50 protein-coding genes (1 of these 50 running past the window's edge) are annotated in these 56639 nt (G+C 68.4%); 23 read left to right on the top strand and 27 right to left on the bottom strand.

The window, feature by feature from the left end; genetic code table 11:
* Positions 1–1552 carry the 3' portion of a S9 family peptidase gene (locus G524_RS0109180; protein ID WP_027443455.1) on the top strand. Its footprint begins 671 nt before the window's first position, so 1552 of the gene's 2223 nt are visible here — the last part of the coding sequence; its start codon lies off the left edge, out of view; the stop codon is at positions 1550–1552.
* Positions 1549–1941, top strand: a complete 393-nt coding sequence (locus G524_RS0109175; protein ID WP_027443454.1) for an acyl-CoA thioesterase — start codon at positions 1549–1551, stop codon at positions 1939–1941. Before G524_RS0109180 ends, G524_RS0109175 begins: the two co-directional genes overlap by 4 nt.
* A 34-nt stretch (positions 1942–1975) precedes the next feature.
* Here the strand turns inward: G524_RS0109175 and G524_RS0109170 are convergent, their stop codons facing one another.
* Positions 1976–3712 (bottom strand): GGDEF domain-containing protein, encoded by a 1737-nt coding sequence (locus G524_RS0109170; RefSeq protein WP_027443453.1) that lies wholly within the window; start codon positions 3710–3712, stop codon positions 1976–1978.
* A gap of 234 nt (positions 3713–3946) precedes the next feature.
* Between G524_RS0109170 and G524_RS0109165 the strand changes: the two genes are divergently transcribed.
* The 3 genes from G524_RS0109165 to G524_RS0109155 are packed head-to-tail and all read left to right on the top strand — an operon-like array spanning position 3947 to position 6764.
* Complete coding sequence (locus tag G524_RS0109165) at positions 3947–5005, top strand: substrate-binding domain-containing protein (protein ID WP_027443452.1); 1059 nt, start codon at positions 3947–3949, stop codon at positions 5003–5005.
* A gap of 50 nt (positions 5006–5055) precedes the next feature.
* Positions 5056–6198 (top strand): DUF2157 domain-containing protein, encoded by a 1143-nt coding sequence (locus G524_RS0109160; RefSeq protein ID WP_027443451.1) that lies wholly within the window; start codon positions 5056–5058, stop codon positions 6196–6198.
* Positions 6195–6764 carry a GDYXXLXY domain-containing protein gene (locus G524_RS0109155; protein WP_027443450.1) on the top strand — a complete coding sequence of 190 codons (570 nt, stop codon included), beginning with the start codon at positions 6195–6197 and terminating at the stop codon, positions 6762–6764. Before G524_RS0109160 ends, G524_RS0109155 begins: the two co-directional genes overlap by 4 nt.
* Here G524_RS0109155 and G524_RS0109150 read toward each other — a convergent pair whose 3' ends face one another.
* From G524_RS0109150 to G524_RS0109140, 3 genes are all read right to left on the bottom strand, one after another.
* A complete protein-coding gene (locus G524_RS0109150; protein ID WP_027443449.1) occupies positions 6765–9137 on the bottom strand; it encodes a TonB-dependent receptor in 2373 nt (790 codons plus the stop codon).
* Between the two features lie 203 nt (positions 9138–9340).
* Positions 9341–11752: an FtsK/SpoIIIE family DNA translocase gene (locus G524_RS0109145; protein WP_027443448.1), complete on the bottom strand. Its 2412-nt coding sequence runs from the start codon at positions 11750–11752 to the stop codon at positions 9341–9343.
* Between the two features lie 49 nt (positions 11753–11801).
* Positions 11802–12389, bottom strand: coding sequence for a thiamine phosphate synthase (locus tag G524_RS0109140; protein ID WP_027443447.1), 588 nt, complete (start codon positions 12387–12389; stop codon positions 11802–11804).
* Here G524_RS0109140 and G524_RS0109135 point away from each other — a divergent pair.
* Positions 12388–13050: a YggS family pyridoxal phosphate-dependent enzyme gene (locus G524_RS0109135; protein ID WP_027443446.1), complete on the top strand. Its 663-nt coding sequence runs from the start codon at positions 12388–12390 to the stop codon at positions 13048–13050. The genes G524_RS0109140 and G524_RS0109135 overlap by 2 nt on opposite strands.
* Positions 13051–13128: 78 nt before the next feature.
* Here the strand turns inward: G524_RS0109135 and G524_RS0109130 are convergent, their stop codons facing one another.
* The 3 genes from G524_RS0109130 to G524_RS0109120 form a co-directional block, all read right to left on the bottom strand.
* Positions 13129–15879 carry a TonB-dependent receptor gene (locus G524_RS0109130; RefSeq protein WP_027443445.1) on the bottom strand — a complete coding sequence of 917 codons (2751 nt, stop codon included), beginning with the start codon at positions 15877–15879 and terminating at the stop codon, positions 13129–13131.
* Positions 15880–15987: 108 nt separating this feature from the next.
* Positions 15988–18756 carry a [protein-PII] uridylyltransferase gene (locus tag G524_RS0109125; RefSeq protein WP_027443444.1) on the bottom strand — a complete coding sequence of 923 codons (2769 nt, stop codon included), beginning with the start codon at positions 18754–18756 and terminating at the stop codon, positions 15988–15990.
* Between the two features lie 22 nt (positions 18757–18778).
* A complete protein-coding gene (locus G524_RS0109120; RefSeq protein ID WP_027443443.1) occupies positions 18779–20506 on the bottom strand; it encodes a class I adenylate-forming enzyme family protein in 1728 nt (575 codons plus the stop codon).
* A gap of 191 nt (positions 20507–20697) precedes the next feature.
* Between G524_RS0109120 and lgt the strand changes: the two genes are divergently transcribed.
* Genes lgt through G524_RS0109105 form a run of 3 tightly spaced genes read left to right on the top strand, consistent with a single transcriptional unit; the run spans position 20698 to position 23894 of the window.
* Positions 20698–21594 carry a prolipoprotein diacylglyceryl transferase gene (gene lgt, locus G524_RS0109115; RefSeq protein ID WP_027443442.1) on the top strand — a complete coding sequence of 299 codons (897 nt, stop codon included), beginning with the start codon at positions 20698–20700 and terminating at the stop codon, positions 21592–21594.
* On the top strand, positions 21498–23444 hold the full coding sequence (locus G524_RS17340; protein ID WP_342662453.1) for a class I SAM-dependent methyltransferase: 1947 nt from the start codon (positions 21498–21500) through the stop codon (positions 23442–23444). The genes lgt and G524_RS17340 overlap by 97 nt, the downstream gene beginning before the upstream one ends.
* An 18-nt stretch (positions 23445–23462) precedes the next feature.
* Positions 23463–23894, top strand: a complete 432-nt coding sequence (locus tag G524_RS0109105) for a DUF2147 domain-containing protein (RefSeq protein WP_036857696.1) — start codon at positions 23463–23465, stop codon at positions 23892–23894.
* On the opposite strand, the gene G524_RS0109100 is transcribed toward G524_RS0109105, so the two are convergent.
* Both G524_RS0109100 and G524_RS0109095 read right to left on the bottom strand, forming a co-directional pair.
* Positions 23891–25429 (bottom strand): ABC transporter permease/substrate-binding protein, encoded by a 1539-nt coding sequence (locus G524_RS0109100; protein WP_027443439.1) that lies wholly within the window; start codon positions 25427–25429, stop codon positions 23891–23893. The two genes, G524_RS0109105 and G524_RS0109100, sit on opposite strands and share 4 nt — an antisense overlap.
* A complete protein-coding gene (locus tag G524_RS0109095) occupies positions 25426–26199 on the bottom strand; it encodes an ATP-binding cassette domain-containing protein (protein WP_027443438.1) in 774 nt (257 codons plus the stop codon). The genes G524_RS0109100 and G524_RS0109095 overlap by 4 nt, the downstream gene beginning before the upstream one ends.
* A gap of 123 nt (positions 26200–26322) precedes the next feature.
* On the opposite strand from G524_RS0109095, the gene G524_RS0109090 reads away from it, so the two are divergent.
* The 5 genes from G524_RS0109090 (at position 26323) to G524_RS0109070 (ending at position 31405) form a co-directional block, all read left to right on the top strand.
* Positions 26323–27489 carry an isovaleryl-CoA dehydrogenase gene (locus G524_RS0109090; RefSeq protein WP_027443437.1) on the top strand — a complete coding sequence of 389 codons (1167 nt, stop codon included), beginning with the start codon at positions 26323–26325 and terminating at the stop codon, positions 27487–27489.
* 4 nt (positions 27490–27493) lie between these two features.
* Positions 27494–29101 carry a carboxyl transferase domain-containing protein gene (locus G524_RS0109085; protein WP_027443436.1) on the top strand — a complete coding sequence of 536 codons (1608 nt, stop codon included), beginning with the start codon at positions 27494–27496 and terminating at the stop codon, positions 29099–29101.
* Between the two features lie 106 nt (positions 29102–29207).
* Positions 29208–29849 carry a lysophospholipid acyltransferase family protein gene (locus tag G524_RS0109080; RefSeq protein ID WP_245561334.1) on the top strand — a complete coding sequence of 214 codons (642 nt, stop codon included), beginning with the start codon at positions 29208–29210 and terminating at the stop codon, positions 29847–29849.
* A complete protein-coding gene (locus G524_RS0109075; RefSeq protein WP_027443434.1) occupies positions 29842–30651 on the top strand; it encodes a DUF1295 domain-containing protein in 810 nt (269 codons plus the stop codon). Before G524_RS0109080 ends, G524_RS0109075 begins: the two co-directional genes overlap by 8 nt.
* Positions 30652–30766: 115 nt before the next feature.
* The gene (locus G524_RS0109070) at positions 30767–31405 is read left to right on the top strand and encodes a hypothetical protein (protein WP_027443433.1); all 639 of its coding nucleotides are present in this window, start codon (positions 30767–30769) and stop codon (positions 31403–31405) included.
* 40 nt (positions 31406–31445) lie between these two features.
* Here G524_RS0109070 and G524_RS15450 read toward each other — a convergent pair whose 3' ends face one another.
* From G524_RS15450 to G524_RS16310, 5 genes are all read right to left on the bottom strand, one after another.
* Positions 31446–31970 carry a nuclear transport factor 2 family protein gene (locus G524_RS15450; protein WP_169447841.1) on the bottom strand — a complete coding sequence of 175 codons (525 nt, stop codon included), beginning with the start codon at positions 31968–31970 and terminating at the stop codon, positions 31446–31448.
* Positions 31971–32019: 49 nt separating this feature from the next.
* Entirely contained in the window at positions 32020–32805 is a 786-nt protein-coding gene (locus G524_RS15445) for a M50 family metallopeptidase (protein ID WP_036857695.1), read from the bottom strand.
* Positions 32806–32808: 3 nt separating this feature from the next.
* Positions 32809–33957, bottom strand: coding sequence for an AI-2E family transporter (locus G524_RS0109055; protein WP_027443432.1), 1149 nt, complete (start codon positions 33955–33957; stop codon positions 32809–32811).
* 65 nt (positions 33958–34022) lie between these two features.
* Positions 34023–36584: a DNA topoisomerase (ATP-hydrolyzing) subunit B gene (gene gyrB, locus G524_RS0109050; protein ID WP_027443431.1), complete on the bottom strand. Its 2562-nt coding sequence runs from the start codon at positions 36582–36584 to the stop codon at positions 34023–34025.
* A gap of 95 nt (positions 36585–36679) precedes the next feature.
* Complete coding sequence (locus tag G524_RS16310) at positions 36680–37486, bottom strand: PIG-L family deacetylase (protein ID WP_051221054.1); 807 nt, start codon at positions 37484–37486, stop codon at positions 36680–36682.
* Positions 37487–37576: 90 nt separating this feature from the next.
* Here G524_RS16310 and G524_RS0109040 point away from each other — a divergent pair, with 90 nt between their 5' ends.
* Complete coding sequence (locus G524_RS0109040) at positions 37577–39139, top strand: class I adenylate-forming enzyme family protein (protein WP_051221052.1); 1563 nt, start codon at positions 37577–37579, stop codon at positions 39137–39139.
* Positions 39140–39356: 217 nt separating this feature from the next.
* Here the strand turns inward: G524_RS0109040 and G524_RS16830 are convergent, their stop codons facing one another.
* A complete protein-coding gene (locus G524_RS16830) occupies positions 39357–39605 on the bottom strand; it encodes a hypothetical protein (protein ID WP_156894059.1) in 249 nt (82 codons plus the stop codon).
* A 439-nt stretch (positions 39606–40044) separates the two neighbouring features.
* Positions 40045–40368: a UrcA family protein gene (locus tag G524_RS0109030; RefSeq protein WP_027443429.1), complete on the bottom strand. Its 324-nt coding sequence runs from the start codon at positions 40366–40368 to the stop codon at positions 40045–40047.
* Positions 40369–40636: 268 nt separating this feature from the next.
* Between G524_RS0109030 and guaA the strand changes: the two genes are divergently transcribed.
* The 3 genes from guaA to G524_RS0109015 all read left to right on the top strand — a co-directional run bounded on the left by guaA (position 40637) and on the right by G524_RS0109015 (position 44439).
* Positions 40637–42238 (top strand): glutamine-hydrolyzing GMP synthase, encoded by a 1602-nt coding sequence (gene guaA / locus G524_RS0109025; RefSeq protein WP_051221050.1) that lies wholly within the window; start codon positions 40637–40639, stop codon positions 42236–42238.
* A 279-nt stretch (positions 42239–42517) separates the two neighbouring features.
* The gene (locus G524_RS0109020) at positions 42518–43183 is read left to right on the top strand and encodes a YceI family protein (RefSeq protein ID WP_051221048.1); all 666 of its coding nucleotides are present in this window, start codon (positions 42518–42520) and stop codon (positions 43181–43183) included.
* A 281-nt stretch (positions 43184–43464) separates the two neighbouring features.
* Positions 43465–44439: an NAD(P)H-dependent flavin oxidoreductase gene (locus G524_RS0109015; protein WP_027443426.1), complete on the top strand. Its 975-nt coding sequence runs from the start codon at positions 43465–43467 to the stop codon at positions 44437–44439.
* A gap of 69 nt (positions 44440–44508) precedes the next feature.
* On the opposite strand, the gene G524_RS0109010 is transcribed toward G524_RS0109015, so the two are convergent.
* Positions 44509–44979 (bottom strand): hypothetical protein, encoded by a 471-nt coding sequence (locus G524_RS0109010; protein WP_027443425.1) that lies wholly within the window; start codon positions 44977–44979, stop codon positions 44509–44511.
* A 68-nt stretch (positions 44980–45047) separates the two neighbouring features.
* A complete protein-coding gene (locus tag G524_RS0109005; protein ID WP_027443424.1) occupies positions 45048–45308 on the bottom strand; it encodes a zinc-finger domain-containing protein in 261 nt (86 codons plus the stop codon).
* A 75-nt stretch (positions 45309–45383) separates the two neighbouring features.
* Between G524_RS0109005 and G524_RS0109000 the strand changes: the two genes are divergently transcribed.
* A complete protein-coding gene (locus G524_RS0109000) occupies positions 45384–46346 on the top strand; it encodes an ABC transporter ATP-binding protein (RefSeq protein WP_027443423.1) in 963 nt (320 codons plus the stop codon).
* A 6-nt stretch (positions 46347–46352) separates the two neighbouring features.
* On the opposite strand, the gene G524_RS16825 is transcribed toward G524_RS0109000, so the two are convergent.
* Complete coding sequence (locus tag G524_RS16825; protein WP_156894058.1) at positions 46353–46520, bottom strand: hypothetical protein; 168 nt, start codon at positions 46518–46520, stop codon at positions 46353–46355.
* A gap of 204 nt (positions 46521–46724) precedes the next feature.
* Between G524_RS16825 and nadB the strand changes: the two genes are divergently transcribed.
* From nadB to G524_RS0108980, 3 genes are all read left to right on the top strand, one after another.
* Entirely contained in the window at positions 46725–48326 is a 1602-nt protein-coding gene (nadB, locus tag G524_RS0108990; RefSeq protein WP_027443422.1) for an L-aspartate oxidase, read from the top strand.
* A 75-nt stretch (positions 48327–48401) separates the two neighbouring features.
* A complete protein-coding gene (locus G524_RS0108985; protein WP_027443421.1) occupies positions 48402–49346 on the top strand; it encodes a TraB/GumN family protein in 945 nt (314 codons plus the stop codon).
* A gap of 41 nt (positions 49347–49387) precedes the next feature.
* Positions 49388–50287: an alpha/beta fold hydrolase gene (locus G524_RS0108980; protein WP_027443420.1), complete on the top strand. Its 900-nt coding sequence runs from the start codon at positions 49388–49390 to the stop codon at positions 50285–50287.
* On the opposite strand, the gene G524_RS0108975 is transcribed toward G524_RS0108980, so the two are convergent.
* The 6 genes from G524_RS0108975 to G524_RS0108950 form a co-directional block, all read right to left on the bottom strand.
* Positions 50284–50907: a MarC family protein gene (locus G524_RS0108975; protein ID WP_027443419.1), complete on the bottom strand. Its 624-nt coding sequence runs from the start codon at positions 50905–50907 to the stop codon at positions 50284–50286. The genes G524_RS0108980 and G524_RS0108975 overlap by 4 nt on opposite strands.
* Before the next feature lie 31 nt (positions 50908–50938).
* A complete protein-coding gene (locus G524_RS0108970; RefSeq protein WP_051221045.1) occupies positions 50939–51718 on the bottom strand; it encodes a Cif family virulence factor in 780 nt (259 codons plus the stop codon).
* The gene (gene folD, locus G524_RS0108965; protein ID WP_027443417.1) at positions 51715–52611 is read right to left on the bottom strand and encodes a bifunctional methylenetetrahydrofolate dehydrogenase/methenyltetrahydrofolate cyclohydrolase FolD; all 897 of its coding nucleotides are present in this window, start codon (positions 52609–52611) and stop codon (positions 51715–51717) included. The genes G524_RS0108970 and folD overlap by 4 nt, the downstream gene beginning before the upstream one ends.
* Positions 52611–52904 (bottom strand): YggT family protein, encoded by a 294-nt coding sequence (locus tag G524_RS0108960; RefSeq protein WP_027443416.1) that lies wholly within the window; start codon positions 52902–52904, stop codon positions 52611–52613. The genes folD and G524_RS0108960 overlap by 1 nt, the downstream gene beginning before the upstream one ends.
* Positions 52905–53039: 135 nt before the next feature.
* Positions 53040–53951, bottom strand: coding sequence for an acetylglutamate kinase (gene argB, locus G524_RS0108955; protein WP_051221075.1), 912 nt, complete (start codon positions 53949–53951; stop codon positions 53040–53042).
* A gap of 353 nt (positions 53952–54304) precedes the next feature.
* Positions 54305–54556 carry an HP1242/YdcH family protein gene (locus G524_RS0108950; protein ID WP_027443414.1) on the bottom strand — a complete coding sequence of 84 codons (252 nt, stop codon included), beginning with the start codon at positions 54554–54556 and terminating at the stop codon, positions 54305–54307.
* 254 nt (positions 54557–54810) lie between these two features.
* On the opposite strand from G524_RS0108950, the gene G524_RS16600 reads away from it, so the two are divergent.
* A complete protein-coding gene (locus tag G524_RS16600) occupies positions 54811–55590 on the top strand; it encodes a thermonuclease family protein (RefSeq protein WP_051221043.1) in 780 nt (259 codons plus the stop codon).
* Between the two features lie 43 nt (positions 55591–55633).
* Here G524_RS16600 and G524_RS16820 read toward each other — a convergent pair whose 3' ends face one another.
* The gene (locus tag G524_RS16820; RefSeq protein WP_156894057.1) at positions 55634–56326 is read right to left on the bottom strand and encodes a hypothetical protein; all 693 of its coding nucleotides are present in this window, start codon (positions 56324–56326) and stop codon (positions 55634–55636) included.
* Positions 56326–56639 (bottom strand): IS5/IS1182 family transposase (locus G524_RS0108940; protein ID WP_027443413.1); only part of this gene is annotated, 314 nt, incomplete at its 5' end. The genes G524_RS16820 and G524_RS0108940, both read right to left, overlap by 1 nt.

The raw sequence follows: 56639 nt of genomic DNA, 5'->3' as shown, positions 1-56639 counted from the left end.
GTGGGTGAAGAACGACACCGCGCTCGTCTATGGCCCCTCGACCGAGGAGTGGCGCACGCTCGAGGCGAAGATGCACGTGATCGGCACCCCGATCGAGGCGGACGTCACGCTCTACAAGGAGGAGGACCAGAGCTTCGGCGTCAGCGCCGGCCTTTCCGCGCAGAAGGACTGGCTGATCATCTCGACCGGCGACAACGAGACCAGCGAGGTGCGCCTCGTGCCTGCCACCGATCCCAGCGCCGCGCCGATCCTGGTGAGGCCGCGGCACAAGGGGGTGGAATACAGCGTCGATGTGCGCGATGGCGAAGTGTGGGTGCTCACCAATGATGATCACATCAATTTCCGCCTCGCCAAGGCGCCGCTGACCCAGCCGGGCGCATGGGAGACGGTGATCGCCGGATCGAACGACTTCTATCTCACCGATTTCCAGCTCTTTGCCGATTTCTTCGTCACCGAGGGGCGGCGCCAGGGCCTCGACCAGATCGAGCTGCGCCGCTACACCGATCCGAACACGCCCACCCCGATCGCCTTTCCCGAGCCGAGCTACACCGCCGGGCTTTCGAACAACCCCGAATACGCGGTGAGCACGCTCAGGCTCGCCTATCAGTCGATGGTGACCCCGGCGACGGTCTATGATTACGAGGTGGCGAGCGGCAAGCTCATCACCTTGAAGACGCAGGAAATCCCGAGCGGCTATGATCCCTCGCTCTATGTTTCCGAGCGCATCACCATCGAGGCGCGCGATGGCACGCTGGTGCCGGTGAGCATCCTGATGCGCCGGGATCGGGCGGAGATCCTGAAAAAGGCCGGGATCGAGGGGCCGGGCCCGCTCCACCTCTATGCCTATGGTGCCTATGGCTATGCCGTGCCGCCGGGCTTTTCGACCACGCGCCTCAGCCTCGTCGATCGCGGCTTTGCCTATGCCATCGCCCATATCCGCGGCGGCGACGATCTCGGGCGGCGCTGGTATCTTCAGGGCAAGCTCTTTGCCCGGCGCAACACCTTCAACGATTTCGTCGATGCGGGCCGCGGCCTCATCGCCCGGGGCTATACGGCAGAAGGGATGGTGACGGCGAGCGGCGGTTCGGCCGGCGGCGAGCTGATGGGGGCGGTGATCAACCAGGATCCCAGGCAATATGGCGCGGTGGTGGCGCACGTGCCCTTCGTTGACGTGGTCAACACCATGCTCAACGAGAAACTCCCCTTGACCCCAGGCGAGTGGCAGGAATGGGGCAACCCGATCCTCGACAAGGAGGCCTTTGCCTACATGCTCTCCTATTCGCCCTATGATCAGGTGAGCGCCAAGGCCTATCCGCCGCTGCTGGTGACCGCGGGGCTCAACGATCCGCGCGTCACCTATTGGGAACCGGCCAAGTGGGTGGCGAAACTGCGCGAACTCAAGACCGACGACAACCTCTTGCTCTTGAAGACCAACATGGGCGCAGGCCACGGCGGGCAATCGGGCCGCTGGAACAGCCTCAAGGAGACGGCAGAGGAATTCGCCTTCATCCTCTGGCAGATGGGGATGGCGCCGAAAGCCGAGGGCGAGTGAGGCGCTTTGCCCGCACCTTCGTGGCCGAGCCGCAGCACATCGACGCGCTCGGCCACGTCAACAACACGGTGTGGGTGCAGTGGATTCAGGACATGGCCACCGCCCACTGGGACGCAGCGGCGCGGCCCGAGGATCGCGCGGCGTTCTTCTGGGTGGTGGTGCGCCACGAGATCGACTACCGAGGCAATGTCGGCCTCGGCGAGAGCGTGCGGGCCGAAACCTGGATCGAAGGCCCCGCGCAAGGAGCCAAGTCGCTGCGCCGGGTGGAGTTTGCCGATGCAGGCGGCAGGCGCCTCGTCAGCGCCGCGACCACCTGGGCGATGCTTGATCGCGCCACCGGGCGGCTGGCGCGGGTGCGGCCCGAAGTGCTCGCGCCGTTCCTCGATTGAAGGGCGCAGTCTCCCCCTCCCCTGGGGGGGCCGCTCACGCCGCGCGCTCGTCCCTGCGCCGCTCCGGCACAGAGCTGAAAACCGTCAGGCGCTCATAGGCGAGGCGGTTGCGCCCGCTCGCCTTGGCCTCATACATCAGCGCGTCAGCCCGGGCGTAGAACTCGGCAAAGGCCATCTTGTGGCGCGCCGCATCGCCCAGCATCACCACCCCCATGCTGGCGGTGACCGGCATCTCCAGCCCCGGCACCTCCTGGGCGATGCGCATCGGAATGGCGCGGCGCAGCGCCTCGGCGCGCTCGAGTGTGCGCGGCCCGCGCAGCAGCACCACGAATTCCTCGCCCCCGAGCCTGACCGCGATCGCATCGCGGTCGCTGCCGCTGCGCAGCGCCCCGGCGCAGGCGATCAGCGCCGCATCGCCGACCTGGTGGCCGTGCAGATCGTTGATCGCCTTGAAGCGATCGAGATCAACGAGGGCGAAGGTGTCAAAGCCCTGCGCCAGCAGCTCGTCGAAGCGCGCCTCGATCCCACGGCGGTTCATCAGGCCGGTAAGGGCGTCGCGGGTCGAGATCTGTTCAAGCATCCGTGCCTCGCTCAGCGCGGCATCGCGCTCGTGGCGGATCGCGAGGAAGCGGTCGGCGATCGCAAGGCTGATCACCACCACCTCGATGCCCGTGGCAACGAACATCATGGTGTCAAGGCTGACCGGGCCGACATAAAGGCCCAGCCCGCGCGCCAGTCGTTCGAGCGACGTCATGATCAGCGGCGTCCAGGCCACGGCCAGGAAAACCGCCGAACGGCTGCCGCGCCGGATCGCGTGCACGATCGCAAAGGTGGCAATGGCCGCCGCAGGGGTGATGGAAAGGAAATAGGCCAGATCGTCAACCGGCTGGGTGGCGTGGAACTGGAGCGCGAAGAACCCCGGCACCGCCAAGGTCCAGCACCCTCCCCAAAAGGCCAGACGCCGCACCCAGGGCGCCAAGGCTCCTGCCTCGAGAAACGCGCTGAGGAACAGCTGCGCCGCGCCGCAGCCGATCGCCCAGGACAGCGGCGCCAGCACCGCCAACCATGCCACCGGCAGCACGACAAACAGATTGATCAGCCCCCCGGCAAACAGCAGATAGCCGATCATCCCCGTCACCAGCAGCGCGTGATAGACGACGAAGCGCTCGCGCAGCACGAGGTAGAAGGTGATGTCGAACAAGAGCGGCAGCACCAGCATCCCCAGCACCAGCGCCAGCACCAGCATTTCCACCTGCGAACGCGCCACCGCCTCGGGATGATCGGCAAGGCGCGCCTCGGCGAGCAGCGGGATCGAATGGGGCTTGTCGATCCGCACGATCACCGCGCGGGTGTCGGGCGTGACCTCGGGCAGCGGCAGCTTGAACACCGGCCCGGCGGCAATCGGCGTGCCCTCGCTCTCGCCAAAGCGGCGGCTCACCATGCGGCCTTCGGCATCGAGCACGGCAAGGGTGATCGCCTCGTGCCGGGCGGTGCGGGTGTAGAAGAAGCGCGGGGGCGCGCCCTCGGCCCAGGCCTCGGCCTCGAAGCGCAGCCAGGCCACCGGCGGGCTGCGATGGGTGGGCGCCCCGCCGCAGATCCAGGCCGCGCGCGGCGCCATCGCGGCCAGATCGCGCGTGGGACCGGAAGTGGCATGGCAGGTGGGCGTGTGGGCCATCTCCTGCGCGGAGTGGGCCACCGCCGGCGCGGCCCATGCCAGCGCGAGCAGCACGGCGCCGAGAATCAGCCGGACAAGATCGCGCGGGAAGGCCATGGGCGTGAGCGTAGCCTGAGAGACCTTACGATGCTGTTAAGGACGCCATCCCGCTTCGGAAGCAAAATCGAATAAATCCATATGCTTGCCCGATTGCTTGCACGCCCCTCGGGAGAAACGCGCAGGGCGACCGGGGCGCAGGCGCGCAAGGGCGGGCAGGCGCGGCGATGATGGTAACCGACCTGTCATCAAACGCGCCTAGCGGGCAGCCTGGCCAAGAAGCGGGAATTGCCCATGACCAAGCCCTTTTCCACCCTCGCACGGACTGCCGCCGCGCTCGGCCTTGCCGCGCTTGCGCTTACCGGCTGCGATGGCGGCGGGGCGACGCGCAACTCGGTCCACGCGGTCGGTTCCTCGACGGTCTATCCCTTCGCCAAGGTGGTGGCCGAAAATTTCAGCCGCGCCCATCCCGACATGCCCTCGCCGCTGATCGAATCGACCGGCACCGGCAACGGCATCCAGCTGTTCTGCTCGGGCATCGGCCCCAACACCCCCGACATGGCCAATGCCTCGCGGCGGATGAAGCTGTCCGAGTTCGACACCTGCGTGGCCAACGGGGTGGACGAGATCATCGAGCTTGAAGTGGGGCTTGACGGCATCGCCTTTGCCTCGGCCAAGGGCGGTATCATGCTCGATCTGAGCACGCGCACGGTTTACGAGGCGCTCGCCGCCAATCCCTATGGCAGGCCGCAGACCGCCAAGACCTGGAAGGATGTCGATCCGAAGCTCCCGGCCGATCCGATCATCGTCTATGGCCCGCCCTCGACCTCGGGCACCCGCGATGCGCTCAAGGAGCTGGTGCTCGAGGCAGGCTGCCTCACCAATCCCGAGATGGCCGCGCTCAAGAAGGCCGACGAGGACAGGTTCAAGAAGATCTGCACCGAGGTGCGCAGCGATGGCGGCTATGTCGATCAGGGCGAGCAGGACAACCTGATCGTGCAGAAGATCGTCGGCAATCCGCGCGCCGTGGGGGTTTTCGGCTATTCCTACATGGAGGAAAACCTCGATCGGGTGCAGGGCCTGCCGATGAACGGGGTGGAGCCGACTTACGAGAACATTTCGCGCTTTGCCTATCCCGGCGCGCGGGCGATGTATGTCTATGTCAAGAAATCGCACCTGCGCGCGATCCCGGGGCTTGAAGCCTTCATGCAGGAATGGGCCAAGAGCTGGGTCAAGGGCGGGCCGCTGACGCGCGTGGGCATGGTCGCCATGCCCGAGGAGGCGATGGCGATCAACGCCGCCAAGGTGCGCGACAAGACCATCCTCACCCGCGAGGAACTGGCCGGGAACTAGCCGGGCCTCTCCGATTGCCGCGGGCGCCGCGCCGCGCTAGCCTTGCGGCCATGAGCGCGCGCAAGATCGCCGAGTGGCACGCGGCTGGCCTCATCGATGCGGCCACGCGCGACCGGCTGCTCGCGCATGAAGCGGCCCATGCCCGCCCGCTGCTGATCTGGGCGGTGTGGGGCATCGGCGCGCTGGCGATCGGCCTCGGGCTGATCTCGCTGATCGCGGCCAATTGGGAAGCGATCCCGCCGGCGCTGCGGCTGGGCATCCACCTCGCGCTGATTGCTGTGCTCATCGGCCTGCTGCTGGCGCGCGAGGCGCGGCTGGCGGCAAGATCACCCTGGGCGGCAGAGGCGCTGGTGTTCGTGATCGCGGCGCTCGGCCTCACCTTCTTCGGCCTTCTGGGGCAGGCCTATCAGAGCGCCGCGCCGCTGTGGCAGCCGCTGGGGCTGTGGCTCGCCTTGTTTGCGCCGCTGATGCTGCTGATGGGGCGCGGCTGGCCGGTGGCGCTCGCGCTCGTCGGCGGGCTTGCCTGGTGCGCCTGGGACTATGCCGGCGCGGCCCTCAGCCCCGATGAACCGGGCGCCGCCCTGCGGCTGTGGGTGGGGCTTGCCACCGCCGCGCCGCTCCTCCTTGCTCCGCTCGCCGCTGCCCTGCGCGCACGCAGCGCGCGCAGCACCTTCTGGCGGCGGCTCGAGCAACTCGCGCTCGCCTATGGCGTGGCCGGGGCCTCGCTCGCCTGCGCGGTGGCGAGCGCCGGGGAACTCGGCCGGGAGGAGATGCGAGGAACGGCGATCCAGTTGCTCGCCAGTGGTGTGATCGCACTGATTGCCGGGGGCGCAGTGGCAGCGCTGCGGCCCGGGACCTCGGGGCGGATGGCCGGCGCGATCATCGCCGGGGCGGGGCTGGCGGCGGCGCTGGCGGCGTTTGCCAATGGCCACACCGTGCCTGCCGCGGCGCTGTTCATGGCGCTGTGGGCGGGGATCGCCGCGGCCGCGCTCGCCGTGCCGTGGCGCGGGGTGTTCCAGCTTGCCGTGGGGGTGATCGCGGCGCGGCTCATCATCCTGAGCTTCGAACTTGCTGCCGATCTCCTCACCAGCGGGCTTGGCCTCATCCTTGCCGGGCTGATGGTCCTTGGCATCGCCTGGCTTGCCGTGCGGGTGTCGCAGCGCCTTGCCCCCGCGGCGGGGGATGAGCCATGATCCGCGCCGCCCGCGTGACCGCGGCGCTGCTGCCGCTTGTCGGCCTTGCGCTGATCTGGGCGGCGGGCGCGCGCCACTATCAGGCGGGCACCGAATGGGAGGTGCCGATCGCGGGCTATGACCCGCGCGACATGCTGCGCGGGCACTTTGTGGAATTCACCTATGATTGGCCCGGGGTCGAACCCTTCAAGGGCCCGCCGCCCGAGGCCCTGTGCCTCGAGGGCACGGCCCCGCACCTCGCGCAGGTGCGCCCCGCCCGCGCCAGCGCCCCCTGCCCCCACCGCCTGCTCGCCAGCCGGGCCGAGGGCGAGGGCTGGGACAGGCTGATGCGCGGGCGGCTTTACGTGGATCAGGACAAGGCCGCCACGATCGAGCAGCAATTGCAGCGCCAGGACCAGCGCGGGGTGGTGACGATCCGCCAGCGCGAGGATGGCAGCTTCACCCCCATCGCCATCCGCTTCCGCCCGCTCACCCCGGCCGAGCAGGCCGCGCGCGCGGAGCAGGAAGAAGAGGCGGGAAGCACCCGCCCCCCGCCCCCGATCATGGCGCAAGAGGCCCGGCGCTGATCAGAACCGCGCGGTCAGCTCCACCCCATAGAAGCGCGGCTCGCCCGGGATGAAGGTGGGGATGGTGAAGGCCCCGCCGGTGTTGCCCGCATCGAGCAGGAAGTCCTTGCCAAAGGCGTTGCGGATGAAGCCCGCCAGCTCATAGCGATCCTCGGCAAAGCTCACCCCGGCGCGGGCATTGACCAGCGTCACCGGCCCCTGGCTGATGAGCGGATTGTTGGGCACCTCGAAGAAGATGCGGCTGCGGTGGGTGATGCTGGGGGTGGCAAAGAGGCGCACCCCATCGGCGAGCGGATAGTCGAGCGTCAGCCCGCCCGAGGCCTGGACTTCGGGCTGCAGGCGGAAGCGCGCCCCGGCAAAGGCGGGGGAGAAGGCGCTGTTGCGATCGATCCCCCCGTCGATATAGCCGATATTGCCGAAGACATTGAGCCAGTCGGCCAGCCGCAGCGCCAGTTCCGCCTCGACCCCGAGGTTGCTCGCCCGCCCGGCGCTGGCGGTGACGAAGGCCCCGGTGGGGTTCCCGTTCTGGTCAAGCTGCGCGATCGAGACCTGGAAATCGTTATAGACCTGGTAATAGACCCCGAGCGCGCCCGAAACCGGGCCGCGCGCAAACTTCAGCCCGCCTTCGTAGTTCCACACGATCTCCTCGGCGATGTTCTGGACATTGGGCAGCACGTCGCTGCCGCTGCGCCGCGCGCTCACCTGCACCACCGGCGAGCGGCGCCCGCGCGAGATCGTGGCAAACACGTTCACATCATCGCTGATGCGGTAGAGCGCGTTGAAGCGCGGCAGCACCGCGCCGAAGCGATCGTCGGCGCGGAAGGTGCGGCCCTGAGTGTCGATCTGCCCGGGGATCAACGGCGCCCCGCTCAACCGCGCATTGGGCACCCGGGCCAAGAAGCCCGAGCGGCGGTATTCGTCGAGAAAGCGCACCCCGGCAGTAAGCTCGAGCTTGGGGAAGGGGATCCAGGTGGCATCGACAAACACCGAATAGGCCTCGTTGCGGCCCTGGTTCTCGAACACCGAGGAGTAAGGAATGGCGCTCAAGGCCCCGCCGGTGGCGATCCCGGTCACCGCACTGGCGGGCACGCTGCCATCGGGGGCCACGCAGGGGATGCCCGGGATCAGCGGCGCGCCGAACAGCGTGGTGAGGCACTGGAGGAACAGGCCTTCCTCGGTGGCGAAGGGCACGTTCTGCCGCCCGTCCTCGATAAAGGCGTTCCAGCCGAAGCTCGCGCGCAGGCGTTCGCCCGCATAGGCCAAGCGGCCCTCGTGGCTGACCTGCCAGCCATCGGCGATCTCGGCAAATTCGAGGAAGGGCGCGGCCGAACCATCGGCGTCGAAGACCTCGCGGCTGTCAAAGCGGCGATAGCCGTTCACCGTGGTGAAGGTCCATTCGTCGTCGAAGCGGTGGGCGATGGTGAGGTTGAGATCATAGACCTCGCGGTTGAGGCCAAGCTGGTCATCGCCGAGCACCGCCGCGGCGGCAGGATTGCCGCCGAGATTGGCGGGGCGGAAGGCATTGGCCGCCCCGCCCGGCGCGCCGAGAAAGGCCGGGAAGCGGCCCGAGACGAAGGGCGTGCCGCCGTTCCTCTGCTGGTCATAGGTGCCGATGAGATCGACGGTGAGATCAGGCGTGGGCGTCCAGCGCAGCGAGGCGCGCAGGCCGAGCTGGTCCTGGGCGTAAAGCTCCTCCTCCTGATTGGGCGAGAGGTTCTCGGCATAGCCATCGCGCGTCTTCCATTCGCCCGCGAGGCGCAAGGCCAGCGTATCGCTGCCGAGATTGACAAAACCGCCGAGCAGGGTCTGGTTGAAATTGCCATAGACGCCGCGCAGTTCGGCCGAAAAGCCCTCACGCGGCTTGGCCGAAACCAGGCTGATCGCGCCCACCGCGCTCGCCGTGCCGAACAGCGTGGCCTGCGGGCCCTTGATCACCTCGACCCGTTCCAGATCATAGATCGCCTGATAGGAACCGCGCGAGCGCGAGATATCCACCCCGTTGTAATAGAGCGTGACGCGCGGGCCCTGCTGGGCCGAGCCTGAGTCCGAGGTGATGCCGCGGATCACCACCCCGGGGTTGTTGGCGCTCTGCTCCTGAATGTTGAGGCCGGGGGTGTAATAGGAAAGCTCGTCGAGATCGGTCACGCCCAGTTCGCGGATGCGGTTGCCGCTCAGCGCCGAAATGGTGATCGGCACGTCGAGCGCGCGCTGTTCGATCTTCTGGGTGGTGACGATGATCTCGTTGAGCGCGCCGCTGTCCTCCCCCGCTTCCTCGGCGGGTGGGGCGTCCTGCGCGCACAGCATCTGGGGCGCAAGGGCAAGGGCGGCGGCAAGCGCGCTCAGCGAGGCGCGCAGGGCAAGGGTGCGGTGCATGGCTTGGGCCTTCCTGTTGCAAGTGGAGAGAGGCCCTTGCCCTGACAGGCGATGGTGACGCGGGCTTGACGCGCGCGTGACCCGCGGATGACCGGCGATTTACAGTTTGAAGGCGTGGCAAGAGTGCATCGCCCGCCCCGGCGCGCGCTGGGGAAGGCGCCCGGTCAGATCGGCCGCTCAGACCGGCCAATCAGATTGGCCAATCAAATCGGATTGCCGTCGCGGTCGCGGAAGATCTCGCGCCGGCCGACATGGTTGGGCGGGCCGACCAGCCCTTCGGCCTCCATCCGCTCGATCCACTTGGCGGCGGTGTTGTAGCCCACCCCCATCTGGCGCTGGAGCCAGCTTCCCGAAGCCTTCTGGTTCTCGAACACGATCTGGCAGGCCTGGCGATATTTGCGCTCCTCGGGATTGTCCGAGGCGGTAAGGTCATCGTCAAAGCCGAAGCCGCCATCCTCGGGCTCCTCGGTCACGGCATCGACATAGTCGGGCTTGCCCTGGGCGCGCCAGAAATCGGCCACGGCCTCGACCTCCTCGTCGGAGACGAAGGGGCCGTGCACGCGCATCATCGCGCCGGTGTTGGGCTTGTAGAGCATGTCGCCCTTGCCCAAGAGCTGCTCGGCGCCCTGTTCGCCAAGGATGGTGCGGCTGTCGATCCGGCTCGTCACCTTGAAGCTGATGCGGGTGGGCAGGTTGGCCTTGATCACCCCGGTGATGACATCGACGCTGGGGCGCTGCGTGGCCATGATGAGGTGGATGCCCGCCGCCCGGCTCTTTTGCGACAGGCGCTGGATCAACACCTCGATCTCCTTGCCCACTGTCACCATCAGGTCGGCCAGTTCATCGACGATCAGCACGATCTGCGGCAGCGGCTGGTAATCGAGCTGCTGCTCCTCGAACAGGGGCTCGCCGGTCTCCGGGTCAAAGCCGGTCTGCACCCGGCGGCCCAGCGGCTTGCCCTTGGCGATGGCGGCGGCGACCTTCTCGTTGAAGGAATTGATGTTGCGCGAGGAAATCGCGCTCATCATGCGGTAGCGCCGCTCCATCTCCTCCACCGCCCATTTGAGCGCGCGCACCGATTTGTGCGGCTCGGTCACCACGGGGGAGAGCAGGTGCGGGATATCGTCATAGACCTTGAGTTCGAGCACCTTGGGATCGATGAGGATCAGGCGCAGTTCGGCCGGCGTGAAGCGGTAGAGCAGGCTCAAGAGGATGACGTTGAGCCCCACCGACTTGCCCGAGCCGGTGGTGCCCGCCACCAGCAGGTGCGGCATGGCGGCCAGATCGGCGATCACCGGCTCGCCGGCGATGTCCTTTCCGAGGATGATCGGCAGATTGCCCTTGGCCTCGGCAAAGGCGGCGCAGGCAGCCAGTTCCTTGAGCATCACCGTCTGGCGATCCTGGTTGGGCAGTTCGATGCCCATCACCGTGCGCCCGGGGATCGGCGAGACCCGCGCCGAGACCGCGCTCATGTTGCGGGCGATGTCCTCGGCAAGGCCGATCACCCGGCTGGCCTTGATGCCGGGGGCCGGTTCAAGCTCATACATCGTCACCACCGGGCCGGTGCGCACCGCGGTGATCTCGCCCTTGACGTTGAAATCATCGAGCACGGTCTCGAGCAGGCGGGCGTTGCGCTCGAGCGCGAGCTTGTCGAGCCGCGGCGCCTGATCGGCAGGCGGCTCGGCCAGGAGATCGAGGCTGGGCAGGCGATAGGCGGCGAACATGTCGCCCTGCGCGCGCGGCGCGGTCTCGGCCCGGCGCGGCGGGGCGGAAGGATCGCTGATCTCGGGCGCGCGGCGCGGCGGATCGAGGATCACGTCCGCCTCGGCCCCGGCGCGGCCCGCGCGGCGCGGCCTTGCGCCAGGCGCGGCGGCCTCGCCATCGCCATCGCCGGCATAGGCGAGCGCGGGCACCGCCCGGCGGCCCGGCAGCGCCAGACGCAGCGGCAGGCGGCGAAGCGACCCGCGCGCGAGAAATTCGGGCAGGCTGATGAGCGCGCGCCAATCGATGGCGAAGATGCGGGTGAGGAGCGCCGCTGCCAGCGCCAGCGCGGCAAGCGCCAGCGCGAGGATCACCCAGCCCTGCGCGCCCGCGCCGAAGCGCGCCGCCACGGCCTTGACCGCCGCGGCCCCCAGCAGGCCAGTGAGCCCGCCCGCCTGCGCCGGAAGGCCGCCGATCGGCCCTTCAAAGGCCAGCGCGAGCACCGTGGCGATGAGCGCCATGGCAATCAGCAGCAGCGCGCTTGGCATCCACCAACGGGTGGTCTCGGGCGCGTCACCATTTTCGACATCGCGCCACAGCTTGCGCGCCGAGACATAGAGCAGCGGCACAAGCAGCACCCCCGGAAGGCCGAAGATCGCCAGCACCCGATCCGCCGCCCAGGCGCCGGGCCGGCCCATCCAGTTGGCGATGGCGGCCGGGTCTGCCGCGGTCGAGGGGCTGGGATCGGTCTGGGTGTAGCTTGCCAGCGCCAGCGCGAGGAACAGCGCCGTCCCCAGCAGCAGCCCCGCGCCCAGCATCTGCGCCAGCCGGCGCAGGCTGCGGCGCAGCCCTGCGCGCCATTCGGCATCGCTGCGGCGGGCGGATTTGGCGGGCGGGGCCGCGCGGCTGGCCATGATCACGTCTCCTTGGTGGAACACATGATGAATCCTCGGCGAGTCCCGGTCAAGCAATCTGCGCCAGGCGGCGCGGGTGCCCGAGCCCGTCGATTGCCGCCCAATGCGGCCAGCCGAGCGCGCGGGCGCGGCGCGCATCCATGCCGCCGAGCGCGATCACCGGCATGGGCGCGCGGCGGGCAAGCAGGCCGAAGCGCACCGGCCCCAGCACCTTGCCGCCGGGGTGCGAGGCGGTGGGAAAGACCGGCGAGAGCAGCGCCGCATCGGCCCCGCAGCGCCCTGCCAGCGCCAGCTCGGCAAGGCTGTGCGCCGTGGTAAGGCGGATCGTGCCGACGCGGCGCGCCCCCAGTGCGCGCGGGCTGCCATAGGCCCCATCGGCCCCCCAGGCGCGGGCCTCGGCTGCCGATCCGGCCAGCACCACCACCAGAGCGCGCGCGCGGGCGCGGCGCTGCAGCGCCACGAAGCGCGCCCGGCGCTGCCGCCGGCCGAGGTGATAGTGGCGATAGATCAGCCCCGCCCCGCGCGGCAGGCGCGCGAGCGCGCGCTCGAGCACGCGGTCATTGCGCGCATCGCTCACGAGCCACAGGGCGGGAAGGGTGTTGGCGCGGCGCACCCTGCGGCTATAGAGCGCCGCCATGGAAAAGGCAGCATCCCGTCTCGAAGCCGTGCGCGCCAATATCGCGCGCATGTGCAAGCCTGCGCGCCGCGCGCCCGCAGACATCACCCTGATCGCGGTGAGCAAGACCCACGGCCCCGAGGCGATCCGCCCCTTGATCGCCGCCGGGCAGCGCGTGTTCGGCGAGAACCGGGTGCAGGAGGCCGCGGCCAAGTGGCCCGCGCTGCGCGAGGCCCATGGCGAGCTTGCGCTCCACCTTGTCGGCCAGCTGCAATCGAACAAGGCCGAGGAGGCCGTGGCGCTGTTCGACTGCATCCATTCGCTCGACCGGCCGAGCCTGCTTGCCGCGCTCGCCAGGGCGATGGACAGGCAGGGTCGGCGCGTGCCCTGCTTCGTCCAGGTCAATATCGGGGCCGAGCCGCAGAAGGGCGGCTGCGCGATCGATGCCCTGCCCGCCTTCCTTGCCGAGGTGCGCCGGGCCGAAATCCCGCTCGCCGGGCTGATGTGCGTGCCCCCGGCGGGGATTGAGGCGGCGCCCTTCTTCGCGCTGCTCGCCAAGCTTGCCGCCGACAATGGCGTGCGCGGCCTCAGCATGGGGATGAGCGATGACTATGAGGCCGCGGTGATGCTGGGCGCGACGCATGTGCGCATCGGCAGCGCGCTGTTTGGCCCGCGCGGCTGATCCGCCCCACCAAAAGGAAAGAGCGCCCCGTTGCCGGAGCGCCCCCCTTTCGCACAGGCCCGTGCGCGGCAGGCCCGCTCAGTAGTTGAACCTCGCGGTGATCCCGTAGGTGCGCGGTTCGCCGAGGAAGTGCGAGAAGATCTGCCGCCCGCCCGGGAACTGCGGATCGACGAAGGGCGCCGAGGTCGTGCCCGCCTGGAACGGCGAGTTGAAGGCGACCTGGGCAAAATCCTCGTTGAAGATGTTCTGCCCCCACAGCTCCACCGACCACTTGAGGTCCGGCCCGCGCAGGCCGATGCGGGCGTTGAACACCGCGAAATCATCCTGCTCCTTCTGCGGGAACAGGTCAGACCCGGTGTTGAACTGCGAAGTCCAGCGCCCGTCGATGTAGAACAGCGCCGAAAGCCCGTTCCCGCCGATCTCCGGCGTCCAGGCGATGCTGCCCGTCACCACATATTCGGGCGCGTTGGACAGGTTGTCGCCCGGCAGCTTGCGCAGCGCCGGATCGAGCGGAGCGCCGGCGCTGTTGCCCACCAGATCATCGCGATACTTGGTGTTCGCATAGGTGAAGCCGGCGGTGAGGTTGAGATCGGCGGTGGGGTTGAGCTGGGTTTCGAGTTCCACGCCCTCGGTGCGCACGCCCCAGCTGACATTGCCCGGCGCGCACGAGCCGGTGGCAGCGCTGGTGTCGGTATCGCTGTCGGGCCCGCCGACAAGACCGCCCTCGCAGCCATTGACGTTCTGCACCAGGAACACCGTGCCGTTGAAGGTGTTGAGCTGGAAGTTGCTGAAATCCGAGCGGAAGGCGGCAAGGCTGACGCTGAAGGGCCCGGTCGCATACTTGGCGCCGAGTTCATAGCTGTCGACCAGTTCAGGCTCAAACTGGAGATTGCCCACCAGTGCCTGCGCCCCGCCGGGCGTGGCGGCGAAAGGCAGGATCGGCGACTTGAGCGCCGAGCGATCGAGGTTGAAGCCCCCCGCCTTGTAGCCGCGGGCATAGCTGGCATAGAGCAGCAGGTCGTCGGTCGCCTTGTAGGAGAGGATCGCCGTGCCGGTCCATTCGTCCTCGCTGCGCTCGTCGCGGATCGAGACATTGTTGAGCTCGGCGGTCGAATTGCCCTGGCACGACAGGCCGATCAGCGCCCCGGCCAGCGCCCGGGCGGTGGCATTGGGGCTGGACAGATCGTCGAGCACCAGCCCCTGCACCGTGGTGCACACGGTGTTGTCATTGCCGAAGGTGGCCGAGAAGTCCTTGTCGTCGTTGGTGTAACGCAGGCCCAGGGTCAGCGCCAGGCGATCGGTGATGTTGATGATGTTGTGGGTGAACAGCGCCCAGTTGGTGCCGTCCTGGAAATAGCGGTCATTGGTCGAACCGCGGTTGTTGAGCCCATCGAGCGCGGTGAAGGCGGCCACGATATCCGCCCCCGAGGCCCCGGTGGCCGCAGCGATCGTCGCCGGGCCGACCCCGGGCGCGACGCAGAGCGGGTTGGTGGGCGAATAGAGCCCGGCAAGGCCCCCGCCCGAGATGATCCGGCAGGTGGCAAAGCGCCCATACTGGTTGCCGAAGCGCAGGTTGTCGCGCACCGTCAGCTTCTCGTTGGCGAAGAAGCCGCCCACCAGCCAGTCGAGCGTTCCGTCGAAGGCCTCGCCCTGCAGGCGGATTTCCTGGGTGAAGGTGTGGAACTGGCGATAGGCATCATCGCTGGGGGCGCGGAACAGGATATCGACCGTGCCGTAATCGGTGTCCGAACCCTGGCCCGAACGGTATTCGCGATAGGCGGTGATCGAGGTCAGGCTCGCGCCGCCCAGATCCCAATCGACCTGGGCGGAAAAGCCGTAATCCTTGGTCTTGCCGGCATAGCTGCGCCCCGGGGTGACCGAGACGGTGCGGTCATAGCCCTGGTTGAAGGCCGCCAGCGACTGGCCGAGATCGCGCAGCACGTTGATGATGTTGTTGCCGTTGGGCTGCAGCGGCGAGAGCGGGGTTGAGGGATTGTTGAGATTGCCGATCAGCGGGTTGATGCTGCTGTCCACATAGGTGGCCGCGCAGCACTTCTCGTCGCGGAAGGTATAGTCGGCGATCAGGCGCACCGAGAGATTGTCGGTCGGCTCGAACAGCAATTGCCCGCGCAGGAAGAAGCGATCGCGGTCGTTGATGTCGGTGTTGTTGGCCGGATCGAAATAGAAGCCGTCACGCCGGACATAGACGCCATCGAGCCGGGCGGCGAGGTTCTCGCTCAGCGGCCCGGTGATGCTGCCGCCGATGCGGACGAAATCATAATTGCCATAGGTCACTTCGCCGACCGCGCCGAAATCGAAATCGGGCTTCTTGGAGAAGATGCTGATGAGGCCCGCCGAGGAGTTGCGCCCGCCGAGCGTGCCCTGCGGCCCGCGCTGCACCTCGACCCGATCGATCTCGCCCAGTTCGTTAAGGCCGATGCCCGAGCGCGAGCGATAGACCCCGTCGATGAACACCGGCACCGAGCTTTCCAGCCCCGGGTTGTCCCCCACGGTGCCGATACCGCGGATGCGCGCCGCGCCATTGGCTTCGGTGCCGGTCGAGGAGACCAGCAGCGAGGGCGCCACCTGGTTGAGCTGGCGGATGTCGTTGACCCCGCTGTTGAGCAGGGTTTCCTGGCTGATCGCGGAAATCGCCACCGGCACATCGGCCAGCGCCTGCTGGCGCCCCTGGGCGGTAACGATGATGACGTTCTCAGGTGCCGGTTCGGCGCCCTGTTCCTGGGCGTCCTGCGCCTGGGCCGCCGCGGGCACCAGAGCCATGCCGGCGCCCAGCAGGGCGACAGCGTAAAGCGAAGTTGCGGATTTCATCTGCTTGTCTCTCCCATCCTGATAGTTTTGCGGGTTGATTATGCGAAGCGCCGCGGCGCGCAAGGCGGCTTGCGCGCGGCCTGTGCAAATTTGCCCCGGGTGTTGCACTTATGCCTGCGCCAGCTCCCGCTGGGGCTGCTCGCGCGCGGCCTCGAGCAGCGCCGCCTCGATCTCGGCCAGCCTTTGGGTGCCCTTGATCTTCGCGCCGGTGAGATCGGTGACATAGAAGGTGTCGGCCGCGGCCTCGCCATAGGCGGTGATATGGGCCGATTGGACGATGAGGTTGGCCTTGAACAGCGCATAGGCGAGGCGGTTGAGCAGCGCCGGCCGGTCACGCGCGGTCACCTCGATCACGGTGAAGTGGTTCGAGGCATCATTGTCGAAGCCCACCCGCGGGGCGACATCGAAGGCGCGGGCGCGCGAATGGGCGAGCGGGCGCGCGGCAAGGCGCGGCACCAGTTCCACCTTGGCGAGCAGGGCATCGCGGATGCCCTTGTCGATCCGGGCCATCTGCGCCGGCTCGCGAAATGGCTGGGCGGCATGGTCCTGCACCAGGAAATTGTCGAAGGCATAGCCATTCTTCGCGGTGTGGATGCGCGCATCGATGATATTGCCGCCGGCAAGGTGAATGCCCCCGGCCATGCGGTAGAACAGCCCAGGATGATCGAGCGCGATCACGCTCACCCGGGTGGCGCCGCGCGCCTCGTCCACCTCGCAATGGATCGACAGCGCCTCGCCCGCCGCGCGCGCCGCGGCATATTGGGCAAGGTTGCTGGCGATCACCTCCTCGGGCTCGGCGATCCAGTAGGCATCGCCGAGCAGCGCCCCGGCGCTCTCCACCAGATCGGCCTTCTCGCCAAGCAGCCGCGCCGCCGCCTCCTTCTTCGCCGCCACCCGCTGGGCGCGGCCCGTGCCCTTGTGGCCGAGCCGCAAGCGCTCCTCGGCGGCATCGTATAGCTCGCCCAGAAGCTGGGCCTTCCAGCTGTTCCAGGTGCCCGGGCCGACCGCACGGATATCCACCGCGGTGAGGATTGCAAGGTTGCGCAGCCGCTCGAGGCTCTGCACCTCGGCGACGAAATCCTCGATCGTCTTGGGATCGGTAAGGTCGCGCTTCTGCGCGGTGCGGCTCATGAGGAGGTGGCGCAGCACCAGCCAGGCGACGAGATCAGTCTCCTTCTCGCTGAGGCCGAAGCGCGGGCACAGGCGCTGCGCAACCTCGGCTCCCAGCACCGAATGATCCCCCCCGCGCCCCTTGGCGATATCGTGCAGCAGCACCGCGACATAGAGCGCCCGGCGCGAGGCGACCTTGCCGATCTCGCGGGTGGCGCGCGGGTGATCGGAACCGAGCAGCCCGCGCTCGATCTGGCTGAGCAGCCCGATCGCGCGGATGGTGTGCTCATCGACGGTGTAGTGGTGATACATGTCGAACTGCATCTGCGCGTTGACCCGGCCGAAATCGGGCACGAAGCGGCCGAACACCCCGGCCTCGTTCATCCACCGCAAGGCGGTTTCAGGATCGCGGCGCCCGGCGAGCAGCTCGAGGAACAGCGCATTGGCGCGCCGGTCGCGGCGCACCGCGCCATCGATGAGGCGCGCATCGCGCCCGGCCTGGCGCATGGTTTCGGGGTGGATTTCAAGCCCCTCGGCCTCGGCCAGCTGGAACAGCTCGATGAGCCGCACGGGATCGGCGCGGAACCAGTCATCCCCCGGCGCGCGCAGCCGCCCGCCTTCGACGATATAGCCCTTGAACCGGCGCGGGCGCTGGGTCCAGCCGGCAAAGAAGCCGGTGCGCGCGCGCTTCTTCGCCATTTCCTCCTCGAGATGGGCGAGGAACACGCCCGTCAGGCTGCCCACCCGTTTCACCTGGAGGAAGTAATATTGCATGAAGCGCTCGACCGCGCTCTTGCCCGGGCGCTCGGCAAACTGCATCCGCTCGGCCACGGCGCGCTGCAGATCGAAGGTCAGCCGGTCCTCGGCCCGCCCGGTGATGATGTGCATGTGGCAGCGCACCGCGAGGAGAAAGCCCTCGGCGCGGCGAAAGCTGCGGTATTCGCTCGCAGTGAGCAGCCCGACATCGACCAGCGCGGCGGCATTTTCCACCCGGTGGATATATTTGCCGATCCAGTAGAGCGTCTGGAGGTCGCGCAAGGCTCCCTTGCCTTCCTTGACATTGGGTTCGACCACATAGCGGCTATCGCCCATGCGCTTGTGGCGCGCCTCGCGCTCGGCCAGCTTCTCGCTCAGGAACTGGCGTTCCGATCCGCGCGCCACCTCGTTCCAGAAGCGGGCGCGCAGCTCCTCGAACAGCGCCTGTTCGCCCCACACCATCCGGCTTTCAAGCAGGGCGGTGCGGATGGTCAGATCCTCGCGCGCCATGCGCAGGGCATCGCCGATGGTGCGGCTCGAATGGCCGACCTTGAGGCCCAGGTCCCACAGCAGGTAGAGCATGGTCTCGATCACCTGCTCGCACCAGGGCGCGCGCCGGTGCGGGGTGATGAAGGCGACATCGATATCCGAATGCGGCGCCATCTCGGCCCGGCCATAGCCCCCCACCGCGAGGATCGCGAGCCGTTCGGCCTGGGTGCGGTTGGGCACCGGGTAAAGATGCGTGGTGACGTGATCGTGGATCACCCGCAGCAATTGATCGATGAGGAAGGCATAGCCCGCGGTCACCTCGTGTCCGGCCGAGGGGGCGGCAGCCAGCCGTTGCGCAAGTTCCGCCCGACCGTGATCGAGCGCCGCGCGCAGCGCCGCCAGGATCGCCGGGCGCGCCGCGGCGCCCTCGGCAGCGTGGAGCGCGGCGATCTCCTCGGCGAGCGCGCGCCGGTCGATGATCGCGCGCTGGCCCGGAACGCGCGGCGCGCGGGTGGGCGCCATCACCATGCGTTTATGCGCGCTCTCACGCGGCCACGGCCCCGCTGCCTGCGGTTTCGAGATAGCGGGCCTTGACGCTGCGCTTGTCGATCTTCTGCGTGCCGAGCCGGGGCAGCGGCTCCTCGGTCAGCCAGATCTGGTGTTCGAGCGGCACCTTGAAGGGGGCGATGCGCTCGAGCAGGAAGGCGCGCAGCTCGCCCGGGGTGATCGGCGCGCGGCCCTCCTTCATGCGATAGACCGCCGCGGGCACCTCGCCGAAGCGCTCATCGGGAAGGCCGAAGACCGAACATTCGCCGATATCGTCATGGGCATAGATCGCATCCTCGACCTCGATGCAGGAGATGTTCTCGCCCCCGCGGATGATGATGTCCTTCTTGCGATCGACGATGTAGAGATAATCATCCTCATCGAGATAGCCGAGATCGCCGGTGCGGAAATAGCCATCCTTGGTGAAGGCGGCGCGGGTGGCCTCCTCGTTGCGCCAATAGCCGCGGAAATTGGCGACCGAGCGGATGCACACCTCGCCCACCTGGCCCTGGGGCACGGGATTTCCGGCATCATCGAGGATTGCCAGATCGACCATCGGCTTGGTGGGCCGTCCGGTAGAGCCGGGCTTGGCGAGGTAGTTCTCGTTGAAATTGCCGCAGCCCACCGCGTTGGTTTCTGTGAGGCCATAGCCGAGCAGCGGGAAGCCCTGGGGGAAGGCCTCCTTGATCCGCGTCACATGCTCCACCGGGCGCGGCGCCCCGCCCGCGGCAAAGCTCTTGCAGGCCGAAAGATCATATTTGTCGCGATCGGGGTGGTTGGCGATCTCGTAGCTCATCAGCGGCACGCCGACGAAATAGGTAACCTTCTCCTCGGCCATGAGCCTGAGCGCCGCTCCCGCATCCCACTTGGGCATCAGCACCAGCTTGCGCGCCAGGGCAAAGCTCTGCAGGAACAGCGGGATCTCGCCCGTCACATGGAACAGCGGCACCGCCACCAGGGCGCAGGGCTGATCGGTGATCGGGCCTTCCTGGCTCTCGACATAGACCTTGGCCATGGCGCTGATGCTGACATAGCTCATCACCCCGTGCACCACGCCGCGGTGATCCGAAAAGGCACCCTTGGACTTGCCGGTGGAACCCGAAGTGAACAGGATCGTGGCAAGATCATCGGGCCCAAGCTCGCCCAGCATCGCCATCGCCACGCCCGTGCCCTCAGGCTCGGCCCAGACTTCGGCAAGGCCCTCGGCCGGGGCATTGCCATGGCTGAAGAGCACCACCTGCGCGCCATGCGCATGGCCCTCGAGCCGCGCTGCGCGCGGCGCATCGGCCAGCACCAGCCGGCACTCGGCCAGATTGATCGCATGGGCCAGTTCCTCGCCGCTCGAAAAGCCGTTGATCAGCGTCGCGCAGCCGCCGGCCATGAGGATGCCCATATAGGCGATCATCCAATTGGCCGAATTGCGCGCCGCGATCCCCACCCGGTCGCCCTTGGCAATGCCGTGGCGGCGCACCAGCCCCTCGGCCACCCGGGTGGCGGCGGCATAGGTCTCGCCAAAGGTGAGCCGCACCTCGCCATCGACAAGGAAGGGGATGTCCTTGTTCTCGTTGCAAAAATGGGCAAAGTAATGAGCGAGGCTCGGCGGCGCTGCGGCAAAGGCGGGCATTTCCACCCCGTCGCGCACGAAGGGCACGGTGGCAAAGGGCTGACCGGGGGCGGTGAGTGCGGCGGTGATCGTATCGAGCGCGGTGTCGAGCGCGGTGGGCATTGTTGTGGCGTCCTCTCTCAAACATTGCGGCGCCGGGCGCGCCGGCGCGCGCCGCGGGCAGCCTGTCCCAAGCCGCGGCTGGCCCTTGCGCCCCTTCCCCTCCCCCGCGCGCTGTGCCAGAAGCACCGCCACGCGAGGGCCATGACGGGGCCACCGTTACGGCATATCATTGTCAATAAGAGGTTCGCTCCGTGCTGTCACTACTCGCCGCAAGCGGCGGTGCCGATCCGATCCACTTTGCCGATCTGGGCCTGGTGCGGGGCATCGACCTCGGCTTTTTCACCCTGAGGTTCTATTCGCTGGCCTATCTGTTCGGGGTGATCTTTGCCTATTGGCACACCTCGAAGATGATCCGCCAGCCCGGCGCCCCGATGGCGCAGCGCCATGTCGATGACCTGTTCTTCTACTGCACGCTCGGGGTGATCATCGGCGGGCGGCTGGGCTATGCCGCCTTTTACACCGGGGGGGAGACGGGCATCCCCAGCGCCTTTACCGATTTTTCGGGCGAGGGGCTGATCAAGTGGCAATTGCTGCGCCTGTGGGACGGGGGGATGAGCTTCCACGGCGGGCTCATTGGGGTGACGCTGGCGATGGCCTATGTCGCCTGGCGCGACCGGCTCAATTTCATCCGCGTGGTCGATTATGTCAGCGTCGGCGTGCCGATGGGGATGCTGCTCGGGCGGCTCGCCAATTTCGTCAATGGCGAGCTGTGGGGCCGGGTGAGCGATGTGCCCTGGGCCATCGTGTTCCCCGGCGCGGGCGATCTGCCGCGCCACCCCAGCCAGCTTTACCAGGCGGGGCTGGAAGGGCTGGCGATGCTGGTCATCATGCTGCTGCTGTTCTGGAAGACCGGGGCGCGCTATCGCCCCGGGCTGCTCGCCGGCGTGTTCACCCTGAGCATTGGCACGGCGCGCTTCATCAACGAATTTTTCCGCGAACCCGATGCACAATTGGCTGACTTTGCCGCGCGCACCGGGCTATCGATGGGCCAATGGCTGACCATTCCGCTGATCCTGACTGGATTGATTGTCGTGCTCTACGCGCTGCGCAGCAAGCCGCTGACGGCGGGCCCGCAGGCGCGCGCCTGAACGAGGGCGCGCGCGCGTGGCGCAGCGCGCTCAGGCTGATCGACCCGCCGGCTGAGACGCCCGCGGCGCCCGCCCCGGCGCCCGCCGCGCGCGAGGCAGACAAGGCCGAGGCCGCCGCGCGCGCCCGGGCCGAGCGCGAGGCGCGCGCGCAGGCGATCGCCGCCGAACGGGCGCGCAAGGAGGCCGCGGCAGAGGCTGCGGCACGCGCCGCCGCCGAGGCGCGCGCACGGGCCGCCGAGGAAGCACGCCAGCGCAAGGAGGCCAAGGAGCGCGCCCTTGCCGAACAGCGCGCCCGGCGCGCGGCAGAGGCTGCGGCCAAGGCCAAGGCCGCGGCCGAGGCCAAGGCGCGCCGCGAAGCCGAGGCGCGCGCGCGCAAGGAGGCCGAAGCCGCCGCCAGGGCACGCGCCGCCGAGGAAGAACGGCGCCGCGCGGAAGCCGCCGCCGAGGCGCGCGCCAAGGCCGAGGCCGAAGCCAGGGCCAGGGCCGAAGCCGAGGCCAGGGCGCGCAAGGCCGCCGAGGAGAAGGCCCGCCGCGAGGCCGAGGCCAAGGCCAAGGCCGCAGCCCGCGAGGCCGCCCGGCGCGCGGCTGAGGCGCGCGCTGCCGAGGAAGCGCGGCAAAAGCAGGAAGCCGAGGAGGCCGCCCGCCGCGCAGCAGAAGCGCGCGCTGCCGAGGAACGCGCCCGCGCCGAGGCCGCAGAGGCCGCGCGCCGCGAGGCCGAGGAACAGGCCCGCCGCGCCGCCGAGGACGCCGCAGCCGAAGCCGCAAGGCAGGCGGCCGAACGCGAGGCCGAGCTTGCCGCGCGCGCCACGCGCGATGTCGGCGAGAGCCTCAGGCGCCTCATCCGCGAGGCCGGCCCGATCAGCCTGGCCCAATTCATGGGCGAAAGCAACGCGCGCTACTATGCCAGCCGCGATCCGCTCGGCGCCGAGGGCGACTTCATCACCGCGCCCGAGATCAGCCAGATGTTCGGCGAACTCATCGGCCTGTGGCTGGCTGACCTGTGGGTGCGGATGAAGAGCCGCAAGCACATCCACTATGTCGAGCTTGGCCCGGGGCGCGGCACGCTCGCCAGGGACGCGCTCGGCAGCGCCGGTCGCTATGGCTTTGCCCCGCAGATCCATTTCGTCGAGACCTCGCCGGCGCTGCGGCGGCTCCAGCGCGAGGCCTTCCCCGCCTGCCACCACCACCACGATCTTTCCACCCTGCCCGAGGATGCCCCGCTGCTCATCGTCGCCAACGAGTTCTTCGATGCCCTGCCGGTGCACCAGCTGGTGCGCAGCGCCGATGGCTGGTTCGAGCGGCTGGTGGGGCTGGAGGGCGAGAACTTCGTCTTCAAGGCCGGGGCCGAGCGCATGGATCACCTCGTCCCGCCGAGCTGGCGCCGCGCCGCGCAGGGCACGATGATCGAGACCAGCCCGGCCGCTGCCGCGCTGATGGCCGAGATCGCCCGGCGCCTGAAGGAACAGGGCGGCGCGGCGCTGATCATCGACTACGGGGCGCGCGAGCTGCGCGCCGGCTCCACTCTGCAGGCGTTGAAGGCGCACCAGCGGGTCGATATCTTCGCCCATCCGGGCGAGGCTGATCTGACCGCCCATGTCGATTTCGAGCTGCTCCAGGCGGTCGCCGTCGCGCACGGGGCCGAGGTGATGGGCCTGCAGGAACAGGGCGAATGGCTGCGGCAGATGGGGATCGACACCCGGCTCGAGGCGCTGCAACGGCGCAACCCGCAGGCGCGCGCCACGCTCCAGCGCCAGTATGACCGGCTGGTCAAGGACAGCGAGATGGGCACCCTGTTCAAGGTGCTGGGGCTGTGCGGGCGGCGCTGGCCCTTCGGGGTGGGATTTGCCTGAGACGCAGGAGGCACGGGGATGAGGCAAAGCAATCGCATGGCGCTGCTGGCGCTCGGCATGGCGCTCCTGGCACCGGCGAGTCCCGCGGCGGCGAAGGAGCCGATCACCGGGCGCTGGATCACCGCCGAGCGCAACGCCGTGGTGGCCATCGCACGCTGCGGCAAGGCGCTGTGCGGGCGGATCGCGCGCTTCCTCATCGCGCCTGCCGGCGGGGATGACCAGCGCGATGTCAACAACCCCGATCCGGCGCTGCGCAGCCGCCGGCTGATCGGCACCGCGATCCTCACCGGGCTCAATCCCGATGGCGCGGTGTGGCGCGGGCAGATCTACGATCCCAAGACCGGGCGCAGCTATGCCGCCGAGGTGCGCCGCAGCGCCCCCGGCACGCTCGAGGTCAAGGGGTGCCTTGGCCCCCTGTGCCAGACCCAGGTGTGGACGCGGGCGCGCTAGAGCCCGGCCGCGCGCGCCAGCTCGGCCGCCGCCTCGGCCGGGGTGAGCTTGGCGCCGTCCTTGCGATCAACCGCGTAATTGGCCGCGCGCATCGCCTCGACGCTGATCGCCCCCACCAGCGGGGCGAGCGCGCGCTCCACCCGCTCATCACGCGCGATCCGCGGGCTCAGCATCAACAGCGCCTCGTAGCTCGGCAGCGCCTGCCTCGGATCGGCGAGCACCACCAGTCCATCGGCAGCGATCCGCCCGTCCGAGGTATAGGCGCTGATCACGTCGGCCTCGCCCGAGGCGAGCGCATCATACATGAAGGTGGGCGCGAAATTGCGGCTCTGGCGGAAGGAGAGGCCATAGGCGTCGCGCACCGCGCGCCATTCGGGCCGCTCGAAGAATTCGGGATCGCCGCCGATCACCAGCTGCGGCGCCACCCGCGCCAGATCATCGAGGCGCGCCACCCCCAGCGCGCGGGCGCGATCGGGGCGCATCGCAAAGGCATAGGCGTTCTCGAACCCCAATCGCCCGAGCACCCGTATGCCGTGGGTCTCGGCCTCCCAGGCGCGGATCGTGCGATAGACCTCCTCGCGCCCGGGATTGTCGCTGCGCTTCAGGTAATTGGCCCAGATCGTGCCGGTGTAATCGACCGATATGTCGATCGCCGAACTGGCGAGCGCGGAATGCACCACCGCGCTGCCGAGGCCATCGCGGTATTCGACCCGAAGGCCCGCCGCCTCGAGCCGCGCGCCGATCAGCCGGGCAAGGATATATTGCTCGGAAAACTGCTTGGCGGCGATCACGATCGGGCGTTCTTGGCGCGCGGCCCCTTGGGCGGCCAGCGCGGCGCAGATGCCGAGCGCCACCGCTCCGATCCCCGCCCCGGTGAGCCAGGGCTTGCGCCGGGCAAGCCCCGCCTCGATCAGCCCGATGAGGCCATCGGCGACCAGCGCGATGCCAGCGCTCAACAGGCACCCGGCCAGCACCAGCGCCCAGTTCTGGGTTTGCAGGCCCGCAAAGATCGGATCGCCCAGGCTCGGCTGGCCGATGGTGCTGGCAAGGGTTGCCGCGCCGATGGTCCAGACGCTGGCGGTGCGGATCCCGGCCATGATGAAGGGGGCGGCGAGCGGCGCCTCGACCAGCACCAGTTTTTGCCAGCCGGTCATCCCCACCCCGTCGGCCGCCTCGAGCACCCCGGGATCGAGCCGGGCGCGCGCGGTCACCGCGTTCCTGAGGATCGGCAGCAGGGCATAGAGCGTGAGCGCCATCAGCGCCGGCAGGAAGCCGAGCGTCGGCACGCCTTCGCCAAACAGTCCGCGCAGCGACAGGAGCAGCGGGAAGAACAGCGCGAGCAGCGCGAGCGCGGGGATGGTCTGCACCAGGCTGGCAAACCCGAGCGCGAGGCGCGCCACCAGCCTTGAGCGGCTGGCCCAGACCGCAAGCGGCAGGGCGATGAGGATGGCAAGGCCGATCGCGCTTGCCGAAATGAGCACGTGGGCCGCAAGCTTGGGCATCAGCGCCGGGAGCAGCGCGGCGATGGCGCTCATCTCCCGTCCTCCAGCGCCGCCAGCCGCGCGGCTTGCTGGCGCGGCACGGCGACCAGCGCCTGCGCCGCCGCGCCCCCCGCCCCGGCAAGGAGCGCGCGCGGGCTCTCGTCGGCCACCAGAGCGCCCCGCTCCATCACCAGCACCCGATCCGCGAGCAGCAGCGCCTCGGCCATGTCGTGGGTCACCATCACCGTGGTCAGCCCGAGGCTCTCGTGCAGATCGCGCACCTTGCGCCCCAGACTGTCGCGGGTGACGGGATCGAGCGCGCCGAAAGGCTCGTCCATGAGCAGCATCTCCGGCCCGCCCGCGAGCGCGCGGGCGACGCCGACCCGCTGGCGCTGCCCGCCCGAAAGCTGATCGGGCATCCGCCGGGCAAACGCGGGATCGAGTTCGACCAGTTCGAGCAATCGGGCGATGCGCTCTGGCGGCAGGCGCTCGCCGGCAAGGCGCGGGCCGATGGCGATGTTCTGGGCCACGGTCATGTGGGGAAAGAGGCCGATGCCCTGGAACACATAGCCCACCCGGCGGCGCAGGCGCGCGGGCGGCAGGCGGGTGACATCCTCCCCGGCAAGCAGCACCCGGCCCGCGGCCGGGCGGATCAGGGCATTGACGGTCTTGAGCAGCGTGGTCTTGCCCGAGCCCGAGGCCCCCACCAGCGCCACGAAGCTGCCCGCCGCGATCGACAGGCTGACAGAACGCACCGCCTCCTGCGCGCCGAAGCGGCACACCACCTCCTCGAGGCACAGCAGCGGCACGGGGCTTGTCTCCATCCCCCCGGCTTAGCCCGCTTGCCCGCGCGGCGCCACGCCTCTCGCCCCTCTCGCCGGTTGGCCTTGCCCGCGCGCCTTGCTATGCGCTGAGGCAGAACAAAGATTTCGCTGGCAGGACATAAAATGCGCGCCACCCCCGAATTCGATTTCCAGCTCGGCGAAGCCGCGGCGATGATCCGTGAAAGCGCGGCGCGCTTTGCAGATGAACGGATCGCCCCACTGGCGGAGCGCACCGACCGCGAGGACCGCTTCCCACGCGAATTGTGGCCGGCCATGGGCGCGCTTGGCCTCCACGGCATCACCGTGGAGGAGGAATGGGGCGGGCTGGGCCTTGGCTATCTCGAACACGTGATCGCGGTCGAGGAAGTGAGCCGCGCTTCGGCCAGCGTGGGGCTCAGCTACGGCGCCCATTCCAACCTGTGCCTGAACCAGATCCGCCGCTGGGGGAATGACGAACAGAAGGCCAGGTATCTCCCCAAGCTCATCAGCGGCGAACACGTCGGCAGCCTCGCCATGTCCGAGGCGGGCGCGGGCAGCGACGTCGTTTCGATGAAACTCAAGGCCGATGCGGTTCAGGGCGGCTATGTCCTCAACGGCACCAAGTTCTGGATCACCAACGCGCCTGAGGCCGATGTGCTGGTGGTCTATGCCAAGACCGATGGCCATGCCGGCAGCCGCGGCATCACCGCCTTCATCGTCGAGAAGGGCGATCAAGGCTTTGCCATCGGCCAGAAGATCTCCAAGATGGGGATGAAGGGCTCGCCCACCGCCGAGCTGGTGTTCACCGATTGCTTCCTGCCTGAAGAGCGCGTGATGGGCCCGGTGAACGGCGGGGTGGGCGTGCTGATGAGCGGGCTCGATTACGAGCGCGTGGTGCTCGCCGGATTGCAATTGGGGATCATGCAGGCCTGCCTCGACACGGTCATTCCCTATGTGCGCGAGAGGAAGCAGTTCGGCAAACCCATCGGCAGCTTCCAATTGATGCAGGCCAAGGTCGCCGACATGTATGTCGCGCTGCAATCGGCCCGCGCCTATACCTATGCCGTGGCCAAGGCGTGTGACGCCGGGCAGACGACGCGCTTCGATGCGGCGGGGGTGATCCTGCTTGCGTCGGAAAACGCCTTCAAGGTCGCCGCCGAAAGCGTGCAGGCGCTGGGCGGGGCGGGCTATACCACCGACTGGCCGGTCGAGCGCTACCTGCGCGATGCCAAGCTGCTCGATATCGGCGCAGGGACGAACGAGATCCGCCGGATGCTGATCGGGCGTGAGCTGATCGGGGCGGCGGGGTGAGGCGATGAGCGCCCCCGTCCTTCCCACCCGGCTCGACCGCGAGGCGCCCGAGGCCAAGGCGCGCTTTGCCCATAACCACGCGCTCGCCCAGCAACTGCGCGCGCGGGTGGCCGAAGCCGCGCTCGGCGGACCGGAAAAGCACCGCGAACGGCATGTGGCGCGCGGCAAGCTGCTCCCGCGCGAGCGGGTCGAGCGGCTGCTCGATCCGGGTTCGCCCTTCCTCGAGATCGGCCAGCTTGCCGCCTATGGCATGTATGAGGGCGATGTGAACGGCGCCTCGATCATTTGCGGGGTGGGGCGCGTTGCGGGCCGGCAGTGCATGATCGTGTGCAATGATGCGACGGTGAAGGGCGGCACCTATTACCCGATGACGGTGAAGAAGCACCTGCGCGCGCAGGAAATCGCGGCCGAAAACCGCCTGCCCTGCATCTATCTGGTGGATAGTGGCGGGGCGAACCTGCCGCATCAGGCCGAGGTCTTCCCCGACCGCGACCACTTCGGGCGCATCTTCTTCAATCAGGCCAACATGAGCGCAGCGGGCATCCCCCAGATCGCCTGCGTGATGGGCAGTTGCACCGCGGGCGGGGCTTATGTGCCCGCCATGTCCGATGAGACCGTGATCGTCCGCAATCAGGGCACCATCTTCCTTGCCGGCCCGCCGCTGGTGAAGGCGGCGACGGGCGAGGAGATCAGCGCCGAGGACCTCGGCGGCGGTGACTTGCACGCCAGGAAGTCCGGCGTGGTCGATCACTTGGCCGAGAATGACGAGCACGCGCTTACCATCGTGCGCGATATCGTCAGCCACTTGGGCGCGAATACCGGGGCGGCGAAGGACGTGGCGGTGAAGGACCCGCGCCCGCCCAAATATGATCCGCAAGACCTCTACGCCCTCATCCCCGAGGACGTGCGCGCGCCCTATGATGTGAAGGAAGTGATCGCGCGGCTGGTGGACGGCAGCGAGTTCCACGAGTTCAAGGCGCATTACGGCACCACCCTCGTCTGCGGCTTTGCCCATATCTGGGGGATGCCGGTGGCGATCCTCGCCAATAATGGCGTGCTCTTTTCCGAAAGCGCGCAGAAGGGCGCGCATTTCATCGAGCTTGCCTGCCAGCGCCGCATTCCGCTCCTGTTCCTGCAGAACATCTCCGGCTTCATGGTCGGCGGGAAATACGAGGCCGAAGGCATCGCCAAGCACGGGGCGAAGCTGGTGACGGCGGTGGCCACCGCCACCGTGCCCAAGGTGACGGTGATCATCGGCGGGAGCTTCGGCGCGGGCAATTATGGCATGTGCGGGCGCGCCTATTCGCCGCGCTTCCTGTTCACCTGGCCCAATGCCCGCATCTCGGTGATGGGGGGCGAACAGGCGGCGAGCGTGCTTGCCACCGTCCACCGCGATGCCGAGAGGTGGACACCCGAACAGGCCGAGGCCTTCAAGGCGCCCATCCGCCAAAAGTATGAGGACGAAGGCAACCCCTACTACGCCACCGCCCGCCTGTGGGACGACGGGGTGATCGACCCGGTGCAGACCCGCGACGTGCTGGGGCTGGCCTTTGCCGCCTGCCTCGAAGCGCCGATCCCTGAGCGGGCGGCGTTTGGGGTGTTCAGGATGTAGGTTCCTCCCCGGGTTTGCTCGAGGAAGATTAATCCTTCCTGCGCCCCCTTGCGTAGCTGGGACGTGTTAGGCCACAACGAACCCGCCTTTGGGAGGGGCGCACCGCTTGAATGCACCGATCACCTCTGCGCCCGCGCGCAAGCCCTCGCTTTTGTCGCGCCTGGTGCGGCGGATCATCCTTTGGATCTACCGCCTGATGGGCTGGAAGATCGAAAGCCCGCTGCCGCAGCACCTGAAAAAATATGTCATCGCCGGGGCGCCGCACACCTCCAACTGGGATTTCGTGTTCTTCACCGGTGCCACCCATGAACAGGGCATCCTGCCCAATTTCATGGGCAAGCACACGCTGTTCACATGGCCGATGACGCGCTTCATGCACGATATGGGCGGCATTCCCATCGATCGGCGCACAAGCGCCAATTATGTCGATCAGGTCGCCGCCGAATTCGCCCGGCGCGATCGCCTCGCACTGGTCGTCGCGGTCGAAGGCACGCGCCGGAGCGATGGCAAGTGGAAATCGGGCTTCTACCACATCGCCCGTGCCGCCGGGGTGCCGATCGTGCCCGCCTTTGCCGACAATGCCCGGCGCATCCTCAGCTTTGGGGAACCGCTGTGGCCGAGCGGCAATTATGGCGAGGATCTCTTGAAGCTCGCCCAATGGTTCCGCTCCAAGCTCCCCGATTACGAGCGTTTCAGGGTGCTTGAACAACAGGCCCGCGACATCATTGCCGGAAAGAACGATGTTTGAACTGCTTGCCCTCAACGCCGCAATCCTGCTGGTGCTGGTGCTGATCCTCTGGGCGATCAGCGTGAGGATCAACGATGTGTCCTTCATCGATGCCTTCTGGGGGGCAGGCATGGGAATCCTTGCGGTGGCAAGCTGGCTCCACGTGCCGGGCGGGCCGGGGGCGCTTGCCACGCTCATCATGGCGATGACCGCGGCCTGGGGCTTTCGCCTCGGCATCTACCTGTTCCTGCGCTGGCGCCGCGAGGGCGAGGACAAGCGCTACAGGATGATCCTCAAGAAGGACCGCGAGGCCGGCCGCTTTGCGCAAGCCGCGCTCACCCGGGTGTGGCTGATGCAGGCGGTGCTGCTGTTTGCCGTCTCGAGCCCGGCGCAGGTCGGCATCCTCGCCAGCCCCCAGCCTTCGCCGATCCCGCCGCTCGCCTGGGCGGGCCTTGCGCTGTGGGGTGTGGGCGTGTTCTTCGAATGGGTGGGCGACTGGCAGCTGGCCCGCTTCAAGGCCGAGCCCGCCAATCACGGCAAGGTGCTCGACACCGGGCTGTGGCGCTATACCCGCCACCCCAATTATTTCGGCGATTTCTGCGCCTGGTGGGGCATCTGGCTCGCCTGCGCGGCGACCGGGTGGGAATATGCTGCCGCCACAGTGATCGGGCCGTTGTTCCTCAGCTTCACGCTCACCAGGTGGTCGGGAGTGACGCTGCTCGAAAAGGGGCTCGATCGCTCCAAGGGCGAGGCCTATGCCGCCTACAAGCGCCGCACCTCGGCCTTTTTCCCGCTGCCGCCGCGGAACGAAAGGCGCGCCTGACCGTCAAGGGCACATGCGCTTTTCCTTGCTGCGCCGCACACAAATCGACCAGCGGCCCTTTCGGGGCGGGCCGGCATCGCCTATGTTGGCCGCGGAGCAAGGAGGCACAGGCGCGATGGCACTTAGCGAAACGGCCCGGCAAGCCGAGCGCGAGCGGATCGCGCGGCTGGTGCTCGATCTCGTCAAGGAGCGCGGCGCCGAGGTGCCCTGGAGCGTCGCCATGGCCGAAAGCGGGCTGACCCGCGCCCGGTTCGAGGCGCTGTTTGCCGATTATGACGACCTGTTCGATGCGGTGGCCCAGCTCTGGCTCGCCCCGCATCTGGCGGTGATGGAGGAGGTGCTGGCCTCGCACCTGCCCCCGCCGCGCAAGATGTATGAGTTCTTCCGCCGCCGCTTCGTCATCTCGCGCGAGCGCTTCCGCGAAGACCCGCAGTTCTTCACCGTGCTGTGCGAGATGGGCGCCGCCAATTTCGAGCGGGTGCGCTCCTATGTCGATCTGGCGGATCACTACCTGTGCGAGCTGATCGCCGAGGCCCAGGCCGAAGGCTTCTTTGCGGGCCTCGAGATCGACGAGGCGCTTTCGCTCATCAACCAGATGATCTCCAACTACACCCTGCCCGATGCGCTGATCTATCTCGGCGACAAGCTCACCGAGCACAAGCTGGCGCGGATCGTCGATACCATGTTCATCGGGCTTTCGGGCGAGGCCGGGAGCGAGGCGGGCGGCATGAACACACTCAAGGTTGCTTCCTGAAGCCCGAGGCGCCCGCAAGCACAGGCGGCAGCGCCGGTCTTCACCCTTCCCCCGCCGCGGCCCACCAGGCTGCCGCGGGATCGGCCTCGCCCCGCGCGCCGCGGCGCCTGAGGCCCTCAAACAGCCCGCCTGAGGTCGCCATGCTGGCCGGGCGGGTGCTGTTCCAGTCCATCACATAGAGCCGCTCGGCAATCAGCCAGCGCCCGCCGCGCTGTTCCAGCCGATCAAGATAGCGCCCGCCCACCACCACCTCGATCTCGCCCTCGCCGCCAGCGCCGGGCATGATGTGGAGCGCGACGCAGTGGGTCTCGGCCCGCGCGGTCTTGCCGCTGATGCGCATGATCGTGTTCGAGATATTGTGCTGGGTGAGGCGCATCGCCCTGAGCCCTGCCATCAGCGCCGGGATCGCCTCGGCCACTCGGCGGGCGCCATCGCCATAATCGATCACCGCCTCGGGGGTGAAGGCGGCGGCGAGCTGGTCGGGATCGCAGCGATCGATGCCGCGGCAATAGAGCGCGAGCGTTTCGGCAATGGCGAGCCGGTCGGCAATCTCGGTGCTGTCCATCGCCACGCATCTTAGCGCGCCGCGGCGGCGGGCGGCACTGCCACTTGCATCAGCGCCGCCGCCGCGCACGGAACTGGAGCACATTGGCCGGGCGCCGCGGCGGCGGCGGGCGCAGGCGGTGCTCGGCCAGGGCATAGCGCAGCGCCACGCCGGTGATGAGGCCGCCGACACCCAAGATCAGCCCCGCCCACAGCCAGTGCGGCAGGCCCAGGCCTGCGGCGATCTGCCCGGTGTCGGATAGGAAGGTCTTGCCATCGATCACCGCGCGCGCGCTCAGGAGATAGCCCGCATCGCGCAGCATGCTGAGCGCGGCGAGCACGCCCAGGAACTGGAGCGTGAAGCGCAGCACCGCGGGCCGGGCGCGCCAGGCCACGAGCGCGAGGAAGGCGGCAAGTAGCGGCAGCACCGCATAGCCCACCGGGGCGCGCACCCAGATGATGGTGCTCGCCAGGATCGCCGCGCTCACCAGCCACAGCACCGCCCGAAAGGCGCGCGGATGGGCGCTCGCCACGATCAGCCCCGCGCCCACCAGGCTCGGCGCCAGCGGCCCGCCCGCGGCGATCGCGGCAAGCACCAGCGGCGAGGTGCCTTCCACCACGCGATATTGCGCCACGCCCGAGCCGCTCGCAAAGATCATCAGCCGCTCAAAATCCTGCCCCAGCGCCATGGCGGCAAGGCCATGGCCCATCTCGTGGAACCAGGTGGTGAGGATGAGGAAGGGATAGGCAAGGAAGGTGCCGAAGGGCAGCGCCGGCAGCAGCACCACCACCAGCGCCGCCAGCGCCAGCCGACCTACGGCCTCGCTCTGGCTGCCGGGGGTGACGCGCGGCAGCACACCCTAGCCTGCGTCAGCCGCTTCGGCCTCGTCGGGCACGTGGCCCGAGGCATCGACCCTGATCCCGCCGCTGCGCGCACTCTCCGCGTCGGCCTCGCGCTGTTCGCGCAGGATCGACCAGCTGGCGAGGAACAGCCCGGCCACCAGCGGGCCGAGCACGATGCCGGAAAAGCCGACGAGGCTGATCCCCCCCAGCGTGGTGATGAGGATGATCCAGTCGGGAATGCCGGTGTCTCGCCCCACCAGGATCGGGCGCAGCACATTGTCGGCCGAGGAGATGATGAAAAAGCCGACGAAGAGCACGAACAGCCCCTGCCAGGTCGCGCCCGAAATCAGCAGCCACAGCCCCGCCGGCACCCACACCGCGCCCGAGCCGATCACCGGCACCAGCGCGAAGACCCCCATCACCACCCCGAGCAGCAGCGCCGAGGGCACCCCGGCGATGGTGAGCGTGAGCGTGCCGAGCGCGCCCTGCACGATCGCCACCACCCCGGTGCCCTTGATCGTGGCGCGCACGATCCCGAGGAAACGCTCGGCAAGGCGATCGGCGATCGCGCGCTCCACCGGCACCGCGCACAGCACCGTGCGCCCGATCCGCTCGCCATCGCGCAAGAGGAAGAACATGACGTAGAGCGCGACGCCAAAGGAGAGGAGAAAGCTCAGCGCCCCGCTGCCGATCGAGACCGCCTGGCTCGCAATCATCCCGGCGCTCTGGGTCAGCAGCTCCTGGAGGCGGGTCTGCACCATGGCGACATCGCCCCAGCCGCTGCGGTCGATGGCATCGCGCGCGACCTCGGGCAGCATGTCATGGACGCGGTTGAACAGGCCGGCAAGATCGAGCGGCTGCTGCTGGAGCCGCGCGACCAGCGCGATCGCTTCCTGCGCCACCAGCGTGGCGAGCCACAGCGCCGGCACCATCACCGCAAAGAAGATGATGAACAGGCTCAGCACCGCGGCCGGGTTGCGCTTGCCGCGCAGGCGCTTGAGCACCGCGCGGTAGAGCGGCTGGAACATGATCGCCGCCAACCCCGCCCACAGCAGCGGCTGGGCAAAGGGCCAGATGATCACCGCCATCAGCAGGCTGACGACGGCCAGGATCAAGAGAAAGCTTGCGTGCTGCAGATCGGCGGTGCGCTGGGGCAGGTGGGCCATGGCGGGGGCTTTCTGCGAAGCGTCAGCGGGGGGGCGCAGCGGCGCGGCGAACCGGCATCGGGCGATCACACATCGAGATTGGCGACATTGAGGGCATTGTCCTGGATGAAGGCGCGCCGCGGCTCGACGATATCGCCCATCAGGCGGGTGAAGATCTCGTCGGTGACATCGCCATCCTCGACCTTGACCTGGAGCAGCGCGCGGTTGGCGGGATCGAGCGTGGTTTCCCACAATTGCTCGGCATTCATCTCGCCCAGGCCCTTGTAGCGCTGGATCGACAGGCCCTTGCGCCCGGCGGCGAAGATCGCCTCGAGCAGCTGGGTCGGGCGGCTGATCGCATCGGGAAGTGCCGTCGCCGGCTGCGGCGCGGCCTCCTCCTCGCCGGCAAGCGCGCCCGGCGCCTCGGCGGCAGGCTCGCTGTCGCGCTCCTCGGCCCCGGCGCCCGCGCGCACCAGCCGCACCGGGGTGGCATAGGCCTCGGCCTGGGCGGCGGCGAGCGCATCGAGCTTGAGCGCCTCGGTGCTGGCAAGGAAGCGCGCGTCGACCTCGTGCCTGTCGGTGACCCCGCGCCAGACCCGCTCGAACAGGGCCGTGCCATCGGGCAAGAGCGCCGCGCTCCAGCGCGCTTCGCCATCGCCCGCGCCCAGCCGCGCGGCGGTGCGCGCCAGCGCCTCTGCCAGCGCCGCGCCCGAGAGCCCGGGGGCGAGCGCGCCGCTCAGCGCCATCTGTTCGACGATCGCGCTGTCATAGCGGCGCGGAACGAAGGCGAGCAGGTTCTTGAGCCTGAGCGCCGCATCGACCAGCGCGCGCAGATCCTCGGCCGCGCGGGTGCCGCCAGCAGTTTCCAGCACCCGCCCCTGCAGCCCGGCCTCAACGAGGTAGCGATCGAGCGCGGCCTGATCCTTGAGATAGACCTCGCTCCTGCCCTTGGAGACCTTGTAGAGCGGCGGCTGGGCGATGAACAGGTGCCCGGCGCGGATGATCTCGGGCATCTGGCGGTGAAAGAAGGTCAGGAGCAGCGTGCGGATATGGGCGCCGTCCACATCCGCGTCGGTCATGATGATGATCTTGTGATAGCGCAGCTTTTCAAGGTTGAACTCGTCGCGGATGCCGGTGCCCAGCGCCTGGATCAGGGTGCCCACTTCCTTGGAGGAGATGATCCGGTCGAACCGGGCGCGCTCGACATTGAGGATCTTGCCCTTCAAGGGCAGGATCGCCTGCGTCTTGCGATCGCGCCCCTGCTTGGCGCTGCCGCCCGCCGAATCGCCCTCGACCAGGAACAGCTCGGACTTGGCCGGATCGCGCTCCTGGCAATCGGCGAGCTTGCCGGGCAGCGAGGCAATGCTCATCGCCCCCTTGCGGCTCATCTCGCGCGCGCGCCGGGCGGCCTCGCGCGCGGCGGCGGCATCGATCACCTTCTGGATGATCGCCCGGGCCTCGGCGGGGTTTTCCTCGAGCCATTCGCTCATCTTGTCGCTCATCAGCGATTCGAGCGGCTGGCGCACTTCGGAGGAAACCAGCTTGTCCTTGGTCTGGCTCGAGAACTTGGGATCGGGCAGCTTGACCGAGACGATCGCGGTAAGCCCTTCGCGCATGTCCTCGCCCGAAAGGCTCACCTTCTCCTTCTTGAGCATCCCCGAGCGCTCGGCATAGGCGTTGAGCGTGCGGGTGAGCGCGGCGCGGAAGGCGGCAAGGTGCGTGCCGCCATCGCGCTGGGGGATGTTGTTGGTGAAGGCGAGCACGTTCTCGTAATAGGAATCGTTCCATTCGAGCGCGACATCGATGCCGATCCCGTCCCTTTCGGCCGAGACCGAAATCGGCTCGGCAATGAGCGGCTGCTTGTTGCGATCGAGCCATTTGACGAAGGCGGCGATCCCGCCCTCGTAATAGAGATCGTGCTCGAGATGCTCGGCATGGCGCTTGTCGCGCAGCAGGATGCGCACCCCGGAATTGAGGAAGGCAAGCTCGCGGTAGCGGTGCTCGAGCTTGTCGAAATCGAACTCGGTGACGTTCTTGAAGGTCTCGCCGCTGGCCTTGAAGGTGACGCGCGTGCCCTTCTTGCGGCCCATGGCATCGCCGCCCTGCGCCACCAGGGGGGCCTCGCCCACCACCTTCAAGGGCGCGACCGGATCGCCGTGTTCAAAGCGCATCCAGTGCTCCTTGCCCTCGCGCCAGATGGTCAGCTCCAGCCATTCCGACAGGGCATTGACCACCGAGACACCGACGCCGTGCAGCCCGCCGGAAACCTTGTAGGCATTGTCGTCCGAGGTGTTCTCGAACTTGCCGCCGGCGTGCAGCTGGGTCATGATCACCTCGGCCGCCGAGACGCCTTCTTCGGGGTGGATGTCGGTGGGGATGCCGCGGCCATTGTCCTCCACGCTGACGCTGCCATCGGGATTGAGTTCGATCAGCACCAGGTCGCAATGCCCGGCCAGCGCCTCGTCGATGGCATTGTCGGAGACCTCGAACACCATGTGGTGCAGGCCCGAGCCGTCATCGGTGTCGCCGATATACATCCCCGGGCGCTTGCGCACCGCATCGAGGCCCTTCAGAACCTTGATCGATTCCGCGCCATATGCGCTGGCCTTGGGGCGTTTTTCGGGGGTCGAATGGGTGGTTTCGCTCATGCCGATCATATAGGCGCTCGCGCCGCGAAACCCAACCGCGCATCGGGGCCGGTCGCGGCTTTTCCACCAGTGGCAGGGGCCTTGCGCGCGGGGGCCTAGAAGGCCGGGCGGAAATGCACCTTGCCTTGCCACATGGTGGCATCAAGCAGCGCCATCATCCCCGCGCGCGTGGCGGCGTCGAACTGGGTGGCGTGGCACATGGCGGCAGCCCTGGCCGCCTCGAGATCGGCAGGGGTATAGGCGATCGTCTCGGTCAGGAGCGCGGGATCGGTGGTCGCCCATGGCGCCATCTCGGGCACCGGGGGCAGACGGCCTGCGGGAATGGCGACATAGAGCAGGCGCGCGCGGCGCGCGGCGGGCAGGGCCTGGACGATCTCAGTGATGATCGCGCTCACCATGCGGTGATCGGCATGGCCATAGCCGCCATCCGGCCCCCAGGTGAGGATGAGATCGGTCTCGCCGAGCCAGGCGGCAAGATCATCGCGCAGCGCCCGCGCCGGGCTGCCCGGCTGGTGCGCGGCGATCCCGAGCCTGCCATCGCCGCGATCGAGGCTGGCAACCGAGCCTGCACCCAGCGCCGCGGCGGCGCACAGCGCCTCGCGGTAACGCGCCTCGCCCAAGGCCTTGCCCGGCGCCAGGCCCGAAACCCCCGGCCCGGCATCGCCGAGCGTGGCATAGGCGAGCTCGACCCGCGCGCCCTCCCGCGCGAGGGCGGCGAGCGCCGGGGCCATGGTCAGTTCGTCATCGGGATGGGCAAGCACCACGGTCACGCGCCCGGGCACGGCGCGCGCAGTCGCTGCGGCGGGCGCCTGCGCTCCTGCCTCTCCTCTTGCCGCCGCCGGCCCGGCCGCCAGCACCGCCAGCGCCGCTATCAGCGCGATTGCCGCCCGTGTGCCGATCATCGCCTCGCTCCCTCTTGTCCTGCCCCCGCTCCTGCCACGTGAGCGCGCCGGCTGGCAATCGCCTTGCGCGCGCGCGCGCCGCGGTTATGGATGCGCTCCATGAGCCACGAGACGATGATCGCCCGCCTTTCAGAGCCCTTCGGCTCCTTCCCCGAAATCCTGATGGAATGGTCACGCATCAAGGGGGACGAGCTTGCCCTGCGCGATGACAAGCGCGACGTTTACTGGGCGGAACTGGTCGGTCTGGTCGAGCGGCTCGCGGCACGGCTGGTGGAGACGGGCCTTCAGCGCGGGCAATCGGTGGCGATCCTCGGCACGTCCAGCGTCGAATATGCGCTTGCGTTCCTCGCCGCGGTGCGCGCCGGGGGCGTGGCCGCCCCGCTCACCACCAGCGCCAGCCGCGAACAGTTGGAGGGCATGGCGCGCGATTCGGGCGCCATCCACCTGTTCATCGATGCCGCCAAGGCGGCCGAACTCGGCCCCGATTTCATGGCCGATCTCGTCCGCGTGCCGCTCGAGCACATCGAGCAATGGATGGCCCCGCCCGGCGCCCGCGCGCCCGCCTTCACCCCCGAGCCGAAAGACCCTTTCAACATCATCTATTCCTCGGGCACCACCGGCACGCCTAAGGGCATTGTCCATTCGCACCTGATGCGCTGGCGGCAATTTGCGGCAACCGCGCTCAGCTATCTCAACGCCGGGATGGAGGTGCGCTCGCTCGCCTCGACCCCGCTCTATTCCAACACCACCATGGTCGCCTTCCTACCGGTGCTGCTGGCGGGGGGCTGCGTGCGCGTGATGGGCAAGTTCGATTGCGCGCGCTGGCTCGAACACGCCGAGGCCGATCGCACCACCATCACCATGCTGGTGCCGGTGCAATACCAGCGGCTGATGGATTTTCCCGGCTTTGACGATTTCGACCTGTCGAGCCTCAGGCTCAAATATTGCACCTCGGCGCCCTTTTCCGCCGCATTGAAGCGCGAGGTGCTGCGCCGCATGCCGGGGGGCCTGATCGAGATCTATTCGATGACTGAGGGCGGCGTGGTGTGCCTGCTCGCGGCCCACGAGTTTCCCGACAAGCTCCACACCGTCGGCCGGCCCGCGCCGGGGAGCGAACTCAAGGTGCTCGATGACGAGGACCGCGAAGTGCCCCCCGGCACCCCCGGCCACCTCGTCGGGCGCAGCCTCACCATGATGAGCGGCTACAACAACCGCCCCGACAAGACCGCCGAAGCCCAGTGGATCGACCCTGCCACCGGCGAGGTGTGGATGCGCATGGGCGATATCGGCCGGGTGGATGCGGATGGCTTTGTCGAACTGGTCGGCCGCGCCAAGGACATGATCATCTCGGGCGGCTTCAACATCTATCCCAGCGATCTCGAGGCCGAGCTGGTCAAGGAACCGGGGGTGCGCGAGGCGGCGGTGGTGGGCGTGCCCTCGCGCCGCTGGGGGGAAAGCCCGGTGGGCTTCGTGGTGCTCGAGGAGGGCGCCGCCGATACGGCCAGCATCCTCGCCGCGGTCAATGCCCGGCTGGGCAAGACCCAGCGGCTCGCCGCGCTGCATGCGATCGAGGAGATGCCGCGCAGCCATATCGGCAAGCTGCTCAAGACCAGCCTGCGCGAGAAGGCGGCGCAATTGGGCGGGGTCCAATAGGCCCGCAAGCACGCGCGCGGGGGGCGAGTGCGGGGCGAGAGATGTGGCACGGCCCGGCCCCTCGGCGCGAGAGGCCGGGCCGCCATGGAGAGGGCGCCTTGCGCCCGGCGCCTACGTGCCAGCGCGCTGAGATGCTGACGCATCACGCGCTGGACATGCTCAAGCGCCGCACGGGCTTGACCAAGGCCCGATGAACGAGGCTCATCGCGCCTTGGTGTTACACGATAAAGGTGTTGAACGCGGTGCCGCTGGCAGCCAGCGCCAGCACCAGGGCAAGCGCCCTTTCGCCGATCATGTTCATGCTTGGGCTTCCCTGTTCTGTTGTGCTTGGGAGGAAACCCGGGCGACCAAGGGGGGAGAGAGAGGGGAGGATCGCCCGGGTCGCCACATAATCTAGAAAGCCACGCGCAATTTTCAATCTCTCTTGAGACTGAAAATAATTCATCACCGCAATCGGAAAATGCAATCACGCGGCGCCTGGTCTCCGGCGTCTCCGGCGTCTCCGGCCGCGCGGGGCGGCGTGAGACGCGGCCACCGTTTCAGGGGGGGGAGGAGGGTGGCCGCGTCTCTTTCGCTGCACGCCGGCGCGAGGCGCGGGCGGGGATCGGCGGGATCGCGAGCCGGGGGGAAAGCTCGCCGATCGGGCCTGATCCGGCAGGCGGGCAACCGGGCCGTGTTCGGCTGGCGGCTGCCGGGCGATGGTCTCGCCAGGGCGAGAAGGCCGGGATGGAGAGGGAGCCCGGCGCGCCCATCGCATGGGGAAGCAATTGGTGTTCGATCAAGCCGAATTCAAATGCGAAAACGCCAAGGCAAGTTGCATGAAATGCAATATCTAGGTGGCCCCGCCAAAGCAAACGGCCACCGGATCGCTCCGACGGCCGCTCGCTTGAGCCCGAGGGGAAGGCTCAGTTGGCCGCCACCGCGCGGCCGCGGCGCGCCTCGAGCGCGGCGACGCGCTCGACCTCGGCAAGCGCGGCGAGCTTGGCATCGGCGAGGCACTTCTCATCGATGACCGGGCGGCCATAGCCGTAGCGCGCCGCGTTCTCGATCGCGCAGGCCTTGCGCAGCTTGGCATCGATGCGCGCCTCGATCGCGGCCCGGCCTTCGGGGCTGGTCACATCGACATCGCCATAGGCGATGCGCACGGTCACGTGGTCACCGGCAGCAGGCGCGGCAAGCGCAGGGGCCGCCGCAGCGGCAAGGGCAAGGAGAGGAAGAGCAAAGCGCATGGGTCAAACTCCGGATGATGAGAGGGTGTTGAACAGGTGATGCCGTTTCCCGGCATTCGGTTGCTGTTTGCAACTGTAGTGCGGCGCACACAGCGATTGTGCAAATGCGAAAATGGCGAAATCGGTTCCAAAGATTGCAACACTTCCTGGCCACTTTCCCGGGAACCCCTTGATTCCTCGAAGAGCCCATAATGTTGCGTTGCAAAATGGCCGGCCAGCGCCCCGCCGATGCTGGACAGCGCCCGGCGCGCTGGCCTAATCCGCCGCCATGAACGCGCCCTCATCCCGCCCCGATTTCGGCGATTCCGCCGCGGGCGAATGCATCCTGATCGTCGATTTCGGCAGCCAGGTCACCCAGCTCATCGCCCGCCGCGTGCGCGAGGCCGGGGTCTATTGCGAGATCGCCCCCTTCACCCAGGCCGAGGCCGCCTTTCACCGCCTGAGGCCTGCGGGCATCATCCTGTCCGGCTCGCCCGCGAGCGTGCCCGAGGAGGGCAGCCCGCGCGCGCCGCAGCTGCTGTTCGAGGCCGGGGTGCCGATCCTCGGCATCTGCTATGGCCAGCAGGTGATGACGCACCAGCTCGGCGGCGAGGTGCGCCCCGGCCATGAAACCGGCGAGGGCGGCGAGTTCGGCCGCGCCTTCCTCACCGTTTCCGCCGAATGTGCGCTGTTCGACGGGCTCTGGCAGGTGGGCGAGCGCCACCAGGTGTGGATGAGCCATGGCGACAAGGTCACCCGGCTTGCCCCGGGTTTCGCGATCGTCGCCACTTCGGACGGCGCCCCCTTTGCCGTGATCGCCGACGAGGCGCGGCGCTTCTATGGCACCCAGTTCCATCCCGAGGTGGTGCACACCCCCGATGGCGCGCGGCTGATCGCCAATTTCGTGCGCCATGTCTGCGGCCTTTCCGGCACCTGGACCATGGCCGAGTTCCGCAAGACCAAGATCGCCGAGATCCGCGCCCAGGTGGGGGCGGGGCGGGTGATCTGCGGGCTTTCGGGCGGAGTCGATTCGGCGGTCGCCGCGGTGTTGATCCACGAGGCGATCGGTGATCAGCTCACCTGCGTCTTTGTCGATCATGGCCTGATGCGCATGAACGAGGCGCGCGAGGTGGTGGCGCTGTTCCGCGACCATTACAACATCCCGCTCGTCCATGTGGAGGCCGAGGACCTGTTCCTCGATGGGCTTGCCGGCCTCACCGATCCCGAAGCCAAGCGCAAGTTCATAGGCAAGACCTTCATCGAGGTGTTCGAGGCCGAGGCCAAGAAGCTCGGCGGGGCCGATTTCCTCGCCCAGGGCACGCTCTATCCCGACGTGATCGAGAGCGTCTCCTTCACCGGCGGGCCGAGCGTCACCATCAAGAGCCACCACAATGTCGGCGGCCTGCCCGAGCGCATGAACATGGCGCTGGTGGAGCCCTTGCGCGAGCTGTTCAAGGACGAGGTGCGCGCGCTCGGGCGCGAGCTGGGCCTGCCGCAGGCCTTTGTCGGGCGCCACCCCTTCCCCGGCCCCGGCCTTGCCATCCGCATCCCCGGCGAGGTGACGCGCGAGCGCTGCGAGACCCTGCGCAAGGCCGATGCGATCTATCTCGAGGAAATCCGCAATGCCGGGCTGTATGACGCGATCTGGCAGGCTTTTGCGGTGCTGCTGCCGGTCAAGACCGTGGGAGTGATGGGCGATGCGCGCACCTATGACCATGTCTGCGCGCTGCGCGCCGTGACCTCGACCGACGGGATGACGGCGGATGTCTTCCCCTTCGATGCCACCTTCCTCACCCGGGTGGCGACCAGGATCGTCAACGAAGTGAGGGGCATCAACCGGGTGGTCTATGACTATACCAGCAAGCCCCCCGGCACGATCGAATGGGAGTGAAGCGCGACACGGGCCGATCCGGGGGATCGGCACGGCCGCTTCACTCGGCACCGCAAGGTGCCGCGGGCCAAAGCGCGACACGGGCCGAGCCGCAGGGATCGGCACGGCCGCTTCACTCGGCACCGCAAGGCGGCGCGGGCCAAAGCGCGAGGCGGGCCGAGCCGCAGGGATCGCCGCGCGCAGCGCGCTGCGTCGCAAGGCCCCAGGCGCAATCCGAACCCTTCCCGCGGCGCGGATAATCGCATATCCCCGCCCCGCCCGTTTGAGCATGAAAGGTGCATGACCGTGACGCCGACTCGCCGCCCGTTCGCCCTTGCCGCCTCCCTTGGCGCCGCGCTTGCCCTCGGCCTTTCCGCCTGCGCCCAGCAGCCCGCCGGTGATGGGCCCCAGGCCGCCGCGACCGAAACCGCGCCGGTGACCGAGGGCACCTGGACACTCGATCCGGCGGCCTCGCGCCTCTCCTATGTCAGCATCAAGGCGGGCGAGGTGGCCGAGACCAACCGCTTCGATAGGCTTGCGGGCAGCGTTGCCCCCGATGGCAATGCCAGTCTCGAGATCGATCTCGCCTCGGTCAACACCGGGGTCGAGATCCGCGACGAGCGGATGCGCGACATCTTCTTCGAGGTTGCCGGAAATCCCAAGGCGACCGTGACCGCCAGGCTCGATCCGGCGGCCTTTGCCGGCCTGGCCGTGGGCCAGTCGCTCACCCGCCCGCTCAAGGCCACGGTGACGATCAAGGGCGCGAGCGCCGAGGTCGAGACCGAGGTGCTCGTCACCCGCGTGGCCGAGAACCGCGTCACCGTGGTGCCGAGCGCGCCGGTGATCATCTCGACCGACATGTTCGGCCTGACCGACGAGCTCGGCGAACTGCGCGCGCTCGCGCAGCTGCCCTCGATCACGCCCGCCGTGCCGGTGACCTTCGCGCTCAGCTTCACCCGGGCCTGAGCGCAGCCCCAGCGCCCGCGCCAGCGCCGCCCCTCATTGCCCTGGATCAAGGCCGCGCGCGGGCGAATCGGTCATCGTGATGCCTGCCGGGTGGGGGCAAAGCGGCCCGATCCCACCGCCTTCCCGCCGCCCGGCTCCTCCTTTGGAACCATGCTGACGCTACGGCGCGCAAGCGCCGCGCCGGCCCGCACGCCCTTCCGCCTTGCGCGGGGCTTGCCAGCCGCGCGCCGTCTGGCGCATGTGCCTCGCCAACCAGGCCATGTGAGGGGAGAGACAGCGCCATGAAGACCGCGATCACCGAGATGTTCGGCATCGAGCACCCGATCATCCAGGGGGGCATGCACTATGTGGGCTTTGCCGAGATGGCCGCGGCGGTCTCCAACGCCGGGGGCCTCGGCATCATCACCGGACTGACCCAGGGCACGCCCGAAAAGCTCGCCAACGAGATCGCCCGCTGCAGGGACATGACCGACAAGCCCTTCGGGGTGAACCTCACCATCCTGCCCACGCTCACCCCGCCCGACTATCCGGGCCTCGTCAAGGCGGTGATCGACGGCGGGGTGAAGGTGGTCGAGACCGCGGGGCGCAACCCGGTCGAGCTGCTGCCGCCGCTCAAGGATGCCGGGATCAAGGTGATCCACAAATGCACCAGCGTGCGCCATGCGCTCAAGGCGCAGGAGATCGGCTGCGATGCGGTGAGCGTCGATGGCTTTGAGTGCGGCGGCCACCCGGGCGAGGATGATGTGCCCAATTTCATCCTCCTGCCGCGCGCCGCGGATGAACTGGAAATCCCCTTCGTCTCGAGCGGCGGCATGGCCGATGGGCGCAGCCTGGTGGCGAGCCTCGCGCTCGGCGCGCAGGGGATGAACATGGGCACCCGCTTCATCGCCACCAAGGAGGCCCCGGTGCATGACAACGTCAAGCAGGCGATCCTCAAGGCCACCGAGCTTGACACCCGCCTCGTCATGCGGCCCCTGCGCAACACCGAGCGGGTGCTCAACAATGCCGCGGTGGAACGCCTGCTCGCCAAGGAAAAGGCGCTGGGCGATGCCATCACCATCAACGACATCTTGCCCGAAGTCGCCGGGGTTTACCCCAAGATCATGCAGGAAGGGGCGATGGACGAAGGCGCGTGGAGCTGCGGCATGGTCGCCGGGCTGATCCACGACATTCCCACCTGCAAGGAACTGATCGAGCGGATCATGCGCGAGGCCGAGGAGATCATCGCGCGCATGCAGGCGATGGCGCGCGCCTGAGCGCGCCGATCGCGCCGCGCGGCAGGGCTGGTGCCGGTGCCGGTGCCGCCGCAGGCGCGGCGCGCCGGCCTAACCGCCCTCAGCGTGTGCCGGCTTGATACGGGTGTAGGGGATGAAGTCCTCGAAGAACACCACCCCAGTGACCACGCCCGAGAACGGCGCGATGCTGGTCGCCCGGTCGCTGCGGCACAGCTGGTGATCGATCAGCCGCCGCACCGAGAGCATGTCGGTGCTGTCGATCCGCGCCGGATCGGTGGTGCGCTGGAGATAGATCGTATCGCCCCGGCCATAGACATAGGCGGTGCCGTCGATCGCGGTGACCACCAGGTTGCGTCCGGTGGGAATGCAGGCCACCGGCGCGCCCGGCTCGCGCCCTTCAAGCAGCTGGGCGAGCTTGCGCGCGCTCTTGCTCGGCGCGGCGGCAGCGCTGTCATCCTGCTGCTGCGGCGCTGCGGCCACCGCGGGGGTGGCGAGCGCCAGCATCGCCGCCAGCGCTGCGCCGCCGATCAGCTTCGCCCGATCATGCCAGACCTGGCTCATCCTCAAGCCTCCTCGATCTGCCCGCACGCAAGCCTAGCCGCGGCGATCTGAACCGGGGCTGACCGCCTTCAGCCGCCCACCGGGCTCGACCCGGCGGAAATATCGGGCAGCGCGGTGTGATCGGCGCCATCGGCCGGGCCGCCCTTCAGCACGAAACGCCGATCGCAATAGCCGCAATCGACATAGCCATGCTCGTCGATCTCGAGGAACACGCGCGGATGGCCGAGCGCTGCCGGACGAAAGCCCGCGCCGCCGCGGATGCCGCTGGCCCCGTCGCAGGAGACGCGGCGGGTATCGACCAGCAGGATTTCGGGTGGGGGAATGCTCATGGGCCCTGCCGATACTCTCCTGCCTGCCCCGGCGCAATTGCCTTCCTGCGGCCAAGGTTCTAGGGGCGCCTTGCCATGCCTGGTGAACCTGCCATCCGCATCGACAAGCTGGTCAAGCGCTACGCCCCGGCCAGGGGCGCGAAAGGCGCGGTGAGCGAGGGCAAGCTCGCGCTCGATGGGGTCAGCTTTGAGGTGCCGGAAGGATCGATCTTCGGCCTGCTCGGCCCCAACGGCGCGGGCAAATCGACCCTCATCAACATCCTTGCCGGGCTGGTCAACAAGACCGCCGGCACGGTGGAGATCTGGGGCTTCGATATCGACCGCGACCGGCGCAATGCCAGCCGGGCGATCGGGATCGTGCCGCAGGAGATCGTCTTCGATCCCTTCTTCACCCCCTTCGAGGTGCTCGAAAATCAGGGCGGCTTCTACGGCATACCCAAGGCGCTGCGCCGCTCGGAAGAACTGCTTGCCGCCGTGCGCCTTGCCGACAAGCGCGATGCCTATGCCCGCACGCTTTCAGGCGGCATGAAGCGGCGGCTGCTGGTGGCCAAGGCGATGGTGCATTCCCCGCCGATCCTGGTGCTCGACGAGCCGACCGCCGGGGTCGATGTCGATCTCAGGCGCCAGCTGTGGGAACTGGTGAGCCAGCTCAACCGCGAGGGCGTGACCGTGGTGCTCACCACCCACTATCTCGAGGAAGCCGAGGAGCTGTGCGACCGCATCGCCATCATCAACCACGGCCGCCTGATCGCCAACAAGCCGACCCGCGAGCTGGTGGAAATGGCGCGCGAGAAGATCGTCGCCGTCACCGCCGCACGCCCGCTGGCCGCCGCCCCGGCGCACCCCGCCTTTGCCAAGGTCGAATGGGATGGCGAGCGCGGGGTTGAAGTGACCTACAACAAGGATCGCCTCAGCGCCGGGCAGGTGCTCGCCATCCTCCAGGAACAGGGCCTCACCATCGAGGATGTCACCACCCGCGAGGCCGATCTCGAGGACGTCTTCGTTCAGCTCACCGCCGACAGCCAGAACCCGGCCTGACCCGTATCAATCATCCTCAGCGGCGCGCCTGCGCCAGTCGCGCCGCCCGTGCCGGGCAATCGGCGCGCCGCAATGGCGGCAGCGACCGAAATAGGTGCGCCCATCCCATTCCACCTCGCGGCGCACCGGTCGATGGCGATTGATCGCGCACCCCAGAAACGACAGGAAGGACATTGGCGACTGCTCCGCTCGGGTTGCGACCCGCTGCCTGCGCCTTGGGCGCCCTCGCCCCGCATCGGTCTCAGGCCGAATCACGAATTGTGCAGGTGCGAAGATATCACCAACGCGCACCGACGTTCTGCTACCTAGATGACGTAGCTTAAGCTTGTGTGACACCCAAGTCTTGCCGCCGCGGACTTTGCGCGGCATGGCCCGTTCATGGACGCAGGGCACGACAATCAGACCACGCATGATGTGCTGGTGATCGGTTCGGGCGCGGCCGGGCTGACCGCGGCGCTGGCGCTGGCCGAACAGCGCCGGGTGCTGGTGCTGGCCAAGGGTTCGCTCACCGGCGGATCGACCGCCTGGGCGCAGGGCGGGATTGCCGCGGTGCTCGACGCCGGGGACACCTTTGAAAACCACATACGCGACACCATGGTCGCGGGCGCGGGTCTCAACGACCTGGCTACGGTGGAGTTCGTCATCACCCGGGCGCCGGCCACGATCGACCGCCTGTGCGCGCTCGGCGTGCCCTTCAACCGCGAGGCCGAGGCGCTCCACCTCACCCGTGAGGGCGGCCATTCGCACCGCCGCATCGTCCATGTCGATGATGCCACCGGCTGGGCGGTGCAGCAGGCGCTGCTCAAAGCCGCCGAGGCCCATCCCAACATCACCCTCTTGCCCGGGCGCGCGGCGCTCGACCTCATCACCGATCGCCACCGCGCGCAGTTTTCCGCGGCGGGGCGGGTGTGGGGCGTCTATGCGCTCGACGAGGCGAGCGGCCGGGTCGAGCGGCACCTCGCGCGCGCCACCATCCTTGCCACCGGCGGGGCGGGGCGCGTTTACCAGTTCTCCACCGCCCCGCGCGGCGCCACCGGCGATGGCATCGCCATGGCCTGGCGTGCCGGCGCGCGGGTTTCCAACATGGAGATGATGCAGTTCCACCCGACCTGCCTTTACCACCTCGAGATCAAGAACTTCCTCATCACCGAGGCGGTGCGCGGCGAGGGCGGGCGGCTGATCAACCCGCGCACCGGCAAGCGCTTCATGGAATTTTATGACCCCGCGCGCATGGAGCTTGCGCCCCGCGACGTGGTCGCCCGCGCGATCGATGCCGAGATCAAGCGCTTCGGGCTTGATTATGTCCACCTCGACATCAGCCACCAGCCCGCCGATTTCGTGCGCGGGCATTTCCCCACCATCCACGAGAAGCTGATGGGCCTTGGCATCGACATGACCAAGGGGCCGATCCCGGTGGTGCCGGCGCAGCACTATACCTGCGGCGGGGTGGTGGTCGATCTCAACGCGCGCACCGATGTGCCGGGGCTGTGGGCCGCGGGCGAATGCACCGAAAGCGGGCTGCACGGGGCCAATCGCCTCGCTTCCAACTCGCTGCTCGAATGCTTCGTCTTCGGCGAGGCCGCGGCGCAGGACATTCTCGCGCAGTGGGACAGCCTCGCCGCGCCGCCCGCGATCCTGCCCTGGGACGAAAGCCGGGTGACCGATTCCGACGAGGAAGTGGTGATCAAGCAGAACTGGACCGAGATCCGCCGCTTCATGTGGAACTATGTCGGCATCGTGCGCACCACCAAGCGGCTGGAACGCGCCGCGAGCCGCATCGAACTGCTGAAGCGCGAGGTGCACGAATATTACAGCGCCTTCCGGGTGACGACCGACCTCATCGAACTGAGAAACCTGCTGCAAGCGGCCGAACTGATCGTGAGAAGCGCGCTCGCCCGCAAGGAAAGCCGCGGGCTGCACTACACGCGCGATTATCCAGAGCTGGCGGATGAGGCGAAGGACACGGTGCTGGTGCCCTAGCCTGGGAACGCGCCCGTTTTGCCGGGGTTCATGGCGGGGTGCCTATCCCGGCCCGATCTGCCCCCAAGGCCTGCCATGATGACGCGCGTTGTGCCCCTTGCCGCCTTCATCGCCGCCCTCGCCGCCGCGCCGCTGGCGGCGCACGAGCCCGCGCCCGCCCCGGCGGAGAGCGAAAACGCCATCATCGTCACCGCCCGGCTTTCGGGCGCGCCGATGTGGACCATCGACACGCCCATCGGCACCGTGATCCTGGTGGGCGAGATCCGCGCGATCCCCAAGAGCACACCGTGGGAGCCGGCCCGGCTCGAGGAAGCCACTCGCGCGGCCGACCGTGTGATCCTGGGCGCGCGGCCCAGGATTTCGCCAGGGGACATCTTCCGGCTGATGTTCTCTGGCGGCAAGCTCACCAGGCTGCCGGGCAAGAGGGTTGCAGCCGACTATCTCGATCCCGCCCAGCTCCAGCGGCTCGAGGCGCTCGCCGCGGCGCACAAAAAGGACTACGCGCGCCAGTCCTTCCTCATCACCGCCTTCAGGATGCTGCGCGAGGAACTGCGCTTCAACCGCGACACCGCGCGCGATGCCTCGGACGTGGTCAAGGACGCGGCCGAAAAGGCCGATATCCCAATCACCCGCGCTGCCACGCTGCGCGGCGAGGACGTGATCGACAACCTCTTTGCCGCGGCCCCGAGCGCGCATGTCCCCTGCCTGGTCGCGGCGATGGATGCGACCGAGGCCGGGCCGCAGGTGGTGGAAGAGCGCGCCGCCAACTGGCGGCGGTTCAATATCCCGGCGGTGATGGCCAACCCGCTCGAGGCTGCCCTCGGCCAGTGCTGGCCCTGGGCCGACGAGACGCTGGGGGCCGAACTGCGCGGCATCTGGGTGGCGCGCATCGCCGAGGCGAGCGCGGCCAGGGGCACCACGCTTGCGGTTGTCCCCTTGCGCGTGCTCGCCGAAAGCGGCGGGGTGCTTGACCAATTGGACGCGCGCGGCTTCGATATCGCCGGCCCCGCGTGGAAATAGGCGCGCAAGGGGCCGAGCCTTGCGAGAGGATCACGCCGCCCATGCCCACCATCACCACTCCCAACACCGGCATCGACATCTTCTACGAGGATCACGGCGACCCTGAGGCGCCGGCGATGCTGCTGGTGATGGGCCTCGGCGCCCAGCTCACCCTGTGGCCCGACGAACTGGTCGAGGCGCTGGTGGGCGCCGGTTTCCGGGTGATCCGCTATGACAACCGCGACATCGGCCTGTCGCAGAAGATGGAAGGCGCGCGCGCCCCGCGCCTGGCCTGGCAGCTGCTGCGCAAGCGGCTCGGCTTTCCCGCCAAGGTGCCCTATACCCTCAAGGACATGGCCGATGACGGGATCGGCCTTCTCGATGCGCTGGGGATCGGCAAGGCCCATGTGGTCGGCGCCTCGATGGGCGGGATGATCGCGCAGCTGATGGCGGTGCATTATCCCGAACGGCTCATCAGCCTCACCTCGATCATGTCCACCACCGGCAATCCCCGCCTGCCCCAGGCCGAAAAGCACGCCATGGCCGCGCTCACCGCGCCGCTCGAAAGCCTCGAGGAGGAGGCGGTGGTTGCCCACGGTCTCAACATCGCCCGCAATATCGGCAGCCCCGGCTTTCCTTTCGACGAGGCAGCCCAGCGCGAGAAGGTGCTGCGCTCGGTGCGGCGCAGCGTCTATCCCGCAGGCCTGCCGCGGCAATTGGCGGCGATCATCGATGATGGGAACCGCACATCGCGCCTTGCCCGCGTGCGCACCCCGACCCTGGTGCTCCACGGCGAGGCCGATCCGCTGGTCAAGGTGGAGGCGGGCATGGACACGGCGCGCGCCATTCCCGGCGCGCGGCTGGTGACGATCCCGGGCTGGGGGCACGATCTGCCGCTGCCGCTGGCGCCGCGCATCGCCGAGGAGATCGCCGCCCATGCCCACGGCGCGGCGGCGGGCTAGAGGTTGAAGCTGCCCTTCAGCCCATCGATCACATATTGCGCCGCGAGCGCGGCGAGCAGCACCCCGAGCAGCCGGGTGATCACCGCCTCGACCTTGTCGCCAAGCAGGCGGATCAGCGGCCCGGCAGCCACCAGCGCCGCGGCGGTGATCGCCAGCACCGCGGCGAGCGCCAGCAGCACCTCGGCGCGCTCGCCCCAGCCCTCGGCCTCGTTCATCAGCAGCATGATCGCCGCGATCGCGCCGGGGCCGGCAAGCATCGGCATCGCCATCGGGAAGACCGAGACATCCTCGATCTCGGGCGTGGCGGCGATCTTCTCGGCGCGCTGCTCGCGCCGCTCGGTGCGCTTTTCGAACACCATGTCGAAGGCAATGAAGAACAGCATCAGCCCCCCGGCGATGCGGAAGGAATCAAGCTCGATGTGGAGCGCCGCCAGCAATTGCTGGCCGAACAGGGCGAAGATCAGCAGGATGATCGCCGCGATCGCGGTAGCGCGCAGCGCCATGGTGCGCGCCTGGGCGGCGCTTGCCCCCTTGGTCAGCCCGGCATAGATCGGCGCGCAGCCGGGCGGGTCGATCACCACGAACAGGGTGACGAAGGCGGAGAGGAAGAGTTCGGTCATCACCATCGCGCGCGCGGCCCCGTGTGGCGCATCACTCGGCGCTGCCGGGCGGCAGCGCCAGCTCGAAGGCGGTGAGCCAGCGGCCTTCGCGGAAATAGTCGGCCGCGGCAAAGCGGGTGCCATCGGCGCGGTGCTCCCAGCGCCAGCGCAGCGTGCCATCGCGCGACAGCCGGGCATCGGCGCGGGCCTCCTCGCCCACCGTGATCGGCGGGGGCGCCGGCACCGGCACCCCGCCGCGCGGGCAGCTGGCGATAAGCCCCTGCACCGCATCGAGCGCGGTGACCACGATATTGCCTTCCTCGATCTGCTGGCGCGGCGGGGGCTGGGGCACGTCGAGCCCGCCGACATCATAGACGAACCGATAGGCGCCATCGGCCTGGCGCTCCCACACGGTGAGGAAGCGCCCCACCCGCCCGTCAGGTTCGCGGGTGCGGCCATGGCTCACCGCCAGCGCCCCGTCGCAGCTGATCGCCACCGCGCGCGGCGCCCATTGCACCGCCTCGGGCGGATCGCGCTGCTCGGCCAGCCACGGCGCCAGCGCGAAGGGGCCGCCGGCCCCGTGAAGCTGCGCCCCCGGGGCGGCATAGAGGCGAAAGGCGGTCCATTGCCCGCGCTCGCGGGCGGCCCGGGCAAAGGCAAGCTCGGTGGCGACGATGGTGCTCGGCTGGGCGGCCCCCGGCGCTCCGGCAAGCGCGCGGTCGATCAGCGCCACCTCTTGGCGCGTCGGCTTTTGCGGCCCGCTGCCCCCGGCGCAGGCCGCGACGAGCGCCGCCCCGGCGGCGAGCAGGATGAGAGGCCGGCGCGCGCTCACAGGCCCTCCGGCAGCGGCAGGCCGGCGTGGCGGTGCGCGGCCTCGAGCGTGTTGCGCAGGAGCACGGCGATGGTCATCGGCCCCACCCCGCCCGGCACCGGGGTGATCGCGCCCGCAACCTCGGCGACCTCGGCAAAGGCGACATCGCCGACAAGGCGCCCCTTGGCCTTGCCCTCCTCAGGCGGCAGGCGGTTGATGCCGACATCGATCACCGTCGCGCCGGGCTTGATCCAGTCTGCGCGCACCATCTCGGGCCGCCCTACCGCGGCGATGACGATATCGGCCCGGCGCACCACTTGCGCCAGGTCGCGGGTGCGGCTGTGGGCGATGGTGACGGTGCAATTGGCCGCGAGCAGCAACTGCGCCATCGGCTTGCCGACAATGTTGGAGCGGCCGATCACCACCGCCTCCATTCCCGCAAGATCGCCGAGCCGGTCCTTGAGCAGCATCAGGCAGCCAAGTGGGGTGCAGGGGATGAAGCCCGGCTGGCCGACGCTGAGCCGCCCGGCATTGAGGACGTGGAAGCCATCGACATCCTTGTCGGGGCTGATCGCGGCGATGATCGCCGCTTCATCGAGGCCGCCGGGAAGCGGCATCTGCACAAGGATGCCATCGACCGCCTCGTCCTGATTCAATCGCTCGATCAGCGAGAGCAGCGCCGCCTCGCTGGTATCGGCGGGCAGGCGGTGCTCGAAACTGGCGATCCCCACCTCGGCGCAGGCCCTGGCCTTGGCGCCGACATAGACCTGGCTCGCCGGATCATCGCCCACCAGCACCACGGCAAGGCCGGGCTGGCGCGCGGCCTGATGGGCAAAGGCGGCCGCGCCTTCGGCGATGCGCGCGCGCAGGCCCGCGGCAAAGGCCTTGCCGTCGATCAGCGCAGCGCTTGCCATCAATAGGCCCCGCCGATGCCGACCAGCACCCGGGTGAGGACTTGCAGGCCAAGGATCAGCACCAGCGGCGAGAAATCGATCGCCCCGGTATCGGGCATGATCCGCCGGATCGGCCGCAGCACGGGGGCAAGCAGCCGGTCGATCGAATCATAGACCTGGCGCAGGAAATCATTGGTGGGGCTCACCACATTGAAGGCAAACAGCAGCCCGATGATGAACTGCACGATGATCAGCATCACCAGCACATTGGTGAGCATCACCAGGATATCGACGAGAATGGCCAGACCTTGCATTGCACCTCATTCCCTTGCGCTGCCGCGACCGGCCGCAGCCGCGTGAATCCACTGCCCCCATCCCCGGTTGGCGTATTAGCCGCTTAATACGCCTCGCGCCACACCCGAGTTGGCCGGGGCCTTGCTCAGGCGCCTTCAGGCCCGCACCAGCGTGCCGGCCCCGCGCGCGGTGAAGAATTCAAGCAGCATTGCATGGCCCACCCGCCCGTCGAGCACCACCGCGGCCTCGCAGCCCGATTGCACCGCCTTGATGCAGGTTTCGAGCTTGGGCACCATCCCGCCGCGGATCACCCCTTGTTCACGCAGTCGGGCAATGTCGGCAGGGGTGAGGTCGGTCAAAAGCGCGCCATCGGCATCGAGCACCCCGGCGACATCGGTGAGCAGGAACAGCCGCGCCGCGCCCAGCGCCGCCGCGATCGCGCCGGCCATGGTGTCGGCATTGATGTTGTAGGTCGCCCCGTCCGCACCGGGCGCGATCGGCGCGATCACCGGGATCATCCCGGCGGCCACCACGGTGTCGATGAGGGTGGTGTCGACCGCGGCCGGCTCGCCAACAAAGCCAAGATCGACCACCTGTTCGATATTGCTGTCGGGATCGCGGCTGGTGCGGGTGACCTTGCGCGCGGTGACCAGCCCGCCATCCTTGCCCGAAATGCCGATCGCCTTGCCCCCGGCCGCGGCGATCCAGCCCACCAGCTCCTTGTTGATCGCGCCCGAGAGCACCATTTCGGCGACCTCGGCGGTGGCCGCATCGGTGACGCGCAGGCCATCGACAAAGGTGCTCTCCACCCCGAGGCGCGTGAGCATCTGGCCGATCTGCGGGCCGCCGCCATGCACCACCACCGGATTGATGCCCACAGCCTTCAACAGCACGATATCCTCGGCGAAATCGCGCGCGGCCTCGGGATCGCCCATGGCGTGCCCGCCATATTTCACCACGAAGGTGCGCCCGGCATAGCGCTGGAAATAGGGCAGGGCCTCGATCAGCACCTCGGCCTTGGCGAGATCGAGGTTGGTGGGGGGGGCGTGATGGGTCTTGTCGCTCACCGGCACGGGTCTTCTTGGCTTGGCCAGGCGCCCCAGCGCGCCTGTGGGGCTGCGCCCTAGCCGCTTGCAGGCGCGCGGCCAAGGCCCTTGGGCAAAGCCTCGGGCGAAAGAATTTGTCGGCTGGACAAGGCTGTGTCAGTGATGCTGCGATTGTGGGGGGAACAGGCATGGATGACGACAAGCGCGCAGCACCGGGTGCAGATGGCCCAGGCGGCGGTCGGCGGCAGGGTGACAGGCGCAAGAGCCAGCAGCCCTTTGAAGGGCCGGATCGCCGCAAGGGTGAGCGGCGCTCGGGCAAGGATCGCCGGACCACACCGCGCCAGGATGGCGGCGCAGGGCTGGGCTGACCCGCGCTAGCCTGCGGGCGCATTCTCCAGCATCGCCGCGATTGCATCGAGCAGGTGCAGCCGCTCGCGCTTGAGGCCTTCGAGCCGCTCGTCGCTCGCCGCCTCGATCCCGCTTTCGATCCGGTGGATCGCCCGGTTCACCGTGTGGTGCCGCTCGGCCAGGCGGGCGAAATGGGCGTTCTCGCGCTTGAGGCGCTGGATCGCCGCGGCATCCTCGGGGAAGGCTTCGTGGAGTTCATTGGGGGTGTGTGCGGACATCAGGGTCTCCCGTGGCTCTGGTCCCCTTGCTGCCCGCCGCGCGCGGCGCTGACATTGATGCGCATCAATTTCGCTGGAAAGGTGCGGCGGCGGCGCTAAGCTCGCGCGCGGGATCAATCCATGCAGACGATGCGATCATGGCGCCGCTTGGCGGCCTTGGCGAGGGGATTCCCGCGCAGGGGTTGCCTGGGGTGGCCGCTAAGCAGGCTGCACGGGGCGCCGCCCGGGCAGGGCGTTAGCATAGTGTTGACCCGATGCGCGGCATGATCCGGGTGATGGGCAAGCTCATTCCCTTTCGCCGCCCGCAGCCGCGATCCGCCTGGACGCGCGTCGAGGCCTATCGCCGCCCGCCGCGGCGCGGGCAAGGGCCGGCGGCGCGCGCCGGGCGCTTTTCCGCGCTGCTGGTGGGCCTGCCGCTTGCTGCCTTTGCCATGGTGCTGCTGTGGCCCGCGGGCGGGGCGTGGCATGGGGCCGCCGAGGGGGAGCGCGCGGCGGGGCCGGCCGGCATGCCCGCGCAAGCCAGCGCCGCGGGGGCGGCGGAGGTTGTCCGCCGGCAGAGCCTCGCGGGCAGCGCCGCCGCGCTCGATGCGGAGCAGCCGCAGGTTGCGGGGGGCGTGGCGCTCGCCGCCGGCAGCGCGCCCGAGATGCTGGCGGGGGTGGACCGCGAGCGCGCCCATTTCCCCCTGTGCGACGGCCCGGTGCGGGTAACCTGCGTGGTCGATGGTGACACCATCTGGTACCGGGGCGAGAAGATCCGCCTTGCCGATCTCAACACCCCTGAAGTCTCGCGCCCGGGATGCGCCAGGGAGGCCGCGCTCGGCCACAAGGCGACGCGGCGGCTGCAGGCGCTGCTCAACGCCGGGCCCTTCAGCCTCGAGCCCAACCCGGCCGGGCGCGCCACCGACAATTACGGCCGCAGCCTCAAGCTGGTGACCCGCGGCGGCGAAAGCCTCGGCGCGGCACTGGTGCGCGAGGGCCTCGCCGAGGAATGGGGCGGGGCGCGACGGGATTGGTGTTATACCAAGGCCCGATGAGTGAAACTCATCGAGCCTTGGTATAACTGCTTCAGGACAATTGTTAGCTCAGCGTAGCATGAGGAAGCGCGCCTGCAATCGTCGACATTAGGCCTGCAACGCTCCAATCGCGCGTTGTATAAAGAACGGACATATCCATCACGATTGTCATAACGCCTGCAATCTTGTTAACAGATAGGGTTTTTTGCCCAACTGGATGCTTAAAGCCGAATGTCAATTCGTCTCGAATTTCCTTTGGTTTTCGAAGAACCTGACCTGCATTTAAGGTTTCTTCACCTGATAGGACTCGAGAGAGGCCGCTAAAGCTCAGTCGCACATAGCTCAAAATCAGTGAGCGAACTCGTGGATGAATTCCTGTCGCTTCGACTAGGCGCGTTTCCATGCGAAGAAAGTAATCGAGTGGCATGGGATTAACCGAAGCTCGGTGCCAATAGATGTGCTCAGCTTGGGTAGATGGATAAACTCCCAGACGCATTAAGAATTCGTTCCATTGGACCGAAGCCACCGCTCTAGTGCGGCCGCGCTCGACCCGGCCTTTGAGATAGACTTCACGAGCGCGCTTTAGATCGCCGCTGACACCGGAGAAAATCTGCTCCAACAAGAACGCAGCTTCTTGAGTCCGCTTTGAGGAAATAAACTCCTCCAGAAGCTCGACCAGACGTCGAGCCTCGGAGTCTGAGAGTTCCGCAAATCCGTCGCCTCTATTGGCAGTCCAGCCTTGTTCTTCGTGGAGCACTAAGCCGTGGACTCATTAGCTGCGATCCATAGGCGAGTTGAGAAGAGTTTGGCAGCGGCGAGGAAGTTGTCGGCGCGTTTGTCGTATCGCGTGGCCAAGCCTCTGGCGTGCTTGAGTTTTCCGAAGAAGCGCTCGATCAGGTTGCGATAGCGGTAGAGGAAGGAGCTGAAGGCGAAGCCCTTCTTGCGGTTGGCCTTTGGCGGGATGTTGGCGAAGCTGCCGCGCGCCTCGACCTTGTCGCGGATGGCGTCGCTGTCATAGGCCTTGTCGGCGAGGAAGATGCTGCCTTCCGGCACGGCCTCGAGCAGCGGAT

The organism is Erythrobacter cryptus DSM 12079 (genome assembly GCF_000422985.1).
Lineage (GTDB): Bacteria > Pseudomonadota > Alphaproteobacteria > Sphingomonadales > Sphingomonadaceae > Erythrobacter > Erythrobacter cryptus.
This window is presented reverse-complemented; position numbering and strand designations above follow the sequence as displayed.

Bases quoted from the DNA above. Each gene is read 5' to 3' on its own strand.
- G524_RS0109090 (WP_027443437.1), top strand. From the start codon at position 26,323: ATGCGCGCCACCCCCGAATTCGATTTCCAGCTCGGCGAAGCCGCGGCG.
- G524_RS0109075 (WP_027443434.1), top strand. From the start codon at position 29,842: ATGTTTGAACTGCTTGCCCTCAACGCCGCAATCCTGCTGGTGCTGGTG.
- G524_RS0108985 (WP_027443421.1), top strand. From the start codon at position 48,402: ATGATGACGCGCGTTGTGCCCCTTGCCGCCTTCATCGCCGCCCTCGCC.
- G524_RS0109005 (WP_027443424.1), bottom strand. From the start codon at position 45,308: ATGAGCATTCCCCCACCCGAAATCCTGCTGGTCGATACCCGCCGCGTC.
- G524_RS16310 (WP_051221054.1), bottom strand. From the start codon at position 37,486: ATGATCGGCACACGGGCGGCAATCGCGCTGATAGCGGCGCTGGCGGTG.
- G524_RS17340 (WP_342662453.1), top strand. From the start codon at position 21,498: ATGGCTGACCATTCCGCTGATCCTGACTGGATTGATTGTCGTGCTCTA.
- G524_RS0108975 (WP_027443419.1), bottom strand. From the start codon at position 50,907: ATGACCGAACTCTTCCTCTCCGCCTTCGTCACCCTGTTCGTGGTGATC.
- G524_RS0109105 (WP_036857696.1), top strand. From the start codon at position 23,463: ATGAGGCAAAGCAATCGCATGGCGCTGCTGGCGCTCGGCATGGCGCTC.
- gyrB (WP_027443431.1), bottom strand. From the start codon at position 36,584: ATGAGCGAAACCACCCATTCGACCCCCGAAAAACGCCCCAAGGCCAGC.
- G524_RS0109040 (WP_051221052.1), top strand. From the start codon at position 37,577: ATGCGCTCCATGAGCCACGAGACGATGATCGCCCGCCTTTCAGAGCCC.
- G524_RS0109125 (WP_027443444.1), bottom strand. From the start codon at position 18,756: ATGGCGCCCACCCGCGCGCCGCGCGTTCCGGGCCAGCGCGCGATCATC.
- G524_RS0109120 (WP_027443443.1), bottom strand. From the start codon at position 20,506: ATGCCCACCGCGCTCGACACCGCGCTCGATACGATCACCGCCGCACTC.
- G524_RS0109095 (WP_027443438.1), bottom strand. From the start codon at position 26,199: ATGGAGACAAGCCCCGTGCCGCTGCTGTGCCTCGAGGAGGTGGTGTGC.
- G524_RS0109010 (WP_027443425.1), bottom strand. From the start codon at position 44,979: ATGAGCCAGGTCTGGCATGATCGGGCGAAGCTGATCGGCGGCGCAGCG.
- guaA (WP_051221050.1), top strand. From the start codon at position 40,637: ATGAACGCGCCCTCATCCCGCCCCGATTTCGGCGATTCCGCCGCGGGC.
- G524_RS15450 (WP_169447841.1), bottom strand. From the start codon at position 31,970: ATGGACAGCACCGAGATTGCCGACCGGCTCGCCATTGCCGAAACGCTC.
- G524_RS0109170 (WP_027443453.1), bottom strand. From the start codon at position 3,712: ATGGCCTTCCCGCGCGATCTTGTCCGGCTGATTCTCGGCGCCGTGCTG.
- G524_RS0109000 (WP_027443423.1), top strand. From the start codon at position 45,384: ATGCCTGGTGAACCTGCCATCCGCATCGACAAGCTGGTCAAGCGCTAC.
- G524_RS0108980 (WP_027443420.1), top strand. From the start codon at position 49,388: ATGCCCACCATCACCACTCCCAACACCGGCATCGACATCTTCTACGAG.
- G524_RS0108950 (WP_027443414.1), bottom strand. From the start codon at position 54,556: ATGTCCGCACACACCCCCAATGAACTCCACGAAGCCTTCCCCGAGGAT.
- G524_RS0109070 (WP_027443433.1), top strand. From the start codon at position 30,767: ATGGCACTTAGCGAAACGGCCCGGCAAGCCGAGCGCGAGCGGATCGCG.
- G524_RS0109165 (WP_027443452.1), top strand. From the start codon at position 3,947: ATGACCAAGCCCTTTTCCACCCTCGCACGGACTGCCGCCGCGCTCGGC.
- G524_RS0109130 (WP_027443445.1), bottom strand. From the start codon at position 15,879: ATGAAATCCGCAACTTCGCTTTACGCTGTCGCCCTGCTGGGCGCCGGC.
- G524_RS0109155 (WP_027443450.1), top strand. From the start codon at position 6,195: ATGATCCGCGCCGCCCGCGTGACCGCGGCGCTGCTGCCGCTTGTCGGC.
- G524_RS0109135 (WP_027443446.1), top strand. From the start codon at position 12,388: ATGGAAAAGGCAGCATCCCGTCTCGAAGCCGTGCGCGCCAATATCGCG.
- G524_RS0108960 (WP_027443416.1), bottom strand. From the start codon at position 52,904: ATGCAAGGTCTGGCCATTCTCGTCGATATCCTGGTGATGCTCACCAAT.
- G524_RS0109085 (WP_027443436.1), top strand. From the start codon at position 27,494: ATGAGCGCCCCCGTCCTTCCCACCCGGCTCGACCGCGAGGCGCCCGAG.
- G524_RS0109030 (WP_027443429.1), bottom strand. From the start codon at position 40,368: ATGCGCTTTGCTCTTCCTCTCCTTGCCCTTGCCGCTGCGGCGGCCCCT.
- G524_RS0109015 (WP_027443426.1), top strand. From the start codon at position 43,465: ATGAAGACCGCGATCACCGAGATGTTCGGCATCGAGCACCCGATCATC.
- G524_RS0109140 (WP_027443447.1), bottom strand. From the start codon at position 12,389: ATGGCGGCGCTCTATAGCCGCAGGGTGCGCCGCGCCAACACCCTTCCC.
- G524_RS16600 (WP_051221043.1), top strand. From the start codon at position 54,811: ATGCGCGGCATGATCCGGGTGATGGGCAAGCTCATTCCCTTTCGCCGC.
- folD (WP_027443417.1), bottom strand. From the start codon at position 52,611: ATGGCAAGCGCTGCGCTGATCGACGGCAAGGCCTTTGCCGCGGGCCTG.
- G524_RS0109160 (WP_027443451.1), top strand. From the start codon at position 5,056: ATGAGCGCGCGCAAGATCGCCGAGTGGCACGCGGCTGGCCTCATCGAT.
- G524_RS0109150 (WP_027443449.1), bottom strand. From the start codon at position 9,137: ATGCACCGCACCCTTGCCCTGCGCGCCTCGCTGAGCGCGCTTGCCGCC.
- nadB (WP_027443422.1), top strand. From the start codon at position 46,725: ATGGACGCAGGGCACGACAATCAGACCACGCATGATGTGCTGGTGATC.
- G524_RS0109145 (WP_027443448.1), bottom strand. From the start codon at position 11,752: ATGGCCAGCCGCGCGGCCCCGCCCGCCAAATCCGCCCGCCGCAGCGAT.
- G524_RS0109020 (WP_051221048.1), top strand. From the start codon at position 42,518: ATGACCGTGACGCCGACTCGCCGCCCGTTCGCCCTTGCCGCCTCCCTT.
- G524_RS0109055 (WP_027443432.1), bottom strand. From the start codon at position 33,957: ATGGCCCACCTGCCCCAGCGCACCGCCGATCTGCAGCACGCAAGCTTT.
- G524_RS0109100 (WP_027443439.1), bottom strand. From the start codon at position 25,429: ATGAGCGCCATCGCCGCGCTGCTCCCGGCGCTGATGCCCAAGCTTGCG.
- G524_RS16825 (WP_156894058.1), bottom strand. From the start codon at position 46,520: ATGTCCTTCCTGTCGTTTCTGGGGTGCGCGATCAATCGCCATCGACCG.